At 63.7% G+C, this 57,381-nt stretch carries 52 protein-coding genes and 1 pseudogene (1 of these 53 only partly in view); 29 read left to right on the forward strand and 24 right to left on the reverse strand.

Annotated elements, in window-relative coordinates; translation table 11 throughout:
* Positions 1 to 118, reverse strand: a pseudogene (locus tag ACTJGZ_RS04970) (glycosyltransferase family 4 protein); the annotation flags it as partial.
* Between the two features lie 132 nt (positions 119 to 250).
* Positions 251 to 1,411 carry a methionine adenosyltransferase gene (gene metK, locus ACTJGZ_RS04975; RefSeq protein WP_441661841.1) on the reverse strand — a complete coding sequence of 387 codons (1,161 nt, stop codon included), beginning with the start codon at positions 1,409 to 1,411 and terminating at the stop codon, positions 251 to 253.
* 252 nt (positions 1,412 to 1,663) lie between these two features.
* On the opposite strand from metK, the gene ACTJGZ_RS04980 reads away from it, so the two are divergent.
* The 5 genes from ACTJGZ_RS04980 to xerC all read left to right on the forward strand — a co-directional run bounded on the left by ACTJGZ_RS04980 (position 1,664) and on the right by xerC (position 6,346).
* Entirely contained in the window at positions 1,664 to 2,527 is an 864-nt protein-coding gene (locus tag ACTJGZ_RS04980; RefSeq protein WP_441661842.1) for a lysophospholipid acyltransferase family protein, read from the forward strand.
* A gap of 96 nt (positions 2,528 to 2,623) precedes the next feature.
* A complete protein-coding gene (locus ACTJGZ_RS04985) occupies positions 2,624 to 3,520 on the forward strand; it encodes a lysophospholipid acyltransferase family protein (protein WP_441661843.1) in 897 nt (298 codons plus the stop codon).
* Positions 3,521 to 3,628: 108 nt separating this feature from the next.
* Positions 3,629 to 4,540: a diaminopimelate epimerase gene (gene dapF, locus ACTJGZ_RS04990; RefSeq protein ID WP_441661844.1), complete on the forward strand. Its 912-nt coding sequence runs from the start codon at positions 3,629 to 3,631 to the stop codon at positions 4,538 to 4,540.
* 32 nt (positions 4,541 to 4,572) lie between these two features.
* Positions 4,573 to 5,367: a DUF484 family protein gene (locus tag ACTJGZ_RS04995; RefSeq protein ID WP_441661845.1), complete on the forward strand. Its 795-nt coding sequence runs from the start codon at positions 4,573 to 4,575 to the stop codon at positions 5,365 to 5,367.
* Positions 5,360 to 6,346 carry a tyrosine recombinase XerC gene (gene xerC / locus ACTJGZ_RS05000; RefSeq protein WP_441661846.1) on the forward strand — a complete coding sequence of 329 codons (987 nt, stop codon included), beginning with the start codon at positions 5,360 to 5,362 and terminating at the stop codon, positions 6,344 to 6,346. Before ACTJGZ_RS04995 ends, xerC begins: the two co-directional genes overlap by 8 nt.
* Before the next feature lie 96 nt (positions 6,347 to 6,442).
* Here xerC and feaR read toward each other — a convergent pair whose 3' ends face one another.
* The gene (feaR, locus tag ACTJGZ_RS05005; RefSeq protein ID WP_441661847.1) at positions 6,443 to 7,435 is read right to left on the reverse strand and encodes a transcriptional regulator FeaR; all 993 of its coding nucleotides are present in this window, start codon (positions 7,433 to 7,435) and stop codon (positions 6,443 to 6,445) included.
* Between the two features lie 353 nt (positions 7,436 to 7,788).
* On the opposite strand from feaR, the gene ACTJGZ_RS05010 reads away from it, so the two are divergent.
* From ACTJGZ_RS05010 to ACTJGZ_RS05025, 4 genes are all read left to right on the forward strand, one after another.
* A complete protein-coding gene (locus ACTJGZ_RS05010; protein WP_441661848.1) occupies positions 7,789 to 9,090 on the forward strand; it encodes an NAD(P)/FAD-dependent oxidoreductase in 1,302 nt (433 codons plus the stop codon).
* Positions 9,091 to 9,137: 47 nt separating this feature from the next.
* Positions 9,138 to 9,506, forward strand: coding sequence for a cupin domain-containing protein (locus tag ACTJGZ_RS05015; RefSeq protein ID WP_441661849.1), 369 nt, complete (start codon positions 9,138 to 9,140; stop codon positions 9,504 to 9,506).
* Between the two features lie 185 nt (positions 9,507 to 9,691).
* Entirely contained in the window at positions 9,692 to 11,134 is a 1,443-nt protein-coding gene (locus tag ACTJGZ_RS05020; protein ID WP_441661850.1) for an APC family permease, read from the forward strand.
* A 78-nt stretch (positions 11,135 to 11,212) separates the two neighbouring features.
* Positions 11,213 to 12,793, forward strand: a complete 1,581-nt coding sequence (locus tag ACTJGZ_RS05025) for an amidase (RefSeq protein WP_441661851.1) — start codon at positions 11,213 to 11,215, stop codon at positions 12,791 to 12,793.
* A 34-nt stretch (positions 12,794 to 12,827) separates the two neighbouring features.
* On the opposite strand, the gene ACTJGZ_RS05030 is transcribed toward ACTJGZ_RS05025, so the two are convergent.
* From ACTJGZ_RS05030 to ACTJGZ_RS05055, 6 genes are all read right to left on the reverse strand, one after another.
* Positions 12,828 to 13,856, reverse strand: coding sequence for a nickel/cobalt transporter (locus ACTJGZ_RS05030; protein WP_441661852.1), 1,029 nt, complete (start codon positions 13,854 to 13,856; stop codon positions 12,828 to 12,830).
* A gap of 102 nt (positions 13,857 to 13,958) precedes the next feature.
* The gene (locus tag ACTJGZ_RS05035) at positions 13,959 to 14,660 is read right to left on the reverse strand and encodes a DUF1007 family protein (RefSeq protein WP_441661853.1); all 702 of its coding nucleotides are present in this window, start codon (positions 14,658 to 14,660) and stop codon (positions 13,959 to 13,961) included.
* Positions 14,661 to 14,701: 41 nt separating this feature from the next.
* Positions 14,702 to 15,766 (reverse strand): metal ABC transporter solute-binding protein, Zn/Mn family, encoded by a 1,065-nt coding sequence (locus ACTJGZ_RS05040; protein ID WP_441661854.1) that lies wholly within the window; start codon positions 15,764 to 15,766, stop codon positions 14,702 to 14,704.
* On the reverse strand, positions 15,766 to 16,647 hold the full coding sequence (locus tag ACTJGZ_RS05045) for a metal ABC transporter permease (protein WP_441661855.1): 882 nt from the start codon (positions 16,645 to 16,647) through the stop codon (positions 15,766 to 15,768). The genes ACTJGZ_RS05040 and ACTJGZ_RS05045 overlap by 1 nt, the downstream gene beginning before the upstream one ends.
* Entirely contained in the window at positions 16,638 to 17,381 is a 744-nt protein-coding gene (locus ACTJGZ_RS05050; protein WP_441661856.1) for a metal ABC transporter ATP-binding protein, read from the reverse strand. Before ACTJGZ_RS05050 ends, ACTJGZ_RS05045 begins: the two co-directional genes overlap by 10 nt.
* Complete coding sequence (locus ACTJGZ_RS05055) at positions 17,378 to 17,590, reverse strand: hypothetical protein (protein ID WP_441661857.1); 213 nt, start codon at positions 17,588 to 17,590, stop codon at positions 17,378 to 17,380. Before ACTJGZ_RS05055 ends, ACTJGZ_RS05050 begins: the two co-directional genes overlap by 4 nt.
* A 195-nt stretch (positions 17,591 to 17,785) precedes the next feature.
* On the opposite strand from ACTJGZ_RS05055, the gene ACTJGZ_RS05060 reads away from it, so the two are divergent.
* From ACTJGZ_RS05060 to hslU, 5 genes are all read left to right on the forward strand, one after another.
* Positions 17,786 to 18,295 (forward strand): Fur family transcriptional regulator, encoded by a 510-nt coding sequence (locus ACTJGZ_RS05060; RefSeq protein WP_441661858.1) that lies wholly within the window; start codon positions 17,786 to 17,788, stop codon positions 18,293 to 18,295.
* Positions 18,296 to 18,632: 337 nt separating this feature from the next.
* Positions 18,633 to 19,769 carry a CobW family GTP-binding protein gene (locus tag ACTJGZ_RS05065; RefSeq protein ID WP_441661859.1) on the forward strand — a complete coding sequence of 379 codons (1,137 nt, stop codon included), beginning with the start codon at positions 18,633 to 18,635 and terminating at the stop codon, positions 19,767 to 19,769.
* Positions 19,770 to 19,965: 196 nt separating this feature from the next.
* On the forward strand, positions 19,966 to 20,343 hold the full coding sequence (gene dksA, locus ACTJGZ_RS05070) for an RNA polymerase-binding protein DksA (RefSeq protein ID WP_193755146.1): 378 nt from the start codon (positions 19,966 to 19,968) through the stop codon (positions 20,341 to 20,343).
* A 252-nt stretch (positions 20,344 to 20,595) separates the two neighbouring features.
* Positions 20,596 to 21,135: an ATP-dependent protease subunit HslV gene (gene hslV, locus ACTJGZ_RS05075; protein WP_127775294.1), complete on the forward strand. Its 540-nt coding sequence runs from the start codon at positions 20,596 to 20,598 to the stop codon at positions 21,133 to 21,135.
* Between the two features lie 84 nt (positions 21,136 to 21,219).
* Entirely contained in the window at positions 21,220 to 22,548 is a 1,329-nt protein-coding gene (gene hslU / locus ACTJGZ_RS05080; protein ID WP_441661860.1) for an ATP-dependent protease ATPase subunit HslU, read from the forward strand.
* 162 nt (positions 22,549 to 22,710) lie between these two features.
* On the opposite strand, the gene ACTJGZ_RS05085 is transcribed toward hslU, so the two are convergent.
* The 5 genes from ACTJGZ_RS05085 to ACTJGZ_RS05105 all read right to left on the reverse strand — a co-directional run bounded on the left by ACTJGZ_RS05085 (position 22,711) and on the right by ACTJGZ_RS05105 (position 27,521).
* Positions 22,711 to 23,028 (reverse strand): copper-binding protein, encoded by a 318-nt coding sequence (locus ACTJGZ_RS05085; RefSeq protein ID WP_441661861.1) that lies wholly within the window; start codon positions 23,026 to 23,028, stop codon positions 22,711 to 22,713.
* A 155-nt stretch (positions 23,029 to 23,183) separates the two neighbouring features.
* Complete coding sequence (locus tag ACTJGZ_RS05090; RefSeq protein ID WP_441661862.1) at positions 23,184 to 24,416, reverse strand: Bcr/CflA family multidrug efflux MFS transporter; 1,233 nt, start codon at positions 24,414 to 24,416, stop codon at positions 23,184 to 23,186.
* A gap of 172 nt (positions 24,417 to 24,588) precedes the next feature.
* The gene (locus tag ACTJGZ_RS05095) at positions 24,589 to 25,908 is read right to left on the reverse strand and encodes a TRAP transporter large permease (protein WP_441661863.1); all 1,320 of its coding nucleotides are present in this window, start codon (positions 25,906 to 25,908) and stop codon (positions 24,589 to 24,591) included.
* Positions 25,905 to 26,471 (reverse strand): TRAP transporter small permease, encoded by a 567-nt coding sequence (locus tag ACTJGZ_RS05100; RefSeq protein WP_441661864.1) that lies wholly within the window; start codon positions 26,469 to 26,471, stop codon positions 25,905 to 25,907. The genes ACTJGZ_RS05095 and ACTJGZ_RS05100 overlap by 4 nt, the downstream gene beginning before the upstream one ends.
* Before the next feature lie 30 nt (positions 26,472 to 26,501).
* Positions 26,502 to 27,521, reverse strand: coding sequence for a TRAP transporter substrate-binding protein (locus ACTJGZ_RS05105; protein WP_441661865.1), 1,020 nt, complete (start codon positions 27,519 to 27,521; stop codon positions 26,502 to 26,504).
* Between the two features lie 292 nt (positions 27,522 to 27,813).
* Here ACTJGZ_RS05105 and ACTJGZ_RS05110 point away from each other — a divergent pair, with 292 nt between their 5' ends.
* From ACTJGZ_RS05110 to hpaA (ACTJGZ_RS05180), 15 genes are all read left to right on the forward strand, one after another.
* On the forward strand, positions 27,814 to 28,494 hold the full coding sequence (locus ACTJGZ_RS05110) for a fumarylacetoacetate hydrolase family protein (protein WP_441661866.1): 681 nt from the start codon (positions 27,814 to 27,816) through the stop codon (positions 28,492 to 28,494).
* 1 nt (position 28,495) lies between these two features.
* Positions 28,496 to 29,272 carry a fumarylacetoacetate hydrolase family protein gene (locus tag ACTJGZ_RS05115; RefSeq protein ID WP_441661867.1) on the forward strand — a complete coding sequence of 259 codons (777 nt, stop codon included), beginning with the start codon at positions 28,496 to 28,498 and terminating at the stop codon, positions 29,270 to 29,272.
* Between the two features lie 40 nt (positions 29,273 to 29,312).
* Entirely contained in the window at positions 29,313 to 30,773 is a 1,461-nt protein-coding gene (hpaE, locus tag ACTJGZ_RS05120; RefSeq protein WP_441661890.1) for a 5-carboxymethyl-2-hydroxymuconate semialdehyde dehydrogenase, read from the forward strand.
* Between the two features lie 110 nt (positions 30,774 to 30,883).
* On the forward strand, positions 30,884 to 31,807 hold the full coding sequence (gene hpaD / locus ACTJGZ_RS05125) for a 3,4-dihydroxyphenylacetate 2,3-dioxygenase (RefSeq protein WP_278857124.1): 924 nt from the start codon (positions 30,884 to 30,886) through the stop codon (positions 31,805 to 31,807).
* 63 nt (positions 31,808 to 31,870) lie between these two features.
* Positions 31,871 to 32,278: a 5-carboxymethyl-2-hydroxymuconate isomerase gene (locus ACTJGZ_RS05130; RefSeq protein ID WP_441661868.1), complete on the forward strand. Its 408-nt coding sequence runs from the start codon at positions 31,871 to 31,873 to the stop codon at positions 32,276 to 32,278.
* Between the two features lie 41 nt (positions 32,279 to 32,319).
* Complete coding sequence (hpaH, locus tag ACTJGZ_RS05135; RefSeq protein WP_441661869.1) at positions 32,320 to 33,123, forward strand: 2-oxo-hept-4-ene-1,7-dioate hydratase; 804 nt, start codon at positions 32,320 to 32,322, stop codon at positions 33,121 to 33,123.
* A gap of 10 nt (positions 33,124 to 33,133) precedes the next feature.
* Entirely contained in the window at positions 33,134 to 33,943 is an 810-nt protein-coding gene (gene hpaI, locus ACTJGZ_RS05140) for a 4-hydroxy-2-oxoheptanedioate aldolase (RefSeq protein ID WP_441661870.1), read from the forward strand.
* 94 nt (positions 33,944 to 34,037) lie between these two features.
* Complete coding sequence (locus ACTJGZ_RS05145) at positions 34,038 to 35,645, forward strand: GMC family oxidoreductase (RefSeq protein WP_441661871.1); 1,608 nt, start codon at positions 34,038 to 34,040, stop codon at positions 35,643 to 35,645.
* Between the two features lie 43 nt (positions 35,646 to 35,688).
* Positions 35,689 to 37,176, forward strand: coding sequence for an aldehyde dehydrogenase family protein (locus tag ACTJGZ_RS05150; RefSeq protein WP_441661872.1), 1,488 nt, complete (start codon positions 35,689 to 35,691; stop codon positions 37,174 to 37,176).
* Between the two features lie 15 nt (positions 37,177 to 37,191).
* Positions 37,192 to 38,676 (forward strand): NAD-dependent succinate-semialdehyde dehydrogenase, encoded by a 1,485-nt coding sequence (locus tag ACTJGZ_RS05155; protein WP_441661873.1) that lies wholly within the window; start codon positions 37,192 to 37,194, stop codon positions 38,674 to 38,676.
* Positions 38,677 to 39,046: 370 nt separating this feature from the next.
* Complete coding sequence (gene hpaA / locus ACTJGZ_RS05160) at positions 39,047 to 39,979, forward strand: 4-hydroxyphenylacetate catabolism regulatory protein HpaA (protein ID WP_441661874.1); 933 nt, start codon at positions 39,047 to 39,049, stop codon at positions 39,977 to 39,979.
* Positions 39,980 to 40,138: 159 nt separating this feature from the next.
* A complete protein-coding gene (hpaB, locus tag ACTJGZ_RS05165) occupies positions 40,139 to 41,722 on the forward strand; it encodes a 4-hydroxyphenylacetate 3-monooxygenase, oxygenase component (protein ID WP_441661875.1) in 1,584 nt (527 codons plus the stop codon).
* 20 nt (positions 41,723 to 41,742) lie between these two features.
* Positions 41,743 to 42,294, forward strand: a complete 552-nt coding sequence (locus tag ACTJGZ_RS05170) for a flavin reductase family protein (protein ID WP_441661876.1) — start codon at positions 41,743 to 41,745, stop codon at positions 42,292 to 42,294.
* A 276-nt stretch (positions 42,295 to 42,570) separates the two neighbouring features.
* A complete protein-coding gene (gene hpaR / locus ACTJGZ_RS05175) occupies positions 42,571 to 42,996 on the forward strand; it encodes a homoprotocatechuate degradation operon regulator HpaR (protein ID WP_441661877.1) in 426 nt (141 codons plus the stop codon).
* Between the two features lie 56 nt (positions 42,997 to 43,052).
* On the forward strand, positions 43,053 to 43,958 hold the full coding sequence (gene hpaA, locus ACTJGZ_RS05180) for a 4-hydroxyphenylacetate catabolism regulatory protein HpaA (protein ID WP_441661878.1): 906 nt from the start codon (positions 43,053 to 43,055) through the stop codon (positions 43,956 to 43,958).
* On the opposite strand, the gene ACTJGZ_RS05185 is transcribed toward hpaA (ACTJGZ_RS05180), so the two are convergent.
* The 10 genes from ACTJGZ_RS05185 to ACTJGZ_RS05230 all read right to left on the reverse strand — a co-directional run.
* On the reverse strand, positions 43,933 to 44,892 hold the full coding sequence (locus ACTJGZ_RS05185; protein ID WP_441661879.1) for a p-hydroxyphenylacetate 3-hydroxylase reductase component: 960 nt from the start codon (positions 44,890 to 44,892) through the stop codon (positions 43,933 to 43,935). The genes hpaA (ACTJGZ_RS05180) and ACTJGZ_RS05185 overlap by 26 nt on opposite strands.
* Positions 44,893 to 45,049: 157 nt before the next feature.
* Entirely contained in the window at positions 45,050 to 46,225 is a 1,176-nt protein-coding gene (locus ACTJGZ_RS05190; protein ID WP_441661880.1) for a p-hydroxyphenylacetate 3-hydroxylase oxygenase component, read from the reverse strand.
* Between the two features lie 312 nt (positions 46,226 to 46,537).
* Positions 46,538 to 46,753: a TOBE domain-containing protein gene (locus tag ACTJGZ_RS05195; protein ID WP_441661881.1), complete on the reverse strand. Its 216-nt coding sequence runs from the start codon at positions 46,751 to 46,753 to the stop codon at positions 46,538 to 46,540.
* Positions 46,754 to 46,841: 88 nt separating this feature from the next.
* Positions 46,842 to 47,429 (reverse strand): NADPH-dependent FMN reductase, encoded by a 588-nt coding sequence (gene ssuE, locus ACTJGZ_RS05200; RefSeq protein WP_441661882.1) that lies wholly within the window; start codon positions 47,427 to 47,429, stop codon positions 46,842 to 46,844.
* 187 nt (positions 47,430 to 47,616) lie between these two features.
* Positions 47,617 to 49,956, reverse strand: a complete 2,340-nt coding sequence (gene pbpC / locus ACTJGZ_RS05205) for a peptidoglycan glycosyltransferase PbpC (RefSeq protein ID WP_441661883.1) — start codon at positions 49,954 to 49,956, stop codon at positions 47,617 to 47,619.
* Between the two features lie 94 nt (positions 49,957 to 50,050).
* Entirely contained in the window at positions 50,051 to 55,003 is a 4,953-nt protein-coding gene (locus tag ACTJGZ_RS05210) for an alpha-2-macroglobulin family protein (protein WP_441661884.1), read from the reverse strand.
* A gap of 78 nt (positions 55,004 to 55,081) precedes the next feature.
* Positions 55,082 to 56,101: a lipoyl synthase gene (gene lipA / locus ACTJGZ_RS05215; RefSeq protein ID WP_441661885.1), complete on the reverse strand. Its 1,020-nt coding sequence runs from the start codon at positions 56,099 to 56,101 to the stop codon at positions 55,082 to 55,084.
* Positions 56,102 to 56,261: 160 nt separating this feature from the next.
* Complete coding sequence (lipB, locus tag ACTJGZ_RS05220; RefSeq protein ID WP_441661891.1) at positions 56,262 to 56,918, reverse strand: lipoyl(octanoyl) transferase LipB; 657 nt, start codon at positions 56,916 to 56,918, stop codon at positions 56,262 to 56,264.
* A gap of 77 nt (positions 56,919 to 56,995) precedes the next feature.
* Positions 56,996 to 57,265, reverse strand: coding sequence for a DUF493 family protein (locus ACTJGZ_RS05225; protein ID WP_441661886.1), 270 nt, complete (start codon positions 57,263 to 57,265; stop codon positions 56,996 to 56,998).
* A gap of 21 nt (positions 57,266 to 57,286) precedes the next feature.
* Positions 57,287 to 57,381, reverse strand: the final stretch of a protein-coding gene (locus ACTJGZ_RS05230) for a D-amino acid aminotransferase (RefSeq protein ID WP_441661887.1). Its footprint extends 799 nt past the window's final position; 95 of the gene's 894 nt are visible here — the last part of the coding sequence; its start codon lies beyond the right edge, outside the window; it ends in the stop codon at positions 57,287 to 57,289.

A 57,381-nucleotide genomic window follows, 5' to 3' on the forward strand; every position in this document is an offset into this window, starting at 1 on the left:
GTTCGATGACACGAACCTCGTGCCCCCATGCCGTCAATAAGGCGCACATGACAGTCCAGGTACGCACCACGCCATTGACCTGAGGATGCCAAGCATCGGTCACCAGCAGAATTTTCATGTCGGCACGCGGCAGTTGAAAATGCCCTCATTGGGCCAGATCCGCATGACAACCACAATACATTGCAGCCAGGCAACAAAAAACGGGGGATTGCGCTGGGCAATCCCCCGTTTTCATTCACGCGGCAAGGCTTCAGCCCCGGCGCAGCAGCGCTGCGCGGTCCGTCGCTTCCCAGGTGAACTCCGGCTCGGGGCGGCCGAAGTGGCCATAGGCCGCCGTCTTGGAATAGATGGGGCGCAGCAGGTCCAGCATATTGACGATCCCGCGCGGACGCAGGTCGAAATGCTCGCGCACCAGTTTCGCGATTTCCTCGTCGGGGATCACGCCCGTGCCTTCGGTGTAGATCGTGATATTGATAGGTTCGGCCACCCCAATGGCGTAGCTCAGCTGTACCTGGCACTGGCGCGCCAGGCCGGATGCCACGACGTTCTTGGCGACATAGCGGGCAGCGTAGGCAGCCGAACGGTCCACCTTGGAAGGATCCTTGCCAGAGAACGCGCCACCGCCGTGCGGGCATGCGCCGCCATAGGTATCGACAATGATCTTGCGTCCCGTCAGGCCGCAATCCCCTTGCGGCCCGCCAATGACAAAGCGGCCGGTGGGATTCACCAGGAAACGAGTCTTGGAAGTGAGCAAGCCATCCGCGAAGCACGGGCGGATGATCTCTTCGATCACGGCTTCCTTGATGGCATCTTGCGAAATTTCGGGCGCGTGCTGGGTGGACAGCACCACGGTATCGACTTCCGCCGGTTTGCCGTCCACATAGCGGAAGGTCACCTGAGACTTGGCATCCGGGCGCAGCCACGGCAGGCGGCCGTCCTTGCGCAACTCACTCTGGCGCTGAACCAGGCGGTGCGCATACCAGATAGGCGCCGGCATCAGATCCGGGGTTTCGTCGCATGCATAGCCGAACATCAGGCCTTGATCACCAGCGCCCTGGTTCAGATAATCTTCACTGGAGCGGTCCACGCCCTGCGCGATATCAGGCGATTGCTTGTCGTAGGCAACCAGAACCGCACAACCCTTGTAGTCGATGCCGTAATCGGTATTGTCATAGCCGATGCGGCGTATCGTATCGCGCGCTACCTGGATGTAATCGACATTGGCCGTGGTGGAAATCTCGCCGGCCAGCAGTACCAGACCCGTATTGCACAGCGTCTCGGCTGCGACCCGGGCATTGGGATCCTGCTCGAAAATAGCATCCAGCACCGCATCGGAGATCTGGTCGGCAACCTTGTCAGGATGCCCTTCGGATACGGACTCGGAGGTGAAAAGGAAGGAGTTCTGCACCACGATTATGTCCTTTATAGACCCGCATGGGCCGGCTCTCAGATGAAACGAGGCGTTGCACCCCCAGGAGCCGGCATGACAGGACGGAATCGGGCGCGACGCTTTAGCGGTAAGACCACAGCCGGATAAACCGGCGCCGCCCCGCAAGTTGTCGGTTAACACGGCGGCATTTGTCATTCTAAGCGAAAATGCAACGATAATCTCAAATAAACCCTGTTGCCGACGCGCACTTTCGTCCTGTTTCCGTCCCGAACTATGCTGCTGCTCCTGCTCCGACTGCTTGCCCGCCTGCCCTTGCCGGCCTTGCATATGCTAGGCCGCGCCGCTGGCCGCCTGATTTATGCCTTCCCCGGCAAATACCGGGAACGGCTGCGCGCCAATACCGCCCAGGCCGGCTATGACGACCCGGCTTTCGCCCGCCGTGCCGCCGCCCAGATCGGCGCCATGATCCTCGAAACCCCGCGTATCTGGTTTCGCAATGACACCAGCCTGAAGCAGGTCGTGTGCGACGATGCATCCATTGTCGATGACGCCCACCAGGAAGGGCGCGCCTTGATGATGCTGACTCCCCACCTGGGGTCCTTCGAGATCACGGCGCGCTACTTCGCCCGCAAACGGCCTATCACCGTGATGTTCCGCCCCCCGCGCAAGCCCTGGCTGGCCCCGGCCATGGAAGCGGCGCGCAATACCTCCGGCGTGTCCACGGTGCCAGCCACCAGCCAGGGCGTGCGCGCATTTGTCCGCACCCTGCGCGATAAGGAAACCGTGGGCATGCTGCCCGACCAAGCCCCCAGCCAAGGAGAAGGCGTCTGGGCACCCTTCTTCGGCCGCCTGGCCTATACCGTGACCCTGCCGGGCAAGCTTGCCCGCAACAGCAATGCCATCGTGATCCTGACGGCCGCCGAGCGTCTGCCTGGCGGCAAGGGCTGGCGCATTCACCATGCTCGCGTGCCCGAGCCCTTGCCGGAATCGGCAGAAGCTCAGGCAGCGCTGATCAATCAAGAAATGGAAAAGCTCATCCGGCGCTTTCCGGAGCAATACCTGTGGGGCTACAACCGCTATAAAGTGCCGCGGGGCGCGCCGCCCCCGGAAGCCTCCGCCGCCGATGCCAGCGCCTGAGCCTGCCGCCCCTAGCCGTCGGCGCCTTAGCCTGTACCGCCCCACCCGCCGCCCCGTCCTGCCCGCGCAGGCTTGGCGGCCCTTGCCCCGCACATCATGGATCGTCCCTCGCTGAAAACCCGCCTCCTGCGCCGTCTGTTTTCCTGGTTCGGCCAGATGCGCCCGAGCACCCGCCTGCGCCTGGGCAAAACACTGGGCTGGCTGTCCTACAAACTGGTCAAACCGCGCGCCCGCGTGGCTCGGCGCAATATCGAACTCTGCTTTCCCGAACTGTCCGCCAGCGAACGGGAAACGCTGCTGCGCCAGCACTTCCGCGCGCTGGCGCAATCCGTGCTGGACCGCGGCGTCCTGTGGTTCGGTACGCCAGAAGCCGTCCGCGCCATGGTGCGGGTCGTAGGCTTTGAACACTTGCAGCATTACCTGGATATCGGCCAGCCTACTTTGCTGCTGGCCCCGCACTTCATCGGCCTGGACGCTGCCGCTTCGCGCATGACCATGGATGTGCCCAGTTCGGCCACTATGTATTCCACGCAGAGTGACCCGGAAATCGACGCCCTGATACGGGAAGGGCGCACCCGCTTCAATGATGTCCAGCTGGTCAGCCGCCGCGACGGCATCCGCACCTTGCTCAAACATGTCCGTGACGGACGGCCGATCTACTACCTGCCCGATATGGATTTCGGCAGCCGGGGTTCCGTCTTCGCGCCCTTCTTCGGCCACCCTGCGGCAACCCTGACCTCCACGGCTCAGATTGCCGGCAAATGGTCACTGCCCGTGCTGCCCATTCTGTCTGTTTGGCATCCGGAAGACGGCACCTATACCGTGCATGTGCTGCCCCCGCTGGATGACTTTCCTGGCACCGAAGGCCCGGAAGCCGCCACGACGCGGCTCAACCAGCTCATCGAGGGCTGGGTGCGCGACTGCCCCAGCCAATACTACTGGGTGCATCGTCGTTTCAAAACCACGCCGCCCGGCATGACGGGCCGTTATTGAAGCGCGCGCCAGGCCTGACGCTGTCATGCAACGGGAAAATGCCACAATGGGAGCAGAACGTGCGGGCAGGCATTCCTGCCCGGGCCTCACCGGAGAGAAGAAAGGTTCATGAGCAAGCTCTGGAAATTCAGCAAAATGCATGGCGCCGGCAACGACTTCGTCGTCCTTGATGGCGTCCGCGCTGCCCTGGACATCACGCCCTCGCGCATCCGCGCCCTGGCCAACCGCCATATGGGCATAGGCGCCGACCAGGTGCTGGTGGTCGAAGCCGCCAGCCGCGCCGATGCCGACTTCCGCTACCGCATCTTCAATGCCGATGGCGGCGAAGTGGAGCACTGCGGCAACGGTGCCCGCTGTTTTGTCCGCTATGTGCACGAACACGGCCTGTCCACCCGCAATCCCATCCGGGCAGAAATCGGCACCGGTGTCATTCTGCTCGAAGAGGGCAGCGACGGCGAAGTGACGGTCAATATGGGCGCCACCTCCTTTCTGCCCGGCAGCCTGCCCTTTGACGCCAGCGGGCTGAAAACACGCCAGGTCGGCGCGGATACGCAATGGCAGCTGGCCCTGTCCGGCGCCCCCGGACTGACGGATGCCTGGCGCCAGACCTGGCTCTCGGTCGTCAGCATTTCCAATCCCCATGCCGTCTTGCGTGTGGATGACGCCGAAACCGCGCCGGTCGCGCAGCTCGGGCCGCTGCTGGAAAGCCACCCGCGCTTCGCGCGCCGGGTGAATGTCGGTTTCCTGCAAATCCTCGGCCCCCATGACGCCAGGCTGCGTGTCTATGAACGCGGCGCGGGCGAAACCCTGGCCTGCGGTTCGGGCGCGTGCGCCGCTGCCGTGACAGGTATCCGGCAGGGTGAACTGATCTCGCCAGTACGCGTCCAGACACGCGGCGGCACGCTCACCATTGCCTGGGACGGCCAGCAACTGCGTATGACCGGGCCTGCGGTGACGGTCTATCATGGGGAAATCGACATCGACCGGCTGGTCAGCCAGCAACGGCCCATCCATTTCTGAATCCGGTTCATTTTGCAGGAATGCCAGACGCCATGTCTTCCGACTCCCTCAACGCCGCCGACATCGCCCATTTCCTGGCGTGTCACCCGGATTTCCTGACCGAACGCGCCGATCTGTTCAGCACTATCACGGTGCCCCATCCCCGTTTGCCGCATGTGATACCGCTGGGTGAACGCCAGAACCTGGTCCTGCGTGAACGCTTGCAGGCCCAGGAGCTTGCCCTTAACGAACTGCGCCACCAAGCCGCCCGCAATGAACACATCAGCGCCCAGCTGCACGCCTGGCTGGCGAGCCTGCTGGCTGAACCCGATGCCAGGCAACTGGGGCCGCGCTTTGTGCAGGGGCTGGCGCGGGAATTCAATCTGCAAAGCGTCACGCTGCTGGCCTGGCAGCCTCAGCTGCATGTCATTGCCGGGCCGGGCGGCGTGAACTGCAGCAGCGAACCCATGCTGGACGACAATCTGCTGCAAGCCTTGCGCCAATACACTGCGGCCCAATCCCGCCCGACCTGTTGCGCGACCAGCACGGCCAATCAGGCGTTGGCACCCTTGCTAGCCGCGCTGTCAGGCGAGGCAGCGCCGCCTGCCGGTTCCCTGGCCGTCGTCCCGCTGCATGCGCTGCACCAGCATGACGACGGCAGCACTGAAGAAGCGGCCCTCACGACCGGCCTGCTGATCCTCGCCGACAACAGCCGCGATCGCTATGTGCCCAACATGGATACGCTTTTTCTGGAGCGTATTGCGCAACTGGCCGGCGCCACGCTGAGCCGCCTGGACGCCGCCCTGGCTCGGCCAGACCCCGCTACCGGCCCGCTGCCGCATGACTGAAGCCGCGGCCTCTGGCGCCCGCCCAGCCCCGCCCCTGCCCGCCCCCATGCAGCAGTGGCTGCATCACCTGGAACATCAGCGCCGCTACGCGCCGCCCACACTGGCGGCCTATCGTATCGACCTGGTGCGGCTGGCGGGCTGCCTGGATGGCCTGTCGCCTGAGCAAGTGACCCACGGCCATCTGCGCCAATACCTGGCGCGCATGCACGGCCAAGGCATGCAGCCGCGCGCGCTGGCGCGCATGCTGGCAGCCTGGCGCGGTTTTTACCGCTGGTGGGCGCCACAAGCCGGCATGCCCGGCAACCCGGCGGCCGACCTGCGCGCCCCAAAAGCGCCACGCGGGCTGCCCAAGGCCTTATCGGTGGAGCAGGCGCAGGGCCTGATGAACCATGCCGCCGCCCGGGCCGGCCACGATACCGCGGCCACACGCGACCATGCCATGGCCGAACTATTTTATTCCAGCGGCCTGCGTCTATCGGAACTGGTCGCGCTGGATCTGCGTTATGCCGACGAAGACGGCTATCGCTCCCAGGCCTGGATAGATCTGGACGAAAACGAGGCACACCTGCTGGGCAAAGGCGGCAAGCGCCGCATCGTGCCCGTCGGTTCGCATGCCCGCCTGGCCCTGCAAGCCTGGCTGGCGGCGCGGCCGGCGCTGGCGCCGGCACAAGCGCTGGCCGCGGACCGCCATGCTTTGTTTCTCGGCGCGCGCGGACGCCGGATTGCGCCACGCATGATCCAGAAACAACTGGCACAGCTGGCCATCACCGCCGGTCTGCCCACGCATCTGCACCCGCACATGCTGCGCCACAGTTTTGCCAGCCATGTGCTGCAATCCGCGCAAGACCTGCGCGCGGTGCAGGAAATGCTGGGCCACGCCAATATTTCCACCACGCAAATCTATACCCGCCTGGACTTCCAGCACCTGGCCAAAGTTTACGATCAGACCCACCCGCGCGCGCGCCGCCGGGAAGACTGACTCAGTGCCAGCCAGAAGGAGTCAAGCTGGCGGTCTGCGCCCGCCACCGGCCATTTTGTCTTGTTGTTGCCGAGTTGTTGTCTGACGGTTGTTTGCCTACTGACCGCTCAAGCGGTATTCACGCGGCGACATGCCGAACTGCTTGCGGAAGGCGCGGCTGAAATGCGCGGCATCATTGAAGCCGCAGGCAAAAGCAATATCCGTAATGGAACGACTATCCGTCAGTAGGCTGCGCAGTTCAGCCGCCGCCTGCTGCAAACGGGCGCGCTGGATATAGCGGCATACGCTATCGCCGGTTTCTTCAAACAGGCGGTAAAGCTGCCGCACCGACACACCCATCCGGTCGGCAATCCGCACGGGCGACAGCAAAGGGTCGGCCAGCGACTGTTCAATCAGACTGCGCGCCATGGCCAGCAGGCTGGCGCCGGTGCGCCCCCGTTGCGCGCCAGGCAGCGCGCTCTCGCCCGCTGGCAGGGAATCGGCCCAATCTCCGGCCGGGCGCCCGGCCCCCTGCCGCAATGATTGCGCCAGCAAAGACAGCAAGGCTTCCTGCATGGCCGCGCCATCGCCAGCCACGGCGCAATCGCCAATATCGCCCGCGCAAATCTGTTCGACCAGGATGCGCGCCAGGCGGCTGCTGGAACTGAAGCGGCCGATGCGGCACAGCTGATTGAGCTTTTCCGGCAGCAGGCGCGCCACTTTGCCCCGGTCCAGATGAACCGATGCATGCTCCATCAGGCCTTTGGGCACGATTTCACACCCCTGCACCGCGTCCATGAGCACCATATCGCCAGGCAGCAACTCCATGGTCAGGCCCTTCTGGCGCAACAAGGAACTGCCCTGGCGCTGCACCACCAGGAAACAATGGCTGTCATCCACGGAATCCTGGGCAGCCGCCATCTGGCGGCAGACAATCCGGCCTGCATTGGTACGGATGCGCGTCAGGCCCAGGCCGTCGATATCCTGCTGCTGGATGCTGCCTATGAAAATGCCCTGGTCTGCCGCCAGGCTGGCCTCAAACTGGCCGCACGCCTGCCGCAGCAGCTCGTTCCAGCGTTTCAGATCATGGGCAACAGGGATCATTTCCATAGCACGGCACCTTTGCTTTCATGCATGCGGCCCACCGATATCGCCAGACGCATGAGGACACGGTGAATCCACAAATGGATAACCGGCAAATTCTGTGCCATAGCCCGGAAAGCAACGATTAGGGTTTACCTGAGTGCGCAGCGGCGCGGACAGGCAAATGTTGGCAAGCACGTACCAGATCAACTGGGTGGATTTGCGAGTTAATAAACAAGTTAACGAATTTTCCGGAATCCTGCTTCAGGTCTGCCTATTTCACGCAGCATCAGCAGGTTCCCGGACTGAAAACCGGCAGCCTGTGTCTTTTACGCCACGCGTGCCGGTTTTCCCGACAAGCAATCGCGCAAGGACAGGCCATGCATATCGACGAAACCGCAACCTACTATACCGCCACAAAAAAATATGATTTGAGCTTCCCCTCGCTGGAGGAAGTCATCGAGGCGGATGTCGCCATCATCGGCGGCGGCTTTTCCGGCATCCATACCGCGCTGGAACTGTCTGAAAACGGCGTGGAAAACATTGTGGTGCTGGAAGCCCGCTATCTGGGCTTTGGCGGCTCAGGCCGCAATGGCGGCCAGGTCATGGCCGGTATCGGCCACGACCTGGGCAAGCTGCGCAAGGATGTCGGCGACGAAGGCGTGCAGGCCATTTTTGCGCTGAGCGACATCGGCCCGCAGATCATGCGCGACCGCATTGCCAAGTACAACATCGACGCGGACTTCCACAGCGGCTACGGCTACATGGCCTACAACGGCCGCCAGGCCAAGACGCTGCGCGCCTGGGAAAAGGAATTCAAATCGCTGGGTTCGCCCAATGAAATCCGTTATGTCGAAGGCAAGGATGTGCAGCAAATCATCGGCACGGATGTCTATCAGGCCGGCCTGCTGCACCGCGGCGGCGGCCATGTGCATTCACTCAATCTGTTGCTGGGCGAAGCCAAGGCCGTCACCGAGATTTACGGCGTGCGCATTTTCGAACACAGCCCGGTGGTCGAAGTCACCTATGGCGACCATGTCGAACTGCGCACCGCCAAAGGCCGCGTGCGCGCCAAACGGCTGGTCTGGGCCTGCGACGGTTTCATCAACCGCCTGGAACCGGAGCTGCACCGCAGCACCATCAATACCTACGCCTTCCAGCTGATGACCGAACCGCTGTCCGACGCGCTGATTGAACGCATCAGCCCGATCCGAGGCGCCTACAGCGACATCCGCCCCATCATCAATTACTACCGCGTCACCGCCGAGAACCGCGTGCTGTTCGGCGCTGCGACGTCCTATTTCGACTACATCCCCAACGACCTGAAAGCCTGGAACCGCCAGCTCATGCTGGAAGTCTTCCCCTACCTGAAAGATGTGCGCATCGACCTGGCCTGGGGCGGCCCCATGGCGACTTCGCGCAATCTGTTCCCGCAGATCGGCAATTTGCCCGGCCACGACAACGTCTTTTTCGTCCAGGGCTATTCCGGCTTTGGCGTCACGCCCAGCCAGATCATCTGCAAGATTCTGGCCGAAGGCATTCTCGGCGGCTCCGAGCGCTACCAGCTGGTCAGCGCCATCAGCCGCCCCTCCATCCACGGCAAGGACCGCTCCCGCGCCCTGCTGTGCACCCTGGGCAAGATCGCGCACCAGACCGCCGGTTTCTGGCAAGGGCGCCGCTGATCTTCCCCCACCCTTTTCAGCCATTCAATCCATAAGGAAACACCACCATGGCACTGACCCCCATTCAACAAGACATCACCATCAAGCAACTGGACGCCTGGGGCAGCCTGACCGGCATCGGCGGCGAAATCCTGGACGGCAGTGACGTCCAGGCCTACGGCAAGATGACCCACGGCGCCCCGACGGACGCCATCAGCGCTGGCTACTTCGGCACCAGCCAGGGCAAATACCGCCTGGTCTATCCCTTCAACGAACAAGCCACCCTGCTGCAAGGCGAAGTCCGCATCACGGATGAATCGACCGGCCAAAGCAAGCTGTACCGCGCAGGCGATACCTGGTTCGTCACCAAGGGCACGTCCACCCTCTGGGAAGTGCTGAGCGACGGCTACACCAAGCACTATCTGTCGTTCAACTAAACCCATACGCCGGCGGGAGGATGCCAGCCTGACGGCCGGGCCCTTCCTGCCGCGCAACCGGCACGCCCGTGGCGGCCGGCAGAAAAACCCGGCAGAAAAACAATACGCACCGCTTCCGCGCCGCAAGGCCGGAACCCTGAGCGGGCAGCCCCGATGCCATCAGCAGGGCCAGGAGACAAAGCAATATGCAAACCCATGAAACCGGACAGGCCACCGGCCTGAACCGCAATGCCATCGGCCTGTGGAGCCTGGTATTTTTCGTGCTGGCGACCAACGGCCCGCTGACCGGGCTGGTCGGCGTGGCGCCCACCGCCATCCTGCTCGGCAACGGCATCGGCCTGCCCAGCTCCTATCTGGTGGCCGGTATCGTCTATCTGCTGTTCTGCGTCGGCTTCGTGGCCATGAGCCGCTATATCCACAATACCGGCGCGTTCTACGCCTATATCTCCACCGGGCTGGGCCGCCCCATGGGCACAGCCGCTGCTTTCCTGGCGATCGTGGCCTACGGCGGCCTGCAAATGTCCTGCTACGGCATGATCGGCTTCTTCCTCTCGCTGGCCTTGGAAGAAACCGGCATCCATGTGGCCTGGTGGGTGGCCAGCATTGTCATTGCCTGCATCGTCCAGCCGCTCAGTTCGCGCAATGTCGCGCTCAACGGCAAGACACTGGGAATTTTGATGAGCATTGAAGTCATCACCCTCATCGTCTTCGATCTGGCGGTCATCGGCGACGGCGGCGGGCCTGAATCCTTCAGCACCGCCTCGTTCACCGTGGATGCCTTTCTGTCGCCGGGGGTGGGCGCCGTCTTCGCCTTCGTCGCCAGTTCTTTCATCGGCATTGAAACCACCGCCATCTACGCCGAAGAGGCCCGCGACCCGACCCGCACCATTCCGCGCGCCACCTATATTTCCGTCGTCCTGATCACGGCATTGCTGGTGTTGTCCTCCTGGCTGCTGATTGTCAGCTACGGGCCCAGCCAGGCCGTGGCCGTCGCCGAGCAGAACCCCGGCACCATGTGGTTCGACACCGCCGCGCGCGTGGCCGGGCATTGGTTGTCGCTGCTGATGAACGCGCTGCTGATCACCAGCCTGTTTTCCATCGTCCTCAGCCTGCAGAACACGCTGTCGCGCTATCTGTACGCGCTGGGCCGGGAGCAGGTCTTCCTGCCCTTTTTCTCCCGGCTGCACCCGCGCCACAAAACCCCGCACGTCGCCAGCTTTGTACTTGCCGTCGTGAATATCATCCTGCTGACGGCCTTCGGCCTGGCTGCCATCGACCCCATGACCGGCGTTCTGCCGCTGGGCAGCGCCCCCGCCGCCCTGGGTATCCTCAGCGTGCAGGTGCTGACTTCGCTGGCGGTGATCTGCTTTTTCCAGCGGGACAAACGCCATACCAATATTTGGCAGCGCCTGATCGCGCCCTTGCTCAGCCTGAGCGCCATGAGCACCGGCGTTTTCCTGATCGCCACCCACATGGAACTGTTGACTGGCGGCATCGAATTTCTCAATACCGCCATTCCCATCGGCCTGATCCTGGTCGCGGCCTACGGCATCCTGGTGGCGCTGTGGCTGCGCCGCTACCGCCCGCAACGCTACGCCAAACTGGCCAATGCATCGCTGGACACCTGATCTGCCGCCCTATTTGTCCCACGCCTCATTCAAACAAAACAACAACGATATGCCGCCCCCGGCAACAGGAGAGACTTCATGAGCCAAGCCACTACGAATCACCAGGCCGACGCCCAGGACGGGCGCCGCCACTTCCTCAAAACACTGGGCGCCGCCGCGCTCGCCAGCACCGCCGGCGCCCCCGTGCTTGCCAGCCCTGCGCCGGCACGGCCCGCAGGCGGCATCACGGGCTGGAGCGCTACCGAGCTGTCCCGGGCCATTCACGGCGGCCAGGTGTCCTGCGCGGAAGTCATGGGTGCCTACCTAGACCAGATCGACCGCCTGAACCCCGTTTACAACGCCATCGTCTCACTGCAGCCGCGTGAACAACTGCTGGCCGCCGCCAACGAAGCGGACCGCCAGGCTGTCGCGGCCCGCCGCACCGGTGCCCGCCTGGGCTGGATGCACGGTTTCCCGCAAGCCCCCAAGGACCTGGCCGCCACTGCCGGCATCGTGACGACCAGCGGCTCGCCGCTCTTCAAAGACTATGTGCCCAAGCATGACGCCATCATTGTCGAACGGGCGCGCCAGGCGGGCGCCATTCTGATCGGCAAAACCAATACCCCGGAATTCGGTCTGGGTTCGCATACCTACAATCCGGTATTCGGCACCACCGTGAACGCCTTCGACCCGGCCCGCAGTGCCGGCGGCTCCAGCGGCGGCGCGGCGGTCGCGCTGGCGCTGGACATGCTGCCCGTGGCAGATGGCAGCGATATGATGGGTTCGCTGCGCAACCCGGCGGCCTGGAACAATATTTTCGGCTTTCGCCCATCCTTCGGGCGCGTGCCCTTCGGCCCGACCAGCGATGTCTTCATGCAACAGCTGGGCTATGAAGGCCCCATGGGCCGCAACGTCGCCGACCTGGCCATGCTGCTTTCCATCCAGGCGGGTTTCGACCGCCGCGCCCCCTTGTCCATCGCGGAAGATCCGGCGCAATTCGCGCAACCGCTACAACGCAACGTCAAAGGCATGCGCATAGGCTGGTTGGGGGACTTCAACGGCTACCTGCCCATGGATCCCGGCGTCATGGACACCTGCGTGGCGGCGCTGGAGAATTTCCGCACGCTGGGCTGCGAGGTCGAGGCCGCGCAACCCGCATTCGACATGAACACACTCTGGCAAACCTGGCTGGCGCTGCGCAGCAGCACCATCGCCGGCGGCCTGGGCGGCCTCTACCGCGACCCGGCGAAACAGGCGCTATTCAAGCCCGAAGCCATCTGGGAAATCGAAAACGGGCTCAAGCTGAGCGCCATGGATATCCAGGCGGCGGCCGCCAACCGCACGGCCTGGTACAAGGCGCTGGAAACCTTGTTCCAGCAATATGATTATCTGGTGCTGCCCTCGGCGCAGATGTTCCCCTTCGACGCCCGGCAGCACTGGCCCAAGACCGTTGGCGGACGCGAAATGGATACCTATCACCGCTGGATGGAAGTCGTGATCGGCGGTTCGCTGGGCGGTTTGCCCGTCCTCAATGTCCCGGCGGGCTTCGGCCCCGACGGCCTGCCCATGGGGCTGCAGGTCATGGGGCCTGCGCACGCCGATCTGGCCGTGCTGCAATTGGGCCACGCTTATGAACAGGCCAGCGGCTATACCCGGCGCCGCAGCCCGGCCCTGGGCTGAACGCCATTCAGGGGCGGCAGCTGCCTTGGGGCGGCTAGCCCCCCAGGGGGGCCGCGCTCACCCAGGCGCCCCCGAACAGCAAGACGCCCAGCGCCAGTACCACGCAAGCGGCAAGCGCCTGAATCCAGGCATACAGAATGGCGCCCCAGCGCCCCTCGCCGCCCGCCATCCGGGCCGCCAATTTGCCAGCGGCCAGGGCCAGCACGGCCAGGGAAGCCACTGTCAGGCCCGTTCCCACCCCCATGGCCAGCGCCGACCAGACCCCTGCCATGAACATGCCCTGCGAATAGGCGAACACCAGCACGATAATCGCGCCCGAACACGGCCTCAGCCCCACCGCCAGCAGCGCCGACCAGGCCTGCCGCCAGTTCAGCTCGCCCGCCACGCTGGCAGCAGGCGGAATATGAACATGGCCGCACCCGCAATGCGCATCATGCGCGTGGCTATGGCTATGGCTATGGCTATGGTCATGATGATGATCGTGGCGAGTCTCCTGCCCATGGGCATGCGCATGCCCGGGCGCCGTGGCGGCGCCTGGCCGCCACCAATGCCACAGCGGCCGCACGGCATGCTTCCAGACCAGCCAGGCGCCCAGCAGCGCCACGCATGCGAAAGATGCCAATTCAAGCCACCAGGTCGCCTGCGTCAGGGTCGCGCCGCCCCACTGCAGCACGCTCACCGCCAGGCCTACCAGCACCACCGCCACCAGCGCCTGCACCATGGCCGATACCAGCGCCAGAATGGCGCCGTTGCGGACAGTCTGCCGGTTGGCCAGCACATAGGCGGTAATGACGGCCTTGCCATGGCCTGGCCCCAAGGCATGAAACACCCCATAAGCGAACGATAGCCAGACCAACAGCCAGGCGCCGCCGCCGTCACGCCAGGTACGCACCGCGCCAGTCAGCTGCCGGTAAAAACCGCTCTGCCAGGCTGAGATCTGCGCCATCCAGCCCTGGCTGTAGGCGCTGGCGCCTGCATTGGCTTCCGGCACGCCAAACGGATGCTGCATGCCCTGCGCCCCGGCCGCTCCTGCCCAGACGCACGCCAGCAGCAACAGGGCCATCAGCCACACCGCACGCGGCAAGTTGTAAAAATGGCCTGGCGGCGCTTCACGCCGCCAAGTTGAAAGAAGGCAGGAACGCATACGCATGACAAGCAATACCTTTTACGGGCAACGCAGTTCGATGCGGTGCGACAGGCTGCGGGTAATCAGAAACAATTCTTCCGGCAGCGTTTCGATATCCGCTGGCAAATCGGCCAGTTTGGCCGCGGTCTGCCAATCCAGCTCGCGTGGCGGATGATAGGACTTGGCGCAGCCTGCCGGCGCATTTTTCAGGGTGACCGCGCCAGGCGCGCTGAAATCGTAGGCCACGTAGTAGGTTGGATCAAACACATCCAGGCGCAGCGGCTGGCCGCTGACCGCCGCAGGCTGTTTCAGCGGCAGGTCGAAGGTCATGGAAATCCGGCCGGAATCGCCATGCCAGGCCATGCGGGCATCACGCCATTGCCCGAACGGCAGGCGCGGCGCATCCCCGCCGCCACGCCGCACACCGGAGAAGAAATGGGTTTGCGGCACCGCCAGCGCCTCCATCCACTCTTGCGCCAAGGGCGCCAGCGTCGCCTGGATATAACTGCCATCGGCTTCTTTGGGCAGGCCCAGCAGCGCATAGGCCGTGAACATTTCATCGAAGAGCCAGGTCTGGCGCACCGCCGCCAGGCGCCCGGCGTCATCGAATTCAAAATCCGCGCTGGCGTCTATCCACATATGCGGGTGCGCCTGCGCCGCTGGCGGGCACAGCAGAGCTGCGGCCACCGCCAGCGCGCCGGCCAAACGGCTGCCGGGCATGCGCGCAGCCTGGCTGGCCATAGACCTGATGCCTGGCCTGCCGCCCAGGACGGGCCGGCGGCCTAAGGCCGGGGTTTCAAAGCGTCGAGAAGCTGCTGCGCGTTCCATTCCATCATATCCAGGTAGGTCGAACCGCGCTGCCCGGGTTCCGCCAGCGCGTCAGTAAAGAGTAGGCCGCCAACCTGCGCGCCGGTTTCACGGGCAACCTGATCGGCCAACCTGGAGCGTGACACATTTTCAATAAAGACGGCATTGATATGCTCGTCGCGGATCTGTTTGATGAGACGCGCCATCTCCGCTGCCGACGGCTCGGCCGCTGTGGATTGCCCCGCCACCGGCAGGAAGACCAGCCCATAGGCCTGGCCGAAATAATCCAGCGCCGCATGTGCCACCACCACCTTGCGGTGCTCCTGCGGCAATGCGCCGAACACGTCGCGCAAACGGCCATCCAGCGCCTGCAGGCGGGCGACATAATCATTAGCGCGCTGGCGGTAGCCCTCAGCGTTTTCCGGGTCGGCGGCAATCAGCGCGCGCTCGATATTGCGCGCGTACAGAATGCCGTTCCTAACATCCTGCCAGGCATGCGGATCGAACTCGCCATGATGATGATGGCCGTGCGCATCTTCCGCATGGCCGTGACTGTCATTGTCATGCGCATGATCCTCCTCAGCATGGCTGTCATGGCCGTGCTCATCGTCATCATGCCCGTGGCCATGATCATCCTCGTGGCCGTGCCCGTCCTCCGCATTGCGCAGCGCCTTCACCCCGGCGCTGGCCACGGCTGTACTGCCCTTGAACCCGGAGGCCTTGACCAGGCCGGGCAGCCAGGTTTCAAACTCCAGCCCATTGACGACCAGAACCTGGGCGTCGCCCAATTTGCGCGCGTCACCAGGACGCGGCTCGAAACTGTGGGCATCCTGATTGGGGCCGATCAGCGCCACGGCCTGCACCTGTTCGCCGCCCACTTCCTTGACCATATCGGCCAGAATGGAAAAACTCGCCACGACCTTCAAGGGCTCGGCCTGCGCCACGCCCCAGCTGCTGGCGGCCATGGCCGCCAGTGCTAGCCCGGCGCGCGCCAGCACGCGCCGCGCCCGTCCACCTGCCTGCTGTATCCCTGCACTCATCACTTATCTCCTTGGGTCTCAGTTCGGAAAAGGCCGCGCAGCAAGCCGTCACGGGGGCCGCACAGCAGGGAAAACAGGTAGATAACCCCCGCGGACAAAATAATTGCCGGCGAAGACGGGATATCCCAATGGAAAGACCACAACAGCCCGATCAGCCCCGCGGCCACCCCGAGCAGGGCGGCCAGCACGATCTGGCCATCAATGAATTCCGCCCAGAACCGGGCCGCGGCAGCCGGCAGCATCATCAGCCCCACGGCCATCAGCGTCCCCAGCACCTGGAAGCCGGATACCAGATTCAGAACCACCAGACCCAGGAACACCATGTGCGCCAGGCCGCCCTTGCCATACTCGGTACGGACGAATTCACTATCCAGGCACTCGGCAATCCAGATGCGATAGAACAGCGCCAGCGCCAGCAAGGTCATGGCGGTACTGCCGCTGACCAGATACAGGGCCGAGTTATCCAGGCCCAGCACCGTGCCGAACAACACATGCATCAAATCGACGCTGGTGCCCTTCAGTGACACCAGCAACACGCCCAGACTCAGAGAAATAAGATAAAAGGCAGCCATGCTGGCGTCCTCGCGCAGCGGCGTCAGCCGCGACACGATGCCCGACAGCAGCGCCACCAGCAGCCCCGTCACCAGCCCGCCTGCCAACATGGCCGGCCACGACAGTCCCGCCACCAGGAAGCCCACTGCCACCCCCGGCAACAAGGCGTGCGACATGGCGTCGCCCATCAGGCTCATCCGGCGCAGGATCAGGAACACTCCCAGCGGCGCCGCCGCCAGCGCCAGCAATACCGTTCCGGTCAAGGCACGGCGCATGAACCCGAAATCCACAAACGGGGCCAGCAGAAAGTCATACACGGTCACAGCCATTCTCCCTGGCCGGATTGGCGCGCGCGCTGCAAATTGGCCGCACTCAAGACTTCACGCGAAGGGCCCCAGGCCAGCATGCCACCAGCGCCCAGCAACAGCGTGTCGGGGAAATGCTGGCGCACCAGTTCCAGATCATGCAGCACGGCAATAATGGTCCGGCCTTCCGCATGCCAGCCATGCAGCAATTGCATCAAATCCTCAATCGTTTCGCCATCCACGGCGGCAAAAGGCTCATCAAGCAGCAATACCTGAGCGTCCTGCATGATGAGCCGGGCAAACAGCACGCGCTGCATTTGCCCGCCGGATAGCTGCCGCAGCGGCCGGTTGGCGCAAAAACCCAGGCCTGCGGCTTCCAGCGCCGCATGGGCACGCTCCCATTCGGCGCGCGACAATCGTCCCCAGGGCCCGACGCGGCGCCATGCCCCCAGGGCCACCAGATCAATGACACGCACCGGCATGGAACGGTCGATCGCGCAAGCCTGGGGCAGCCAGGCCCGCGCCTGGCGCGCCCAATCCGCCCACGACACGGTGCCGCCAGACGGCGGCAACTGCTCCATCATGGTACGCAGCAGCGTGGATTTGCCGCTGCCATTGGCGCCGACAATCGCTGTCAGGCTGCCATGGCGCACGTCGCCATTGAGATCGTGCAGCACGATGCGCTCACGCCAGCCCACACACAGGCCACGCAGGCTGACCGCAGCCGGCAAGGGCTGCGCCACGGACAAACGGCTCATGACAAGGTCGCCCAGGCCACCATCAAGGCACCAGCCACCGCCACCCCCAATACCAGCAACAGACGTGCGCTTGCGGAAGCATCCAGCCAGGCACGCGGCGCCAGCCCTTGCGCTTCGCGGCGCGCAGGCGCATGGCGGCAGGCATGGGCAAGGTTTATGTCGGCAGAAGCCGGTTCACTGGCGGCACGGGAAGCAGTCGCGGCAGGCATGGGATTGTCACGATATATCATTGGTAGAGTTATATCATAACATTTCATCTCTGACAGCCAAGCTGCGCGTGCCATCCCCGAGTGTGGTTAGAATAGCGCTATGACTTCTGCCGCAACGGGTTTCCCGGCGCGGCACTTCCTTCATTTCCGGTGCCGTGCCCTGGCGTGGCGCCGATTAGCGTGAGCAGGCCCAGAATGTCCCAAGCACCTCGCCCGCCCCAGGCGGACCCGGTAGCCGAAAGGCTGGCCGTCGCCGAATCCCTGTGTCTCAGCCGGGGACGCCGCCTGACGCCTATCCGCCGTAAAGTCCTGGAGCTTTTGCTGCGCCATGACCGCAGCTTGAAAGCCTATGAACTGCTGGATGCCATGCGCGCCAGCCACCCTGGCGCGGCACCGCCTACGGTTTACCGCGCGCTGGACTTCCTGATGGAGGAAGGGCTGATACACCGCCTGGATGCCGTCAACGCCTGGGCCGCCTGCCAGGATGCTGGCGGCACGCCGCATGACATACTCGTCGTCTGCACCGCCTGCGGCAATGTGGCCGAACTCAGCGACCCCGACATGACGCGCGCGCTGGCCCAGCGCGTCGCGCATACCGGCTATGCTCTGAGCGCCCATGAAATAGAAATCCGCGCGCTCTGCCCGGCCTGCCAGCTCGCCGGCAAACAGGCGGATTGCGGCCACGGCCATTCCCACACGCACTGAATCACCTGGCCGGCGGGACATTGACACTTGTTGTCCCGCATTGACACCCTCCCTTCGAGCGCCGGGCACAGCGATCAACACCCGGCCTGCCAGCCAGCGCCAGCGCGGCTCACGCCATTTCCCTGGCCGTATTTCCCTCGTCCCGTTTCCGTATTTCCCGGCTTGTTTCCGGGCGATATAACCGGCGGTTACAGCCATACACCGCGGCGGTATGCTAAAAGTTTGCCCAACTCGCCGTGCTGTGATGTAATCCAGCGTTCCCTATACGTTACCGAGGACGTTCCAGCCTGTTGTTTCGGTGGATCAACCCGTCTCTCCAGGCAAGAACCGGCCAAGCATGAATCAACCGCTCAGACTCGAACAAATGGTACCCGTCACTGTCCTGACAGGCTTTCTTGGCGCAGGCAAGACCACGCTGCTAAAGCGCATCCTGACGGAACATCACGGCCGCCGCATTGCTGTCATCGAAAACGAATTCGGGCCGGAAAGCATTGATAATGACCTGTTGGTTCAGGATGGCGAAGAACAGATCGTCGAACTGAATAACGGCTGCGTCTGCTGCACTGTGCGCGGCGACCTGCTGCGCGCCCTCCTCGACCTGAAACAGCGCCGCGACAGCGGCGCCATCCAGTTCGAGCGCGTCATCATCGAAACCACCGGCCTGGCCAACCCCGGCCCGGTGTGCCAGACCTTCTTCATGGACGACGAAGTCGCCGGCTACTACCGCCTGGATGCCGTCGTGACCATCGTCGATGCCAAGCACGGCATGGAAACCCTGGATCGCCAGCCGGAAGCCCAAAAGCAGATCGGCTTTGCCGACCGCATTCTGGTGTCCAAAAAAGACCTGGTGAATCAGGCCGACTACGAAGCGCTGCGCCACCGCCTGGTGCGCATCAACCCGCGCGCGCCTATCGAGCCGGTCAACTTCGGCGACACCGACCTGAAGCAGATCCTGGATATCAGCGGCTTCAATATCGACTCCATCCTGGAACTGGACCCGGCTTTCCTGGCGGATACCCACCCGGATGCCGCGCATGACCACGACCATGGCCATGAGCACCACGGCCACGATCACCACGATCACGGCCATGAGCACCATCACCACGACCATGATGACGACGGCCATGAGTGCGGCCCCCATTGTCATCACGATCATGCCCATCCCGCCCACGACGACGAGATCGGCGCCTTCATCTTCCGTTCCGACAAGCCCTTCGACCCGGGCCTGCTGGAGGAATTCCTGGGCGGCGTGCTGGAGGTCTATGGTCCTGACCTGCTGCGCTACAAAGGAATTCTGTACCTCAAGGGCGTGAACCGCCGTATGCTGTTCCAGGGCGTTCACATGCTAATGGGCGCAGAGCCCGGCAAACCCTGGGGTGCGCAGGAAAAGAAATCCACCAAACTGGTGTTTATCGGTCGTAAGTTGCCCAAGGAAATTTTTACCCAAGGGCTGGAGCAGTGCCTGGCGAAATAAGGGGCGGGCCACGCCTGGAAACGTCCACCGGCAGTATGCAGGTTGCGCATTCAGAGTGATATGCCCCGACACGACGCCGTAACATCATCAAGACGGAGTGTTTTTCATGGCTACCAAGGCTGCAAACCAAGAAACGAACCCGGTTGCTGGCAACGCCGAAGTCATCGACCTGCCCACGGAACAAGAGCTGCTGGCCATGCCCGAGTCGGACTACATGAACGACGTACAGCTGGCTTTCTTCCGCAACCGGCTCCGCCAGATAGAACAGGACATCCTGAACAATGCCGGCGCCACGACGGAAAACCTCAGGGAAACGCAGTTCGTCCCTGATCCCGCCGACCGTGCCACGATCGAGGAAGAGCATGCGCTGGAACTGCGCACGCGCGACCGCGAGCGCAAGCTGCTGAAGAAAGTGCAGCAGTCCATCGCCCGCATCGACAGCGGCGAATACGGCTGGTGTGAAGAAACCGGCGAGCCCATCGGCATCCCGCGCCTGCTGGCGCGCCCGACCGCCACGCTGTCCCTGGAAGCCCAGGAACGCCGTGAAATGCGGCAAAAGATGTTCGGCGACTAACACGCCGCTCAGTCCTTACCGCAAAGGCGGCGCCCAAAGGCGCCGCCTTTGTTTTTTCCGGCGGCCCCGGCCCTGCCAAGGCCGCCGCCCTGGCAACGCTTGAATTGCCCGATTTCGTCCCCATGTAGATGGCACGGATTGTCCCTGGGCAGCCCGTTTGCCCCCCGCCCTTGCGTCCCTGAGACCGCTTGTGGCCAGACGGCAGCAGCGCCAGGAAGATCGCACGCCACAGAATCACCGGAAGAATTCGCCATGGAACAATTTCACGCCACTACCATCCTCTGCGTCCGCCGCGGCAACCGCGTCGCGCTGGGCGGCGACGGCCAGGTCACGCTGGGCAACGTCGTCATCAAAGGGACGGCCCGCAAGATCCGCCGCCTTTACCACGGCAGGGTTCTGGCCGGATTCGCAGGCGCCACGGCGGATGCCTTCACCTTGCAGGAACGCTTCGAAGCCAAGCTGGAAAAACACCAGGGCCACCTGATGCGCGCCGCTGTCGAACTGACTCGTGACTGGCGCACCGACCGCGTCCTGCGCCGCCTGGAAGCCATGCTTATCGTCGCCGACAAAGACCATACGCTGGTGCTGACCGGCAACGGCGATGTGCTCGAACCCGAACACAGCCTGGCCGCCATCGGCTCCGGCGGTTCCTATGCGCAGTCGGCAGCGCTGGCGCTGCTGCACAACACCGATATGGCGCCCGAAACCATCGTCAAGAAGTCGCTGGAAATCGCTGGCGACCTCTGCATCTATACCAACCAGAACCACGTTATCGAAATTCTGGAAGACTGAGCCTCATCCTGCGCGACACGGCCCGTTGCGACGGGCTGCGTCCCTGAGCCGCTCCCGCTTCCCTTCATCCCAGGATAGCCCTCCATGTCCGCTTCGACCATGACTCCCGGAGAAATCGTCTCCGAACTCGACAAATTCATCATTGGCCAGCACCGCGCCAAGCGCGCCGTTGCCGTTGCGCTGCGCAACCGCTGGCGCCGCCAGCAGGTGGCCGAGCCGCTGCGCCATGAAATTCATCCCAAGAACATCCTGATGATAGGCCCGACCGGCGTCGGCAAGACCGAAATCGCACGCCGCCTGGCCAAACTGGCTGGCGCGCCTTTCATCAAGATCGAAGCCACCAAATTCACTGAAGTCGGCTACGTCGGCCGTGATGTTGACACCATCATCCGCGACCTCGTGGAATACGCCATCAAGCAAACCCGTGAACGCGAAATGCAGCGGGTGCGCACCCAGGCCGAGGATGCCGCCGAAGACCGCATCCTCGACGTCCTGATTCCGCCGGCACGCGACGGCAGCGGCAACCCCCAGCGCGAGGAAAACACCGCGCGCCAAGTGTTCCGCAAACGCCTGCGTGAAGGCCAGCTGGACGATACAGAGATTGAAATCGACGTTGCCCAGCCGCTGCCGCAAATGGACATCATGGGCCCGGCAGGAATGGAAGACATGACCGAGCAATTGCGCGGCATGTTTGCCGGATTGGCCAAGGACCGCACCAAGCCGCGCAAGATGACCGTCAAGGAAGCCTTCAAGCTGCTGGTCGATGAAGAAGCCGGCAAGAAGATCAACGAAGACGACCTGCGCCGCAATGCCATTATCAGCGTGGAACAGAACGGCATCGTGTTCCTGGACGAAATCGACAAAATCGCCACGCGCCAGGAACAAAGCGGCGGCGATGTGTCGCGCCAGGGCGTGCAGCGCGACCTGCTGCCGCTGATCGAAGGCACGACAGTCAATACCCGCTACGGGATGGTACGCACCGACCACATCCTGTTCATCGCTTCGGGCGCCTTCCATCTGGCACGCCCTTCGGATCTGATCCCCGAGCTGCAGGGCCGCCTGCCCATCCGGGTGGAACTGGATTCCCTCAGCGCGGAAGATTTCGTGCGCATCCTGAAGGAAACCGACGCCTCGCTCGTGAAACAGTACACCGCGCTGCTGGGCACAGAAGGCGTGGAGCTGGAATTCACCGAAGACGGTATCCGCCGCCTGGCTGAACTGGCATCCGAAGTCAATGAACGCACCGAAAACATCGGCGCGCGCCGCCTCTACACCATCATGGAAAAGCTGCTCGAAGAGATTTCCTTCGATGCTTCCAGCCATCATGGCAAAGTCGTGATCGACACCAGCTATGTCAATCAGCGCCTGGCGGAAACCGCAGGCAGCGAAGACCTGGCGCGTTACGTGCTGTAAGCCCCGCGGCGGCAGACGCCAGGCATGAAAAAGGCGGGCCGTCATGGCCCGCCAGGGGTATCTGCCTATCCGTGATATCGCCTATCAGTGATATCTGCCTATCCGGCCCGCCAGACATGGCGGGCTTTTTCATGGCCGTGCATTTGGCACGGCCGGGCCGGTTCAGCGGTCGATTTCTATCACCCAGTACTGCCCTTCCCTGCGGGCGGCCGTAAAGCGGATTTTGTCGCCCGGGTTCACCAGCACCAGCAATTCGGGGCTGATGCGATAGACCAGCGACATCGCCCCAAGCTCCAGCTCGGGAATCGCGCCGTGCTTGATCGTGACCTTGCCGTTATCGGCGTCCACGCGCCGGACTTCGCCCGACGCCTTGGCCTGCACCTCAGGCTCGGCGGCGGCCAGCACCGCCACCGGCACGGCCAGCGCGGCCAGTCCGGCCGAGGCCTTCAACAATACGGAAAAAATAGCAGCGTGACGCATGATGGATTCCTCCTGTAGCAAACGGCTATCCAGTGCTGTGCCTGCAGGCCGCCGGGAAACCATTTTCCCTGGGCGAACCACAATCCGGCGACCAGCCAGCCACCAGGCCTTTTGCAGCGCAGGCCGAAACGGCCGCGCTTTCTTCTATTCTATGCCTATCCGGGGCGCCCTGCCCACCAGGCCGACACGCAAGCCACCATACCGGCACTGCAAACCCCGATTCCCATGGCCAGCGGCGTCCCGTCATGCAGCCAAGCCACCAATGCATTGAAGACGGCGCCCAGCCCGAACTGCAAGGCCACCGCCAGGCCAGTCGCCGCCCCGGCCTGCTGCGGATACCAGGCCAGCAGGCAGGCCAGCGCATTGGCACCCATCATGCCTGTCACGCTGAAAAATGCCAGCATGGCCAGCACAATCCAGGGCAGGCCCGTCACGCCGCCAACACTGCACGCCAGCAACAGCGCGGCGCCAGCCAGCGCGGCAATACTGCCCCCCAGGCGCAAGAGCTGCCTGGGCTGGCGGCGCTTGAGCAAACGCGTATTGGCATAGGTCATCACCATCACGCCCGCAATATTCAGGCTGAAGAGCCAGGCATAGCTGCGCGGTGACAAGCCAAAATACTCGATATACACAAATGGCGAAGCCGTAATGTAGGCAAACATGCCGCCAAAGGTAAAACCCATCGCCAGAATGCAGGCCAGCGCACGCGAGCGGCGCAGGATAGCCCCATAGGATTTGAACGCGGCCAGCACCGAATCCTTGCGTTCACGCGGGGGCAAGGTTTCCGGCACCCCCAGCCAGACGGCCAGCCATACCGCCGCTGCCAGCAGCGCCAGCGCGCCGAACACGGCCCGCCAGCCCAGCACGCTCAGCAACAGGCTGCCCAGCAGCGGCGCCATCAAGGTCGCCACCATGGTAATCATGTGCATCCAGGACAGCACCGTGGCCGCCTTGCCGATGGGAAACGCATCTCGCACCACTGCCCGCGCCAGTACCGAAGCACCAGCACCGCCCAGCGCCTGCAGCAGGCGCCAGCCGATGAGCTGCCCGGCGGACACCGCCAGCAGGCAGCCGATACTGGCGATCACATACAGCGTCACGCCGCCCAGCAACAGCCGCCGCCTGCCATAGCGGTCCGACAGCGGGCCGTAGAACAGCATGCCCACGCCAAATCCAGCCAGAAAAACGCCTATGGTTGATTGGATTTTGCCGGTATCCACACCCAATGCCGCGGCAATCTCGGGCAAGGCTGGCAGATACATGTCGATGGACAAGGGCCCAAAGGCCGCCAGCGCCGCCAGAATCACGATCAGCCGGGCGCCTCCTTCCGGGGCGCGGCCTGTCCCGGCCAGCGCGGCCGACCCCGCTGTGCTTGTGCTTAGACCCATGGTCACGGATCCTCCTGTTGCCCGCGCGCAGGCTGCCGCCCGCGTGCCCGGTACCCATGAAAATGGCCCGAAGAAGCGGTATGCCTCTTCGGGCCATTGCCTTATTCGCCTGGCTGGCGGCGGGAGTCTCCTGCCGCCAGCCCGTGCGCCCCGGTCACCCGGAACGCTGGCCTCAGAACTGCAGCAGCCAGAGCGCCAAACTCGGGAACAGCAGCAGCAGGCCGATCCGGATAAAGTCCGAAATCAGGAACGGCACCACTGCCTTGGCCGAGGACATGAACGGCACGTCCGGCGCCGCGCGCTGCACGATGAACAGGTTCATGCCGTGCGGCGGCACGATCAGGCCGATTTCAACCACCATCAAGGCCAGAATACCAAACCAGATGGCGCGGTTTTCGCCCATCAATTCCGGCATATCCAGCCCCATCACGATGGGGAAGAAAATGGGGATGGTCAGCAGCAGCATGGCCAGCGAATCCATCAGGCAGCCCAGGATCAGGTAGATCACCAGAATTGCCGCGATCACCAGCATAGGCGACAGGCCGGATTCACCGATGCGCAGCGCCAGTTCCGCCGGCATCTGCGTCAGCGCCATACCCGAGTTGAGCAAGTCCGCGCCCAGCAGCACCAGGAAAATCATGGCCGTCGTTTCCGACGTGCCGATGATGCTGGCACGCAGGCCGGGCCAGCGCATGCCGCCCTGCAACACAGCCAGGATGCCGCAGGCCGAGGCGCCGATGGCGGCGGCTTCGGTCGGGTTGGACCAGCCGCCATAGATACCGACGATCACCACCAGGAACACGCCGATCACAGGCAGGATACCGATGAAGGCTTTGAGGCGCTCCATCAGCGGCGCCTTGGTCAGCTCCGTGGTGATGTTGCGGCGGCTGACGATAATGCGCAGCACGATCAGGTAGCCAATGATGGCAATCGTGCCTGGAATCACTGCCGCCACGAACAGCTTGGCGATGGATTCCTGAGTCAGCACGGCGTACACGATCAGCGGCACCGAAGGCGGAATCAGGATACCCAGCGTGCCGCCGACAGCGACCGTCGCGGAAGCCAGCGGGCCAGGGTAACCATTGCGGCGCAGTTCCGGCAGGATCACGTGGCTCATGGTGGCCGCCGTTGCCAGCGAAGAACCGCAGATAGCGCCGAACCCGGCGCAAGCGCCGATCGCCGACATGCCGATGCCGCCCTTCTGGTGCCCGACGAATGCCGACGCGCACCGGAAAATGGCGCGCGACAGGCCGCCGTGGGTCGCGAATTGCCCCATCAGCACGAACAGCGGAATCACCGCCAGATCGTAGTTCGACAGACGCGCATAAGCCAGGTTATTGAGCGTGAACAGCAAGCCCGACAGGTCGCCGTCATTGACCGCCCAATAGCACAGGATACCGCCAGCCAGCATGGTCAGGCCGATATGCACGCGCAAGACCAGCAGCACCAGCGTGAAAGCCAGCGCGATCAATCCAAGAGTCATGCCGCTCATGCCTGTGCTCCTTGCACGGCTTTGGCCGTTTCTTCCCTGCCGATCTTCAGCAGGTCAAGGATGCGCGCCAGCGCGGCCAGCGCCAGCAACGCCAGGCTGGGAAGCAAAAGCATCATCGGAATCCACATGGGTACGGACAACAGCGTGGATACGTCGCCGTATTCCATGTTGTCCTGCATTTGCAGGAACGTGCGCCAGGTCAGCAGCGCCGCAGCCAGGAACATCAGCAGGTGCGCGAAAATATCCAGGCGGCGGTTGACGCGGGCCGGGGCCCAAAGGGTGAAGGCATCCGCCTTGATGTGCCGGCCATGCAGTTCGCACAGCGGCAAAAACGCGGCAATCGCGATTGCGGCGCCCATTTCCATCAATTCCATATCGCCGCGGATGGGCGTCGCAAACAGTTTGCGGCCCACCAGGGAAATCAGGGACATGATGATGAGGGCCACCAGGACCAGGCCGCCCGCCAGGGAGAACCCCCGGCAGACGGGCTCCAGCAGCCTGTGCAGGCGGCTGGGCAGGGACAGGGTGGACGGATCCATCCCTGTTGGGAGTGCTTCATTCATGAACGTACTCGTATGCAGTCCAGCGGTCTGTTACTGGGCCAGCAGGCCACGTGCGGCTTCAAACAGCTCGGCGCCATCCTTCTTGCCGCGCTTGTTGTAGTCCGCCACCCATTCCTGGCCGACTGCATCCGTCGCCTTGCGCATGGCTTCGTAATTCGCCGGTTCAATGGCGATGATTTCTTCCGCCGTCACCATGTCCTTGGCCTTGCGGGTTGCCTCGTCCCAGGCCACGCCGAAGTCGCGGACCAGCGCGTCGCCGCTGTTGCGGTCAAGGATTTCCTTCAGGTCAGCCGGCATCTGGTCATACTTGCGCTTGTTCATCAGCATGGACAGCACGGTATAACCAATGGCAGGCTCGCCTTCCGCCATGGCGCTGTGGTAGCGCGTCACTTCTTCCAGCTTGGTGGACGGCACGACTTCCCAGGCACCCAGCGCGCCATCGACCACACCCTTGGAAATGGCTTCGGTCATCTGCGCGGGCGGCATGCTCACGGGCGTGGCGCCCAGGGCTTCCAGCGTGCGCGCCACGGTGCGGCTGGAAGCACGCAGCTTCAGGCCCTTGAAATCTTCCAGCGTGCGCACAGGACGCGGACGCGAGTGCACATCCATGCCGCCGTCGCCGAACATCGCCAGAACCTTGTAGTCCTTGAAATCGTCCTGGCCGTGTTCCTGGTAGAACTTCCAGATCAGTTCATTACCCTTCTCGCCGCCATAAGGCAGCATGAACGGCAGTTCCAGCACTTCCAGCGTCGGGAATTTGCCCGCCGAGTAGGCCGGAGCGGTCCAGACGATATCGGCAACGCCGTTGCGGGCCATATCGGCCAGCTGCGCGGGGGTGCCGCCCAATTGCATGGAAGGATAGATCTGGCAATTGATGCGGCCTTCGGACTCGGTCTTGAGCTTGGCGCACCAGGGTTCGATCACATTGGCCTGCGCATTGGAAGCGGCAGGCAGGAAGTGCGCGATTTTGAGGGTCACATTTTCCGCTGCCATAGCGGTGCTAGCGGCTGCGGCCATTGCGCAGATGGCTGCCAGTCTGGACAGTTTCATCGCCTTGTCTCCGTGAAGGATTTGACCGGCAGACGGGACGGCATCGTGCGCCTCGGACCGGTCCATTGTGAAATCAATTTTGTTAACAAGTTAATTACTTGGTGTTTTTGTGTCAATAGGATTCTAGCCGCCTAAGGGATAACCCGCCCCCTCTTTCCTGCATGGTTGACAACGCATCCGCGCCGTCTCCATAATGATTAACATGTTAATTAAATGAGGCACATGCCCGGCGGCTTGCCAGCCTCTCTTCAGACAGGGGAAACCCGCTGAATACGCCGGGCTCGGAGCACCCATGACATCATCGACCCCTACCCCGCTCAGCGACGCCACGCAGGGCACCCTGTTCGGCATCGCCCTGAATTATCGCGGCCTGCTCGACAGCCGCCTGGACGAATTCCAGCAAGCGCCTTACCAGCGTCCGCCGGTCAAGCCCGTGCTGTTCATCAAGACCCCCAATACGCGCAACCAGGATGGCGGCCAGGTCGCCAAGCCGCATGATGCGCGCCTGCAGCCCGGCCCGGCCTTGGGTGTGGTGATCGGCAAGCGCGCCAGCCGCGTCAAGGCCGCCGATGCCATGGCGCATGTGGCGGGCTATGTGATCGTCAACGAATTCAGCTTGCCGGAAGACAGCTATTACCGCCCGGCGGTCAAAGCCAAGTGCCGCGACGGCTTCTGCGCCATCGGCCCGGCGCTGGTTCCCGCCGCTGACATCGCCGATGTCAACAATCTGGGCTTGCGCGTGTTCGTCAATGGCGAGCTGCGCCAGCAGAATTCGACGGCGAACTGGGTGCGCACCATCCCCGAACTGATCGAAACCCTGAGCGAATTCATGACGCTCAACGAAGGCGACGTGCTGATTACCGGCACGCCGGAAGGCCGCGTGGACGTCGAACCCGGTGACGAAGTCATCGTCGAGATCGACGGCCTGGGCAAGCTGCGCAATGTCATCGCGCAGGAACAGGAGAACAACTGACATGAAACGCGCCATCATCCGCTACCAGGGCCAGCCCGTCCATGTCACCGTCGAGGAAACCGGCGGCAAGATCGAAGCCGTGCTGCAAGACGGCACGCGCCTGGCTGAACAGGACGCCGAATGGCTGCCGCCGGCCAGCGGCAGCATGTTCGCGCTTGGCCTGAACTATGCCGACCACGCCCGCGAACTGGCCTTCAAGCCGCCCACGGAGCCGCTGGCCTTCGTCAAGGCGCCTAATACCTATACCGGCCACCGCCAGCAAACCTGGCGCCCCGATAACGTCGAATACATGCACTACGAGTGCGAGCTGGTCGCCGTCATCGGCAAACCGGCGCGCAACGTGCGCAAGGAAGACGCGCTGGAATACCTGGCGGGCTACACCGTCTGCAACGACTACGCCATCCGCGACTACCTGGAAAACTACTACCGCCCCAATCTGCGCGTGAAAAACCGCGATGCCACCACTCCCGTGGGCCCCTGGATCGTGGACGCCGCCGATGTGCCCAACCCCGCCGCGCTGACCTTGCGCACCTGGGTCAACGGCGAGCTGCGCCAGGAAGGCACGACAGCGGACATGATCTTCGACATCCCGACGCTGATCGAATATTTCTCCAGCTTCATGACCCTGCTGCCCGGCGACATGATCGCCACCGGCACGCCGGAAGGCCTGTCGGATGTGAAGCCCGGCGATGAAGTCGTCACCGAAGTCGAAGGCGTGGGCCGCCTGGTGAATTTCATCGTCAGCGAAAGCGATTTCTTCGCTGGCCGCCAGCATTGACCCGCAGCACCCGCCAACCAAACAGGATATCGACATGAGCATGATCAAGCACTGGATCAACGGCCAAGAGGTCGAAAGCAAAGAAACTTTCACGAACTACAACCCGGCTACCAATGAAGCCATTGGCGAAGTCGCCAGCGGCGGCGCCGAGGAAGTCAATGCCGCCGTGGCCGCAGCCAAGGCCGCCTTCCCCGGCTGGGCCGCAACGCCCGCCAAGGAACGCGCCCGCCTGATGCGCCGCCTGGGCGATCTGATCGACGAAAACGTCGGCCGCATCGCGGAACTGGAAACGCTGGATACCGGCCTGCCCATCCACCAGACCCGCAACGTCCTGATTCCGCGCGCGTCGCACAACTTCAACTTCTTCGCTGAAGTGTGCACCCGCGTGAACGGCCACAGCTACCCGGTTGACGACCAGATGCTGAACTACACGCTGCACCAGCCGGTTGGCGTGTGCGCGCTGGTGTCGCCCTGGAACGTGCCCTTCATGACGGCCACCTGGAAGACCGCGCCGTGCCTGGCGCTGGGCAATACCGCTGTCCTGAAAATGAGCGAACTGTCGCCGCTGACAGCGAACGAACTGGGCCGCCTGGCCCATGAAGCCGGCATCCCCCCGGGCGTGTTCAACGTCATCCAGGGCTATGGCGCCCAGGCTGGCGAACCGCTGGTGCAGCACCCCGATGTGCGCGCCATTTCCTTTACCGGCGGCACGGCCACCGGCCGCCGCATCATGAGCAATGCCGGCCTGAAGAAGTACTCGATGGAACTGGGCGGCAAATCGCCGGTGCTGGTGTTCGCCGACGCCGACCTGAACCGCGCGCTGGATGCCGCCCTGTTCACCATTTTCTCGCTCAATGGCGAACGCTGCACCGCAGGCAGCCGCATCTTCATTGAGGAATCGGTCTATGACGAGTTCGTCGCCGAATTCGCCGCACGCGCCAAGCGCCTGCTGGTAGGCGATCCGCAGGATCCCAAGACCCAAGTCGGCTCGATGATCACCAAGCAGCACTACGACAAGGTCACGGGCTACATCCGCATCGGTATCGAAGAAGGCGCCAACCTGCTGGCCGGCGGCCTGGAGCGCCCGGCCAACCTGCCTGAGCACCTGAAGAACGGCCAGTTCATTCAGCCGACGGTATTCGCCGACGTCGATAACCGCATGCGCATCGCCCAGGAAGAAATCTTCGGGCCGGTGGTCTGCCTGATGAAGTTCAAGGACGAAGCCGACGCCCTGCGCCTGGCCAATGACGTGGAATACGGCCTGGCGTCCTATATCTGGACCCAGGATATCGGCAAGGCGCACCGCCTGGCGCGCGGCATCGAAGCCGGCATGGTCTTCATCAACAGCCAGAACGTGCGCGACCTGCGCCAGCCCTTCGGCGGCGTCAAGGCATCGGGCACGGGACGCGAAGGCGGCGACTATAGCTTCGAAGTCTTTACCGAGATCAAAAACGTGTGCATTTCCATGGGCAGCCATCACATTCCCCGCTGGGGAGTCTGATACGCTGTATCCACAGCGCTGAAAACGGCCCGCCCTGTGCCCTGCCGGGGCCGGGCCGAACCGACAGATGACAGGGCAGGCCTTGCCGTCCGGCAAGGAAGGAGACAGTTATGGGCAAACTCGCACTGGCTGCAAAAATCACCCACGTTCCGTCCATGTATCTGAGCGAGCTGGACGGCCCCCGCAAGGGTTTCCGCCAATCCGCCATCGACGGCCACATTGAAATCGGCCGCCGTTGCCGTGAACTGGGCGTGGATACCATCGTGGTGTTCGATACGCACTGGCTAGTCAACGCCGGCTACCACATCAACTGCGCGCCCCATTTCAAGGGCAACTACACCAGCAACGAACTGCCGCACTTCATCAGCAATATGCAGTATGAGTTCCCCGGCAACCCCGAGCTGGGCCAGATCCTGGCGAAAGTTGGCCGCGAGTACGGCATTGAAACGCTGGCGCACGACAAGACCACGCTGGGCCCGGAATATGGCACGCTGGTGCCGATGCGCTATATGAATGCGGATCAGCACTTCAAGGTGATCTCCGTTTCCGCTCTGTGCACCGTGCACTTCCTGAACGACAGCGCGCGCCTGGGCTGGGCCTTCCGCAAGGCCGTGGAAGAGCACTATGACGGCACCGTCGCCTTCTTCGCCAGCGGTTCGCTCTCGCACCGTTTCGCGCAGAACGGCCTGGCGCCCGATTTTTCGGACAAGATCTGGAGCCCCTTCCTGGGCACGCTGGACGAAGAAGTCGTCCGCATGTGGGAACGCGGCCAATGGCAGGACTTCTGCGCCATGCTGCCCGAGTATGCCGCCAAAGGCCACGGCGAAGGCTTCATGCACGACACCGCCATGCTGCTGGGCGCGCTGGGCTGGTCCGAGTATGACGGCCATGCCGAAGTGGTCACGCCGTACTTCCCGTCCTCGGGCACCGGCCAGATCAACGCCATTTTCCCCGTGACGCCGCAGACCGGGGCCTCGATCCCGGAAGCCCAGGCCAACCAGCAGGCCTACGTGCCGGCCTCCGCCCGCCTCTGATGCCACGCACCGGGAAGCCTACAGGCTTCCCGGCTTCCTTTATTTCCCAGCGCGGACTTCGCCATGCCCCACCTCGTACTGCTTTTTACCCCTGACCTGGAACGCGACGCCAATATCGGCGCCGTCTGCCGCGATCTGGCCGACACCATGCTGGAACAGCGCGACGAGCAGGGCAAGGCGGTTTTCCCCAAGGGCGGCACACGCGTGCTGGCCTACCCCGCCGCCTACTCGGCCGTTGCCGATGGCAAGGGCGACTACGGCTTCTGCTATGCCAATCTGCGCATGGGCGCTGGCCGCAGCAGCCTCGTCCACAAGCAGGTCGGCGACGCCCTGCTGGCCACGCTGCGGCGCCACTTCGATCCGGTGCTGGCGCAACGCCCTGTGGGCGTCACCCTGCAAATCGACGAAGGCAGCGGCCAGGTCTATGACGCCAAGCACAGCAGCCTGCACCCCTTGTTCGCCAAGGCCTGAGCGGCCCGCCCTCGCCTCCCGCCCCTTACCGCTACTATCCCATGCTCTCTTCCGACATCATTGAACAAGCCGCCGCCCGTCTCGACGACGCGGAACGCAGCGGCAAGCAAATCCGCCAATTCTCGCTGGAATACCCCGGCATCACCATCGAAGACGCCTACGCCATCCAGCGCGCCTGGGTCGCCAAGAAAATCGCTGATGGCCGCCGCCTGGTCGGTCACAAGATCGGCCTGACCTCGCGCGCCATGCAGGTCTCTTCCAACATCACCGAGCCCGACTACGGCGCGCTGCTCGACGATATGGTGTTCGAGGAAGGCTCGGACATTCCCATCAGCCGCTTCATCGTGCCCCGCGTGGAGGTCGAGCTGGCCTTCATCCTCGGCAAGCCGCTGCGCGGCCCCGGCTGCACCATCTTCGATGTCCTCGATGCCACCGAATATGTCGTGCCCGCGCTGGAAATCATCGACGCGCGCATTCACCAGATCGACCCGGAAACCAAGGTGACCCGCAAGGTCTTCGACACCATTTCCGACAATGCCGCCAATGCCGGCATCGTGCTGGGCGGCCGCCCGGTGCGCCCCAATGACATCGACCTGCGCCGCGTGCCCGCCATCCTGTACCGCAATGGCGTGATCGAAGAATCCGGCGTCTCTGCTGCCGTCCTCAACCATCCCGCCAAGGGCGTGGCATGGCTGGCCAATAAACTGGCCCCGTACGGTGTTACGCTGGAAGCGGGCCAGACCATTCTGGGCGGCTCCTTCACCCGCCCGGTGACGGGCAGCGTCGGCGATACCTTCCATGTCGATTACGACATGCTGGGTTCCATCGCCTTCCGTTTCGTCTGAGGTACGAAGCATGGATCTCCCTATCAATACCTTCAAGAAGAACCTGAAAGCCCGCCCGCAGATCGGTCTGTGGGTCGGCCTGGCGGAAGGCTATGGCGCGGAAATCGCCGCCACCGCCGGGTTTGACTGGCTGCTGCTCGACGGCGAGCACGCCCCCAATGACCTGCGCGCCGTCCTGGCACAATTGCAGGCCGTGGCGCCCTATCACAGCCATCCCATTGTGCGCCCGGCCACCGGCGACGCCGTGCTGATCAAACAGCTGCTGGATATCGGCACGCAGACCCTGCTGGTGCCCATGGTGGAAAACGCCGAACAGGCGCGTCAGCTGGTGCGCGCCACGCGTTACCCGCCGCACGGCATTCGCGGCGTCGGCGCTGCGCTGGCGCGCGCTTCACGCTGGAACACGGTGCCGGACTACCTGAACCGCGCCGACGAGGAAATCTGCCTGCTGCTGCAGGTCGAGACCCCAACCGCCCTGGAAAGTCTCGATGAAATCGCCGCCGTCGAAGGCGTCGATGGCGTTTTCATCGGGCCGGCCGACCTGTCGGCCTCCATGGGGCATCGCGGCAACCCGGGCCACCCGGATGTGCAGGCGGCCATCGAAGACGGCATCGCCCGTATCGTCAAGGCAGGCAAGGCCGCGGGCATCCTCTCGGCCAATGAAGCCCTGGCGCGGCGCTATCTGGAACTGGGCTGCGCCTTTGTCGCCGTCGGCGTCGATACCAGCCTGCTCGCCAATGCGCTGGGCCAACTGGCTGCCCGCTTCCAGGGTGACGGCAAGGCCCCCGCGCCGGCACAGCCCGCAGGCCCCGGCTACTGATGACACAGTGGCCTTCACGGGCCACTCGCTGCTCCCGCTGTACCGCTAGCTAGATCGCCGCCGCACGACGGCAAGAGAAACCCAGGAGACATCCATGTCCAGCCAGGAATTCGATTACGTCATTATCGGTGCCGGTTCCGCCGGCGCCGTGATCGCCGCCCAGATTATCCGGCGCGGCGGCGGCAGCGTCCTGCTGCTGGAAGCCGGCGGCAATGACGACAATCTGCTGATCCGCATGCCAGCGGGCGTCGCCAAGATCATCGCCAAGAAAACCTGGCCCTATATGACCGATCCTGCGCCGGAAACACTGAACCGGCCGATGATCGTGGCGCAAGGCAAGGTGCTGGGCGGCAGCAGTTCGGTCAACGGCATGATTTATATGCGCGGCCATCGCGAAGATTACGACGCCTGGGCGCAGCAGCACCAATGCCAGGGCTGGGGCTTCGACGACCTGCTGCCGTACTTCAAGCGCGCCGAAGCGCACGAGAGCCTGACGGGTGAATACCATGGCAATGACGGCCTGCTGCCGGTCAGCGAAAACCGCTACCGCCATCCGCTGTCCATGGCCTTCGTCCGCGCCGGACAGGAACTGGGCCTGGATTACGTCAACGATTTCAACGGCAAGTCGCAGCAAGGCGTGGGCTATTACCAGACCACCACCCTGCGCGGCGAGCGCGCCAGCACCTCACGCACCTACCTGAAAGCCATTCAGGGCAAAGGGCAGTTTGAACTGATCCTCGACGCCATGGTGGAAAAAATCAATCTGCAGGGCAAGCGCGCCGAAGGCGTGACCTATCGGCGCGGCCAGGGCGCGCCCGTCACGGTCAAGGCACGCCGTGAAGTGATTGTCTGCGCCGGCGCCATCGGCTCGCCCAAGCTGCTGATGCTCTCAGGCATCGGCCCGGCCGCCCATTTGCAGGAATATGGCATTACCCCTGTGCAGGATCTGCCCGTCGGCCAGCATTTCAAGGATCACCTGCACCTGTCGGTCAACGCCGAAACCCGCGCGCCTATCAGCCTGTACGGCCAGGATAGCGGTTTCAACGCCATCCGCAACGGCATCGAATGGCTGGCCTTCCGTTCCGGCCCGGTCAGTTCCAACGTGCTGGAAGGCGGCGCCTTCGTCGATACCCACGGCGAAGGCCGCCCGGATGTGCAAATCCATTTCCTGCCCATTCTGGATACCTGGGATGACCCCGACGGCGTCGGCAAGGGCCGCACCCATGGTCTGACCCTGAAAGTCGGCCACCTGCGCCCGCGCTCCGAAGGGGAAGTGCTGCTGGCCAGCGCCGATCCGGCAGCCTTGCCCCGCATCAAGGCCAATTTCCTGTCCCACCCTGACGACCTGCCAGCCCAGATGCGAGCCGTGCGCCTGGGATTGCAGTTCCTCGGCACCCGTACCATGCAGCCCTTGCTGCGCGATATTTTCTCGCCCAACCCCGACTGGCTGAATGATGCGGCCGCGCTGGAACAGTTTGTCCGGGGCGGAGTCAAAACCACTTATCACCCCATAGGCACCTGCCGCATGGGGCCGAATCCCGCCAGCACCGTGGTCGGCACAGACTTGCGGGTGCACGGCATCGACGGCCTGCGCGTCGCCGATTCTTCGATCTTCCCGGATATTCCCAGCGGCAATACCAACGCGCCGGTCATCGCCGTCGCCGAAAAAGCCGCCGACCTGATTCTGGGCCATCCCCACTGATTATCACGGCATACGGCAAGCCGAACACAAGGAGTCATTCCCTATGAGCCAAGTTACTCTGCTCCCCGAAGTCGAAGCCTTCCTGGCCCGCCAGCACGGCCATTTCATCGACGGCCAGGCGGCTGCCAGCAGCGGCACGCGCATTACCATTGTCAACCCGGCCACGGGCCAGGCCGTCGCCAGCATTGCCAGCGCCACGCAGGCGGATATCGACGCTGCCGTCGCGTCGTCGCAGCGCGCCTTCCAGGGCGCCTGGGCCAACACCACCCCGGCGCAACGCGGCGAACTGCTGCTGCGCATTGCCGACAAGCTGCTGCAACACACGGAAGAGCTGGCCCAGCTGGAAACCCTGCAATCAGGCAAGCTGATCAATATTTCGCGTGCCTTCGAAGTCGGCCAGGCAGCCGCGTTCCTGCGCCACTATGCTGGCGCCGCCACGCGCATCACCGGTGAAACCATCAACCCGTCGCTGCCCTCCTTCAACGGCGAGCGCTACACCGCCTTCACGCGCCGCGAACCCCTGGGCGTCGTGGCCGGCATCGTGCCCTGGAATTTCTCCATCATGATCGCCGTCTGGAAATTCGGCTCGGCGCTGGCCACGGGTTGCACCAGCATTATCAAACCCAGCGAATTCACGCCGCTCACGCTGCTACGCGTGGCCGAACTGGCGCGTGAAGCCGGCCTGCCGGACGGTGTGCTGAACGTGCTCAATGGCGGCGGCGATGTGGGCCGCCAGCTCATCGAGCATGATGGCACGGCCAAGGTCAGCTTCACCGGTTCGGTGCCCACCGGCATCGCCGTGGGGCGCACTGCGCTGGAAGCCAAGCTGACGCGCTTCACGCTGGAACTGGGCGGCAAGAACTCGGTCGGTTTCCTCAAGGATGTCGAGGCCGATAAGGCGGTGGCCGGCATCATGGAAGCAGGCTTTCTGCACCAGGGCCAGATCTGCGCCGCTGGCGAACGTTTCTTCGTGCACCGCTCGCGCCAGGACGAAATCCTGGAAAAACTCTCCGCCACCCTGGGCACGCTGCGCATCGGCGACCCCCTGGATGACGCCTCGCAATTCGGCCCGCTGTCCAACAAGCCGCACTTCGACAAACTGCTGTCGCTGTTCTCGCAGGCCCGCGCCGAAGGCTGCACGATTGTCCACGGCGCCAAACCGGTAGATGGCCCCGGCTATTTCGTCGAACCTACCGTGCTGGTAGCCAAGGATGCCAAGGCGGCGCTGCTCAATGAAGAAACCTTCGGCCCCGTCGCGACCTTCCTGCCTTACGACGACGAAGAAGAACTGCTGAGCCTCTTCAACGACACGCCCTATGGTCTGTCGGCCAGTCTCTGGACCAACGACCTGGGCAAGGCCCTCAACTATGTGCCGCGCATTCAGGCCGGCACGGTCTGGGTCAACATGCATACGCTGCTGGATCCCGCCGTGCCCTTCGGCGGCGCCAAGCAGTCCGGCCTGGGCCGTGAATTCGGCTCGGCTTTCATCGACGACTACACGGAACTGAAGTCCGTCATCATCCGGCATTGAGATCAGGATCTGACCATGAGCACCCAACACACCCCCTCTTCCCTGGCGCTGAGCGACACCCGCCTGCTGCGCACGCAAGCCTACATCGGCGGCCAATGGGTCGATGCCGATAGCGGCAAGGCCTTCCCGGTCACCAACCCTGCCGATCTGAGCCAGATCGCCAGCGTACCGTCACTGGGCGAAGCCGAAACCGACCGCGCCATCCAGGCCGCCGAACAGGCGCTGCCCGCCTGGCGCGCGCTGACGGCCAAGCAGCGCTCCGCGCTGCTGCGCCGCTGGTTCGAGCTGATGATGGAAAACCAGGAAGACCTGGCCCGCCTGCTCAGCCTGGAACAAGGCAAGCCGCTGGCGGAAAGCCGTGGCGAAATCGCCTATGGCGCCAGCTTCATCGAATGGTTTGCCGAAGAAGCCAAGCGCATCTACGGCGACATCATTCCGCAAGACCGTTCGGGCCGCCGCCTGCTGGTGGTGAAGCAGCCCATAGGCGTGGTCGCTGCCATCACCCCCTGGAACTTCCCCAACGCGATGATCACCCGCAAGGCCGGCCCGGCATTGGCCGCAGGCTGCACCATCGTGATCAAGCCGGCCTCGGAAACCCCGCTGTCGGCACTGGCGCTGGCGGAGCTGGCCGCCCGCGCCGGCATCCCTGCGGGTGTGGTGAACGTGGTCACCGGCGACGCCCGCGCCATCGGCGGCGCGCTGACGCGCAGCCCCATCGTGCGCAAGCTGTCCTTCACCGGCTCTACCGGCATCGGCAAGCTACTGATGGCGCAAAGCGCCGACACCATGAAGAAGGTCAGCATGGAACTGGGGGGCAACGCGCCCTTCATCGTCTTTGATGACGCCGATCTCGACGCGGCCATTCAAGGCGTGATCGCCTCGAAATTCCGCAACAGCGGCCAGACCTGCGTCTGCACCAACCGCGTGCTGGTGCAGGATGGCATCTATGATGCCTTCGCCGCCAAGCTGACCGAAGCCGTCAACGCGCTCAAGGTCGCGCCGGCCCAGGAAGACGGCGCGGAACAAGGCCCGCTGATCAATGCCAAGGCCATCACCAAGGTGGAAGAACACATCGCCGACGCGATCGGCAAAGGCGCGCGGGTACTGGCCGGCGGCAAACCGCATGCGCTGGGCGGCACTTTCTTCGAGCCTACCGTGCTGGGCGATGTCACGCCGGACATGCTGGTGGCGCGCGACGAGACCTTCGGCCCGCTGGCGCCTATCTTCCGTTTCAGCACCGAAGAGGACGCCATCCGCATGGCCAACGACACCGAGTTCGGCCTGGCTTCCTATCTGTTTACGCGTGACCTGGGCCGCGCCTGGCGCGTCAGCGAAGCGCTGGAATACGGCATGGTTGGCGTCAATGAAGGCATCATCTCCACCGAGATCGCGCCTTTCGGCGGCATCAAGGAATCGGGCATGGGCCGCGAAGGCTCCAAGTACGGCATCGAAGACTATCTCGAAATGAAGTACATCTGCATGGGCGGCATCGGCGCCTGATTACCAGGCCCGGCTTGCCGCTGCGGCCCGTCACACCGACCGTGACGGGCCGCAGCCGCCCCGGCGCAGGCGTGCGCTTGCGCCGGGGCGCCGTGCTTTGAACACCGGCGGAACACCTGTGGAGCACCGGCGGCCCGATGGCGGCAGCAGGAAATACCCTTCTGCGCGCCCGCCTTCCGCACCGTTGCGTGCCCGGTCTTGCTACCATCCGCTACATTCTGCGCCACCCCGGCCCTGTCCAGACATCATGCGGCCCTGGCCGCGCCCTCTAAAAACAGGCGCAAGGCCCACGGCCTGCCGCCGTTGGCGATGTCATGCGGCGCGATCCCCGCCCCACCCCGATTGACCTCAGATATAGGCATACCCATCGTTGACGAGCACTCCCTGGAAAACCGCGTCCATCCCTTTTCTGGACCTGAGCCCCGTTCATGATCAGCGCTATGCCGACGCCGATTTTCATTGCGACGCGCATGGCCGGCTCAGCACTTATTTCGGGCGCAGCGTGCCGGTGCACCGGCATGACCGTTTCTTCCAGATTCATTGCATCTTCAATGGCCAGGTTCACCTTTACCTGGATGACCAGCAATACCGCCTGCCCGGACCCGTCTGCTTTTTTACTCCGCCAGGCATTCCCCATGCCTTCGTCACGGACAGCGATAGCGAAGGCATCACGCTGACGGTTCGGCAGCAGCGCGTCTGGCCCCTGTTTCAAGGCGAGGCTGAATTGAGCCTGGCGCTGGGCCAGCCCCTGTGCGTGGATCTCGGCCCCCACCAGGCGCATGAACATGACGCAGGCCTCGCCCTGGTACGCCTGTTCCACCAGGCCCAGGCGGAATTCCACGCAGAGCATCCCGGCCGTGACGGCAATCTGATGGCCTTGCTGCGCCTTATCATCGCAACCCTGCTGCGGCTGGGCGCCGCCGCGCCGGCACGCCGCCCGGTCGCCCCCACGGAACTGCAACACTTTCATCGCTTCAACCAGCTCGTCGTGGAACACTGCGTGGATAACTGGCCGCTGCAGCGCTATGCCGATCAGCTGGGGCTGACCACGGCCCGGCTGAACCTGATCTGCCGCCGCCTGGCCGATATGTCATCCAAACAAATCATTGCCGAGCGCCAGTTGCAGGAAGCCAAACGCCTGCTGCTGCACAGCAATCAATCCGTCAGCGAGATATGTTTCGCGCTGGGCTTCCAGGACCCGGCCTATTTTTCGCGCTTTTTCAGCCTGCGTACCGGCATGCCGCCGATCCGTTATCGCCAGTTAGGGGCGACGCCTGGCGCCTTGCGAAAAATCCAAGCTTAACGACGAAAGCTGCATTCCTCTCGCGCGGCGGTCTTCCTACCATATCAGTGACGCGCATGTGCCCTCCGGGGGCCCGGCGGCAGGCCCCTGGCCTGCCTCGTCCCGGCTGCCGCCATGCCATGCCCGGCACACCCAAAGACAGGAAAGGAGACTCCCCGCATGTATCCCGAAAGCTATCGCAGTAATTCCCAGCGGCCCCTGACAGGCGAGGAATACCTCGCCAGCCTGCGTGACGGCCGCGAAATTTATATCTACGGCGACCGCGTCGAAGACGTCACCGCCCACCCGGCTTTCCGCAACGCGGCCGCATCGGTCGCGCGCCTCTACGACGCCCTGCATGATCCTGCCACCAAGGACGAGCTGTGCTGGGACACGGATACCGGTAGTGGCGGCTACACCCACAAATTTTTCACCATCCCCCGCACCCAGGATGAACTGCGAGCCCAGCGCGATGCCATTGCCGCCTGGTCGCGCCTCACCTACGGCTGGATGGGCCGCACACCGGACTACAAAGCCGCCTTCGGCCAGGCGCTGGGCGCCAACCCCGAGTTCTATGGCCGTTTTGCCGATAACGCGCGCCATTGGTACCGCCGCATCCAGGAGTCCGTGCTGTACCTCAACCACGCCATCGTGAATCCACCCATAGACCGCAACCTGCCCAGTGATCAGGTCAGCGATGTGTTCATGCGCATCGTCGAAGAAAACGATAAAGGCATTGTGGTCAGCGGCGCCAAAGTGGTCGCCACCAATTCCGCGCTCACGCATTACAACTTCATCGGCTTCGGGTCTGCGCAGGTCATGGGCGACAACACCGATTTCGCCGTCATGTTCCTGGCGCCGATGAACGCCAAGGGTGTCAAACTGATCTGCCGCCCGTCCTACGAGTTGCAGGCCGGCCTGACTGGCGGCGCCTTTGAATATCCGCTGTCGAGCCGCTTCGACGAGAATGACGCCATTCTGATCCTCGATCATGTCTTCGTCCCCTGGGAAGATGTGCTGGTCCACCGCGATTACGAGCGTTGCCGCAGCTTTGCCAGCCAGGGCGGTTTTGGCCGTATCTACCCCATGCAGGGCTGCACCCGGCTGGCAGTCAAGCTGGACTTCATCAGCGGCCTGCTGGTCAAAGCGCTGGAATGCACCGGCACGCTGGAATTCCGCGGGGTCGCGGCCCAGGTCGGCGAAGTGATCGCCTGGCGCAACCTGTTCTGGTCGCTGACCGACGCCATGCACGGCGCCGCCGAACGGCAGGACCACTGGAGCACCCCTGCCTTGCTGCCCAGCAACCAGGCCATGCAAACCTATCGCGTCATGGCGCCGACCGCGTATCCGGCCATCAAGAAAATCATCGAACAGACCGTCGCCAGCGGCCTGATCTACCTGCCCTCCGGCGCCCGCGATCTGGCCAACCCGGAACTGGACAAATACCTCTCGGTGTATTGCCGCGGTTCGGGCGGCATGGATCATGTGCAGCGCATCAAGATCCTGAAACTGATGTGGGATGCCATAGGCAGTGAATTCGGCGGCCGCCACGAGCTGTATGAAATCAATTACGCCGGCAACCAGGACGATATCCGCCTGCAAACCCTGGGCTATGCCAAGGGTTCGGGCAAACTGGCTGCCATGGTAGGGCTGGTGGATCAATGCCTGTCCGAATATGACCAGCATGGCTGGAAGGTGCCGCACCTGCACAACTCGGATGACATCAACGCGCTGGATCGCATCCGCCAGGCCGGGCAGGCGTGAATCACAGCGGGTCTTATGCCATGAGCACACCTTGCCCTATGCCCTCTGCCAGCCTGGCCCTCCCGCCTGCGCAGGACCCGCGGGTCCTGCGCCGCGCGCTGGGCAACTTTGCCACTGGCGTGACGATTGTCACGGCGACCTCGCCCGCGGGCGAACGCACGGGCGTGACTGCCAACAGCTTCAATTCGGTGTCGCTGGATCCGCCCCTGGTGCTGTGGAGCCTGGACAAGCGTTCGGGCAGCTGCGCCGTGTTCGAGCAGGCCAGCCATTTCGCCGTCAATATCCTGTCCTCGGACCAGATCCCGCTGTCCAATCAGTTTGCCCGGCCCAATACCGATAAGTTCGCTGGCGTGGCCTTGCGCGAAGGCCATGGCGGCAGCCTGTTGCTGGAAGGTTGCGCCGCCAGCTTCCAGTGCGAAAAGCATGAAGTCGTTGATGCCGGTGACCACTGGATTCTGATCGGCCGGGTGCTGGCATTCGAAGATGGCGGCCAGGCTCCCTTGCTGTACCACCAGGGCCGCTACGCCATTGCCCAGGCGCATCCCCATCTACCGGCAGGACAGGCCGCCTGAGACAGGCGCGGCGCGGGCCGGCCGCGCCGCCTGGAAAATAGGGGGTTCCACCCGCTGGAACTCTTCCCTACACCGGCGCAAAATCCGTCATAATCGGGGCTTCACCGCCGCACCTGGCTGACATAAACGCATGCCGCGAAAACCATATGGCCAGGCGGTACAACGGTGCCCAGGAGACTGTCCCTGCCACGGGTCAGCACCGGCACGCGCCAGCCGCGCCTGACCGGTCATATCCGCCTGCCTCCGGCAGGGGCGCCTCTTCCGCAGATTTCCCCCATGTCTATCATCACCCGTCCGTTTCTTACCCTCTCGCTGCTGCAGGCCCGTGAAGCTTCCATGCAGTTTTTCCGTCCTTCGCTCAATCGCCACAGCCTCACCGAGCAGCAATGGCGCATTCTGCGCACGCTGGAGCAGCATGGCGACATGGAAAGCCACCAGCTGGCCGACCTGGTCTGTATTCTGAAACCCAGCATGACCGGCATTCTGAACCGCATGGAACGCGATGGCCTGGTCAGCAAACGCAAAGCCGAGCATGACCAGCGCCGCATCTATGTCAGCATTACGGAAAATGGCAGCAACATCTACCAGCGCATGACGCAGGAGGTCGAGCAAAACCACAAGCGGCTGCAACAGCAGTTCGGCAAGGACAAGCTGGACCAATTGCTGGCCCTGCTCGACGAACTCAAGCAAGTCAAACCCTGAGGCTGGCGGCCAGGCCTGCGGCGCCAGACACGCCTGAGCTGGGCAACGATCGCATCATGCATATCCCGACTGGACAACCCATCCCCAACCTCGGCATCGGCCATTTGGCCGGCGCCGAGCATGCCGAGGCGGATGTCCATTACGCCGAGCTGGATACCCTGGCCAACCGGCTGGGCCGCAGCATGTCGGTACACCGGCATGACCGCTATTTCCAGGTGCATTATGTTGCCAGCGGCGCGGTGCGGGTGCATATGGACGACAGTCTGTACCGGCTCGACGGGCCGATGATTTTCCTGACGCCGCCCGCCTTCGCCCACGCCTTCGTCACCGAAGACAATGCCAGCGGCCATGTGCTGACCGTGCGGCAGCCCATCATCACTGATCTGTTGAATGCGGAACCCGGCCTGGCGCATGGGCAATCCATTGCCCCCATCTGCCTGTCCATCGAAGCGCTGGATGCGCGCCACCGTGATGAAATCCACGGCCTGACCCAACTGTTCGAGCGTTTGCGCGCCGAGTTTCAATCACGCCATCCCGCCCGCGCCCAGGCCTTGCGCCTGCTGGCGCAGCTGGCCTTCATCAGCCTGTTGCGTCTGGCGCCGGCTTCGATACCCGCGCCCCCGGCGCGCAAAGACGACCTGGCGTTGTTCCGCGCCTTCAATACCTTGCTGGAAGAACACTTTCTGCAGCATTGGCCGATTGCGCGGTACTGTGAATTGCTGCACGTCAGCGACCTGCGCCTGAACGAGGCCTGCCGGCGCGTGGCCGGCTATTCCTCCAAGCAATTGGCCAATGAAAGGCTGCTGCAGGAATCCAAGCGGCTGCTGATTTTCACCAGCCACCCGGTCGCTGAAATCGCCCATTTGCTGGGTTTCAAAGACCCGGCGTATTTCAGCCGTTTCTTCCATCGCCTGGCGGGCCAGCCGCCAGGCGCCTTCAGGGCTGAGGCTGCGAGTCGATAACCGCCGCCAGCACCGTGCGGAACGCATGCATTTGCGCCGGGCTGAACTGGCCGAAGACACGCTCCTGCTGCGCCTGGGCCACTTCCCAGACCGCCTTGGCTTCAGCCGCGCCCGCTTCCGTCAGCAAGACGCCATCGGCGGCGCTCTGCACCAAGCCGCGTTCACGCAACAAGGCCAACGCCCCGTCGATTTCGCGGGCCGGCATATCCGCTTCGCGTACCAGCGCACCTTGGCTCAGGGGCTGCACAGGGTCCAGCACCATCAGCAAGCGGGCCTCACCGGCACGCCAGCCGGTCTTGAGCTGCTCGGGCTGATAATCTTCCTGATAGCGGCGCACTGCCTGGGTCATCAGGTAATAGAAATTGTCGCGCAGACGCGATTGATAGCCGCTGGGCAGCTGCGGCGCGGCATTCTCGCCGCGCGCGCCATGCGGGTGCGGCAACACCATGGAATACGCGCCCTGGTGGTACAGCAAAGGCGCCTGGCCGCCATCTTCAAACGCCAGCACCCGGCCGATCAGAATCCAGTGGTCACCGGCATCAACGACTTCATGCTTTTCGCACTGGAAGCTGGCGGCGCAACCTTCCAGCAACAGGCTGCCGCCATGGCCTTCGCGCAAGGCCACGCCAGCGAACTTATCGGTATTGGGCCGGGCAAACTGATTGGACAGCGGGATCTGGTCCGAGGACAGGATATTGACGGCGAAATGGCTGGCCTGCTCGAACACGGCGCAGCTGCCCGAACGCTTGTCCAGGCTCCACAGCACCAGGGGCGGATCCAGCGACACCGAATTGAAGCTGTTGGCAGTCACGCCCGTGCGTTCGCCCGCGGGCGAGGTCGCCGTGACAATCGTCACGCCGGTGGCAAAGTTGCCCAGCGCGCGGCGCAGGACCCGCGGGTCTATTGAAGTCCCCGTCTGAGTGGCTTGTGTCATATCGTCTCCTTGCCATCCATGGCGGGCGGCGCGCAGCGCGCTGCGCCATCCATGATGGAAAACGGCTGCCCCGGCAAGCGGGCAACCCTAAGGTGCCGGGCCGCCAGGCAGGCGCCGGATAAGCGCATGACTGGCACAACCCAGGCACGGTCCCTCATCAAGTCAGGGTAGGATCGGGATCCAGGCCCATCAGTTCACGGCCCAGGATCTGGGCGCAAACGTCATAGTCAGTGTAGGCGTGCGCGCCAGTCATGTGGCTATCGCGGAACAGACGCTGCATTTCATTGGTTTCGAACCAAGCGCCGCCGCCGGCAGCGGCAAACAGGCGGTCCACCGCTTCGATACACATCTTGACGGCGTAAGCCTGGTTGGTGCGCCAGAACGTCAGCGTTTCACGCGTCGGGTAACGCTTGGCTTCGCCGTGCTCGCGGTGTTCTTCCCAGGTCTTTTCCAGCAGGGCGCGGGCGGCAGCGATCTGGTGCGTCGATTCGGCCAGACGCATCAGGGCCGGCACCGAATTGCCGACGGTCGCGCCAGTATAGGCACGCACGCGGTTCTTGGTTTTTTCCTTGAAGGCTTCCAGCATGCGCTCGGCCACACCCAGGCTGATGGAAGAAAAACCGCTGGCAAAGTACGGACGGTACGGCGTGTAGAAGATCTTGCTGTCGGGGTACAGACCGAAACCGGCAGACTTGCCTTCCATCATGTCCTTGGCGGCCTGGATGCGGTGATTGGGCACGAAAGCCTTGTCCACCACCAGGGTCTTGGAGCCGCTGCCGCGCATGCCGATGGCATACCAGTCATCCAGGATTTCATAATCCTGGCGCGGCAACACGGCAAAACAGTAAACCTTTTCACCCGCTTCATTCGGGCGGTGGAAGCCCAGGATGGCCCATTCCGCGTGGTCGCAACCGCTGCTCCAGCCCATGCGGCCGCTGAACAGCACGCCGCCCTCGACTTCTTCGATCTTGCCGAACGGCGCAATGCTGCTGCTGGCAGTCGCGTCTGGGTTGGCGCCCCAGACTTCGTCCTGCAACTGCTTGGGGAACATGGCCATCTGGTGATTATGGGTGCACAGCAGGCTGAACGCCCAGGCCGTGCTGGCGCAGGCGCCCGCCAGGGTCACGATGCACTGGGCAAAATCCGGCAGCGACATTTCCAGGCCACCGTAGGCCTTGGGTAGGAAGGCCCGGTTCAGGCCGATGCTCTTGAGCAGGGCGATGTTTTCAGCCGGCACCTGACGGTCTTGTTCAGCCTGGGCCGCACGCGAAGCGATCTCCGGCAGCAGTGCCTTGACCTTCTCCAGCATCGGATTGGAAATTGTGTTTTCCATATCTGTCTCCGTATAAATGGCCGCTTTGGAAAATGTGCGGCCAGGCAAGCCAGGAATATGGAAAACCTTTACATGACAGCCGTTTGCCGCTGTCAAACAGGTATCCCTGGCAGATTACGAGGAGATTATAAATATGTTAATGATGCCCCTGAAATGCAATATTCCGGGCAATCATTGCACTTTTCCATGAACCAAGGGAAAACCCTCAGCCATTCCGTTCGCTGCGCAGGCAACAGGTTTGACCCCCATCCCTGCGCCCAGCATAAAGCAAAAGGCGCCGCGCGGGCGCCGTCTATGGACGCCGCGCCAAGATCACAACCGAGCGACCGATACCTCGGTCGCTTTGACGAACGCCAGGACATCGGTGCCGACCTCCAGCCCCAAATCATGCACAGAGCGGGTGGTAATCACAGAGGTGACAATACCGGCAGGTGTCTCAATTTCCACTTCCGAGACGACCGGACCAAGAATCAGGGCTTTAACTTTTCCGCGGAACTGATTGCGCGCATTGATGGAAGAAACTGTCATGGTGACACTCCTGAAAAAGTGGACAAGACTGGCAGCAGCGCTGCCAGCAAACGCCCCAGGCAGAGGGGCGGAATACCGCGCAAGCGCCTCAGACCGCCAACTGCAGACGGCTGGCCAGGCGCCCCAGGTCGTAGGAAGCGTGCGGCTCCCGGGCAGGCAGCAACAGGCTGACGGCGGTGACCGCGGCGTCCAGGCGTTCGCGGATGCTTTCGTCAAATTGGGCCTGCCCCGCTTCATCCAGCCGCACCTGGGCCTCGGTGGCATAGACTCCCGCCAGAATATGGCGCGCCCCCAAGGCAGACAATACGGGTTTAAGGCTATATTCCAGCGCCAGCAGATGCGCCGCGCTGCCGCCGCTGGCCAGCGGCAAGACAATTTTCCCCGCCAGCGCCGTCTGATCCAGCAAGTCCAGCAAGGCTTTTAAGCCGCCCGCGAACGACGCCTTATAGACAGGCGTGGCAATCAGCACGACACGAGCGGGCGCCACGCGCTGGCGCAAACGGGCGGCATCCTGCCCGGCATAATTGCCCTGCACGAGATCCTCCGCGCAGATATCCTGCAGGCCCAGGCTGTCCACGGCACCATGTTGCCGCGCCAGCGCCTGCGCGGCATAGCGCAGCAAGGCGTTTGAACGTGAACGGGCCGATGGGCTGCCCGCGATCGCGATGATAGACATAACGGCGTAAGACCTTATTCCGCAACCAGGCCTGTCACCCGCTCCGGTACGGCACACCGGAACCGCCAGACCAAACCCTCATGCTACCCAGGCGCTGCGGAAATCCGAACGACGCTTTTCCTATTTCCTAATGACCCGCCGCCGCAGACCGGCCTCCGGCCCGCCAGGCGGCGGCAGCAGCGCCAGGCTATTCGATGACCTCGAATTCCACACTGGCGGTCTGTCCGGCCTCGTCAAGCAGACTGATGCGGTAACGGCCTGGCCGCTGCAGCGCGACCCTCAGCAAGCCGGCCACTTCCTGCGCGGGCAAGGCATGCCCGTTCATATACCACCAGCGCTGGCCGCTGCCGCCCAGGGCGCTCAGGTTCAACGTGACCGGCGCCTGGCTGCGCGCCGGACGGCGCAGGCGGTCACCTTCGCGCACACCCAGAATCACCAGCGGCGTGCCGGTTTCCAGCGCCGGCGGCGGGCACTCAGGCGCCGCGGCAGGCAAACGCGCCAACAAACGTTCCTGGCGCGGCAGCCACGGTTCCAGCGGCTGCGGCCAGGCCACCAGGCTGGCTGCGCTGGCGCCCGGGCAGGCTGCGGCAACCCGCCGCCCGGACGGCCCAACCCAATAATCCAGCAACAGACCCATGCCTGGGCGCTGATCCCCCGCCAACAGAGTGGGCGGCGTCACGCCATCCAGCACCCAGGCCTGACGGGCCTGGCGGCAATCCGGGCTATCTTCCGGCATGTGCTGGCCCAAAGGCCAGCAAATACGCGCCACCCCTACCGCTGGCGGTGCCGTTGCCGCCATCTGGCGCGCCAGGCTATCGCTTTCGCGATGCGCCAGCCGGTGCACCTGAAATAACAAGGGCGCTGCCGCCGCCTGCCCAAACTGGCCAGCGACCGGCGCGCCATCCGGGCGGCCCACCCAAACGCCAATCAAATAGCGCGGCCCCACCCCGACCGCCCAGGCATCGCGAAAGCCATAACTGGTTCCAGTTTTCCAGGCCAGCGCATTGGCGCCTGCCGGCGCCTGGTCCGGCGCCAGGCGGCCGCTCAGTACCTGCCGGGTAATCCAGGCGGCGCCCGGCGAAATCAAACGGCGTTCCGTCAAAGGCGCGTCTGCCGCAAACCGGGGCGCCGCCAGCTGGCCGTCACGCGCATAAACACTGTATGCCGCGACCAGTTGCTCCAGCGAACTGCCGGCGCCCCCCAATATCAAGGACAGGTTAGGCGTCGCCTGCGCAGGCAGGCGCAAAGGCAGCCCGGCTTCGCGCAGTTCCCCGGCGAAACGCGCCGGGCCATAGGCTTCCAGCAATTGCACCAGGGGCAGGTTCAAGGAGCGTGACAAGGCTTCTGCCGCCGAGACCGGACCGGAAAAATCCGCCGCGAAGTTCTGCGGCCGGTACTCGCCATAATGACGCGGCACATCCTGCAACAGAGAAGAGGAGTGGATCAGCCCTTCATCGAGGGCCATGGCAAACAGAAAAGGCTTCAAGGTGGAGCCTGGCGAACGGGTCGCCGTCACCATATCGACCTGTCCGTTACGCGCCGCGTCCAGGAAATCCACCGACCCGGCGTAGGCGCGCACCGCCATATTGCTGTGCTCAATCACCAGCACGGCGGCCGATACCCTGGGCGGCAGCGTGGCCTTCCAGCGCTGCATGGCCTGCTCGATGCGCAATTGCAGCATGCCATCTATGGTGGTGCGTATCACCGCCCCCGCGCCCGGCTGCTGCGCCAGACGCCGCGCCAGCAGCGGCGCTGCCTGGGGTCGGGGCAAGGAGAACAGATAGACCGGCTCCATCAGGGCTTCATCGACTTGCGCCTGGCTCCAGATGCCCTGCTCCGCCATGCGCTGCAGTACCTTGTCGCGGGCCTGCCGCGCCAGCTCCGGGTGGCGGTCTGGCCTCAAGCGGCTGGGCGCCTGCGGCAATACCGCCAGCAGCGCGGCTTCGGCGCGGCTCAAATCCGCGGGCGGCTTGCCCAGGTACGTCCAGCTGGCAGCGGCGACCCCTTCCAGAACGCCGCCAAACGGCGCCCGGTTCAGGTACATCTCAAGAATCTCTTCCTTGGAATAGTGCCATTCCAATTGCAGCGTGCGCCAGACCTGGCGCAGCTTGCCCGCCACGGTGCGGGGATGCGGATCCAGCAAACGCGCCACTTGCATGGAAATCGTGCTGCCGCCGGACACCACCCGCCCGTAGCGCAGGTTCAGCCAGCTGGCACGCCCCAGGGCCACCGGATTGATGCCGGGATGCTGCCAGAACCAGCGATCCTCATAAGCCAGCAGGGCTTGGACGTAATACGGCGAGATCTCTTCCCGCCTGGACTCATAGCGCCACACCCCTTGCGCATCGGCAAAACGCCAGAGCGGCGTGCCATCTTCGGCCAGCACGACCCTGGCCGTTTCCGCCGGCGGCACAGGCAAAGGGAAGCAATAGTCCGCCAGCCAAAGCAGGCCCGCCATCAGCAGCAGGCCCAGCAATACTCCGCCGCCGCGGCGCCGCCAGCGGCCTGCCCGTTGCGCCTTCACCATGCCGCGGCCCGGCCGTCACCCGGACGGCCGCCGCGCCGCGGCGCTTGCGGCTGCCCTGCCCTCGCCATCATTCCCATCCTGGCATGCCTGCCTGTCAGGGCTTGATGGTCAGACGCCCCGGCGCGGCGCCCAGACCATTCTTCGCCGGTGTGTACATGGACTCGACAAAGGGCGGCGGCACCAGATAAGAACCCGGCGTCACGGCACGCGCCAGGTACAGCAAATGGGTGTTCAAGCCCTGGGACAAAGGCAATGCGGCGACATAACGGTCATCCCGGTATTCCTGATGGGTAATCGTCGTCTGCATCGCCTGCTGCCACAGGTTGCGCACATTTTCGCCCGCCTGCTCCAGGCTGGCGGACGCATGCGCCAGATTCTGGTTTTCAGGCTCCAAGCCGGCCGGCAGCAAATCCACGACCAGCGCATCCGGCACATAGAGACTCGCACGCACCGTCAGCGACACCAGCACCAGCTCGCCGCTGCGCACATTGGCAAGATTAAGCGGCCGGCCTTCCAGATCCAGGTATTGGCGCCGGATGGCAATCCCGTTGTCCTGCGCCTGCGGCACCGTGTTCGGGTAGCCGCGCAGCGTCAGGCTGGCGTACAGCGCGGTGGCGCCATCATTGCGCACCGTCAGCGCGTTCCCCGCCAGGTCGGTAGCAGGCACCATGATGCCCCGCGTGCGATCCGAAGAGATGGTTTCGCTATTGCCGCCCGCTTCCCAGGTGGCCGTCCAGCGCGGCTGTTGCGATTGATCCAGACGCACGGCCGCCAGCAGCAGCGATGCCCGCTCTTGCGTCGATAGCCAGCGTTGGTCATGCATCAGCTCGGACACGGACAGCAGCAATTGATTGCGCGCCTCGGGCAGAACCTCTGCCTCAAGCATCAATTGCAGAATGGCAGCGCCATCCCGCAACTGGCTGCCGTAGTCATTGAGCCAGTAATTTTCTGGACGCTGCTTATCCAGCGCTTCGCGCAGCGCGGTTTCGCCGCGCTGGCTGTCGCCCATGGCAATCAATGCCAGCCCCAGATGCGCCAGGGGCAAGCCGGATTGTGAGATATCCCGGCGTTCGAACAGCGAACGCAGACTGGCCAGCGGCACCTGCTTGCTGCGCGCCAGCACCGATCCGGCATAGGCGCGCACCGCGAAAATGGCATGACCGGGATACTCGGAGCGGAAGTCCAGGCCCACATTGCCATCCGTCAAATAAGACTGCAGCCTGCGGGTTGCCTGCTCCAGCGCATGGGCCGGCACCTCATGGCCCTGCGCTTTGGCACGCAGCAGGAAGTCGGTGGCATAAACAGTCACCCAATGCGCTTCCGGCGACTCCGGGCTCCACAGGCCGAAAGAACCATCGGCGCGCTGCATCGACAACAGTCGCTGAATGCCGGTATCCACCGATTTGCGGCGCTGCTCGTCCGGTTCGCTGCTGACCCCCAAACGCCTGAGCGCGGCCTGATCCAGATACAGCGAGGCATACAGGCCGCTGACAGTCTGCTCGGTGCAGCCATAGGGGTAGGCGATCAGTTCACTGATCTGCTCGGCCACATTCAAGGGCGGCTGCGATGACAGATCCAGCACGGCTTGCAGGCCACCAGCCTGCCAGCCGCCATCAACATTGGCAGGCAACGTCCAGGCCTCGCCGGACGCGGGCAGAACCGCGCGGAACTTGCGCGTCTGCGCAGGCACCGCCGGGCGCACCCCGATCTGCCACTGGCGCGTCAGGGTGCTATCGGCCTCATCAGGCAGTTTCAGGCCGCTGATCTTGACCGTGACCGTGCCCTGGCCGAAGCCGCCGACCGCCTTGATAGGCAGATCCAGCGTGCGTTTGGCGCCATCGGCCAGCTTGAGCGGCATGCCCTGGGCGCGCTCATCATCGGCTGCCAGCGAACCGCTGAACGCCAGGCTGACATTCAGATCCTGCGCGGCACCCGACAGATTGTGCAGATCCAGCGCCAGCGTGCTGCGGTCACCGCCAGCCAGGAAGCGCGGCGCCGCCAGCTCCGCGACCAAAGGCGCGGAAACCACGGTCTCAGCTTCGCTCGCGCCATAAGAAGCGTCGTTCCAGACCTGCGCCATGACACGCAGCTGGCCGTTGAAATCCGGCACATCCACGTTGACATCCACATAGCCTTCGGCATTGGTCACGGCGGGCGCGGCCAGCAGCGACACCAGCCTGACGGTAGTCAATGGCGGCAAACCGCCGGGCGCCGATGCGGCGTCCCCGCCGAATGCCAGCGAAGCCTGGCGGAAATTGCCGCCCTCGATCAAACGGCCATAAATATCCAACTGATCAACGCCATAACGCTTGCGGCCAAAGAAGGCGGTAAAAGGATCCGGCGTCTTGAATTCGGTAATGTTGAGAATGCCCACATCCACGGCGGACAGCAGCACATGGGTATTGGCGACCGGCTTGCCGTGCTCGTCCCTGACTTGCACGCGCGTGTTCAGGGCACGCTCGGGACGCATTTGCGCCGGCGCATCCAGCGTCACGCTCAGCTTGCGGTCTTGGCGCGACAGCGGCAGATACAGGATGCCCACGGCCCGCTTGGGCGTTTGCAAGGTCTTGCGCTCGCCGGGGCGCACCACCAGCGCGCTGATATACAAATCATGGCGATCCCAGTCACGCGCTACCGGAATCTCGAATACCTTGCCTTCTGCCGGCACATCTATGGCCTGCCACCACAACGGGCCTTCGGACGATTCCACCAGCAAATAGCCGCTTCCCGCCACGGGCGGCGCCACCGTCACCTTGGCAACCTCACCGGCCCGGTAGGATGCCTTGTCCAGAGTCAGGGCCACCTGGTCAGGGCGCATCACGCCCATGCCTTCGCCGGTATCCTGCCAGCGGTAGCCCGCCCAGAAACGCGCGCTGGACACCATTCCGGTATCCGGGTCTTCCACTTCCACCCGGTATGGCCCCCACTCCACCAGGAAGCCTGCCTGGGCAGCCTGGCCGGCCTCCACGTCTATCGTGCGCTCTTCGATAACAAAATGCTTTTCATCATAGCGGTAGCCCCAGCCGTCGCTGCCGCCATACGTCCAGTAATAATCCCGGCGCTCACGTACCAGCCGCACGATCAATCCCTTCGCGGCCAGGCGCTTGCCTTCACGGTCGGAAAGCACAATGCCGACTTCTGCCAGGGCATCCATGTCCACACTGCCGTCATCGTCGATATTGATCACGCGCAGGCCCGGCAGACGGTCTGCCGGCCACACCGCGACCGACTGGCGGCGTGTGACCGGGCGGCCGCCGGTTTCCTGGACGCTGGCCTGCAAGGTCACCTGCACAGGCGAACGGGCCTCGCGCCACAGCGAGGGCTGGGAGATGATGGATGTGCCGTCATCCTCCAGCACAGAGGGTTCCAGCTCAATGGTCTGGGTCAGCCCGGTTTCATCGACACGGCCGAACTGATAGCCCGGCAAGGCCGCCACGGCTTCGCGCAGCGGCGCCACATAAATCTGCCCGGACAGGCGGTTGCCGCCGGCAGGCGCGCCATACAGATAGCGCGCTTCGATACCGAAATCCACGTCATCGTCCGGTTGCAGCAGCCCCGCTGGCTCTTCCAGCGCCAGGCTGAGGCGCTCCGGCATGAAATCCTCGACATGGAAGGTATAGGTATGCACGTCGTTATTGCCGGTACGCGCCTGCACGGTCCACAAACCGGCCTGCCCATCCGCGGGCAAGGCCAGATCACGCTGGTACAGGCCGCCGCTATCGGCGGTCCAGGTGAAGCGCAAACGCACATTGCCATCCGGCTGCATGACCTCGACCGCCACCGGCTGCGCCGGTACCGTTTTGCCGTCCGCGTCGCGCAGCAGCGCGTTGACTGGCACGGTTTCCCCAGGACGGTACAGATCACGCGGCCCGAACATGAAGAAATTCAGGCTGCCTGCCGGAGGGCCCTGCACGGTGAATTCGGACAAATCCAGCACGGATGTCGCAAGCCGCAGCAAAGTCGTCTGGCCATCCTGATGGGCCATCACCAGGCGGGCTTCCTCTTTCTGAGGCAATTCCAGCATGCCGTGGCCATCAGTGCGGCCGCTGGCCAGCACCTTGCCTTCTTTGTCATGCACCGAAACCTCTACCCCCGACTGCGCCTTGCCGCCCGCCAATGCCTGCGTCAGCACCAGCATGCGGTCCTGGTAGCGGTGCACGGATAAGCCAATATCGCTGAGGCTGAAGAGCGTCACCGGCAAGGAATACTGGTAACTGCCAGCCTGCTGCATCACAGCAAAATACACGCCTGGCTGCTTGAGCGGCTCGATATTGCCCAGCGGCAGCAGCACGGTTTCCCGGATATTGGGTTTGGTATGCAGGTCAAAGCGGCCCGAATACACCAGATCGGCGCTTTTGGTCAGATAGTCGGCATCCCAGAGATCCATGCCGCCGCGCAGATTGCCATATTCCAGCACCGAGACCAGCTGGTCGGGATGGATGCGGAAGAAATCGACATTGACCTTGTCAACATTCAGCGCCATCACGGGCAGGCCGTCAACCAGTTCCGTCGGCAGCAGCGAACCGCTGGAGGCAAAGCCCACCACAGGATCGGCATCACGCGTCGTGATCTGCTGCTTGTTTTCCCGTTCCAGACGCGTGCCGCCCAGGCTGGAAAGGCCCTGCTCCACCGTGACAACGAGGGTACGGTGCGGCGCCAGAGGCCCCAGCGTGGCGGTCATCAGGTTGGCAGACAGCTGCCAGGCGCCATCCACCTTGCCGCTCTTCTGGTCCACGGCGCTCAAATAATCCGCCAGTTTCTGCTGCGGATCCAGGGGCGCGGAAAAAGTGACGGCCAGCGCCGCGCCGCCATCCTGCTGGATTTCGGAAATATCCAGCACTTCCAGCTTGCGCCCCGCATACACACGCGCCAGTTCGGCGCGCTCTTCGGCAGTCAGGGGGCCTCGCGCGCCCGGCCCAGGAGCGGCGGACGCGGACGCTGATTCGGCAACCGTACCGGCAGCCGCCGGCGGCTGGGTCGCAGGCGTGCGGTCGCAGGCGGCCAGGATCGCTAACGACAGGGCTACAGCAAGAGTCCTGAACGACATGACGGATATTCCAGAAAGAGAAGAGAACCCCGTTTCTGGCCGCCATGGCGGCCAGAAATCAGGGCTGACAGGTGGTCATCAATTCACCCCAGCGGCATTCGCCTGCTGGTCGGCATGGTAGGAGGAACGGACCATGGCGCCAACAGCGGCATGGCTGAAGCCCATGTCATACGCTTCGCGCTCGAACATGGCGAAGACATCCGGGTGCACATAACGCAGCACGGGCAAGTGGTGCTCGGACGGCTGCAGATATTGGCCTATCGTCAGCATATCGACGTTGTGCTCACGCATATCGCGCATGACCTGCAGGATTTCCTCGTCGGTTTCCCCCAAGCCCAGCATCAGCCCGGACTTGGTCGGGATATGCGGCTGGCGTTCCTTGAACTGGGCCAGCAGCTTGAGCGAGTGCATGTAATCGGAGCCCGGACGTGACTGGCGATACAGGCGCGGCACGGTTTCCAGATTGTGGTTCATGACATCGGGCGGCGCGATATCGAAGATATCCAGCGCCCGCTCCAGGCGGCCGCGGAAGTCCGGCACCAGCACTTCAATGCGGGTATTGGGCGACAGTTCGCGGATGCGTTGAATGCATTCGACAAAGTGCGCGGCACCGCCATCGCGCAGGTCATCACGGTCCACCGAGGTGATGACCACATAGGACAGCTTCATGGCAGCGATAGAGCGCGCCAGGTTCAGCGGCTCATCGACATCCAGCGGATCGGGACGCCCATGGCCGACATCACAGAACGGGCAGCGCCGGGTGCATTTGTCACCCATAATCATGAAGGTCGCCGTCCCCTTGCCGAAACATTCGCCGATGTTCGGGCAGGAGGCTTCTTCGCAGACCGTGAACAGATTGTGTTCACGCAGGATCTTTTTGATCTCGTAAAAGCGCGAACCGGGCGTGGCCGCCTTGACGCGGATCCATTCCGGCTTTTTCAGGCGCTCCACCGGCACGATCTTGATAGGGATGCGTGCGGTCTTGGCTTGCGACTTCTGTTTCTGGGTCGGGTCGTACACCGGCTGCGCGGCGGCAGGCTGCGCTGCACCAGCGGCAGCCGGCACGGCGGTGTTCACGGTTTCTGCGGTTTGGCTCATGCGTAGAATCTTTTGCAGCGCAGCAAGCTTTTGGCCTGGCCGCGCAGGAAGAAAGAGGAATACCACCAGTTTACTACCCCTGGCCAGCGATGCCAGTCCCAGGGATCGTTACACAAGGTTATCGGGCTATTATCCGCCGCCCGCAAGCGTCTCATCCGGTTCAGGCCAGCAAGTTGCGCCACAGACTGGCAGCCAGTTCATCACCGGCTGCGCCGAACTCCCGCTGCACGCCGAAATGCGCCAGATCCACCGTCCGCAACCCGGCATAACCGCAAGGGTTGATGCGCCCGAAGGGCTCCAGATCCATCGCCAGATTCAGCGATACCCCATGGTACGCCCTGCCATTGCGGATCTTCACGCCCAGCGCCGCCACCTTGCCGACATTGGCCGCAGGCTGGCCGGGCAGCGCCGGCAAAGGCGTCTGCCCATCAAGCGGCACATAAATGCCCGGCGCGCCAGCCTGACGGCAGGCACCCGCCAGCCCCCAGCTTTCCAGCGCGTCCAGCACCCCCTGCTCCAGCCGGTACACATAGTCGCGCACATGGATGCCGACGCGGCGCAAATCAAACAACACATAGGCCATGATCTGCCCCGGGCCGTGATAAGTCACTTGCCCGCCCCGGTCACACTGCACGACAGGAATGTCTCCCGGGCACAACAGATGCTCGGGCTTGCCGGCCTGCCCCAGGGTATAGACCGGCGTATGTTCGGTCAGCCAGATTTCATCCCCGGACTGCGCATCACGCTGGTCGGTATAACTGCGCATGGCTTCCCAGACCGGCAGATAGGCCACCGGCCCGGCCAGGCGCCGCGTCAGGCTCGCGGGCGCAGTGCTGGCGCCAGGAGATGCGCCAGGAGATGCACCATACGCTGGCGCATCCGCCGCACGGTTCATCACAGCAGATAGACCACCATGGGATGCCCGTGCAGGGCGCGGTAAAGATTATCCAGCTGCTCGCGGGAGTTCGCGCGCACCGTGAAGGTCAGCCCGACATATTTGCCGCCGCTGCTGGCGCGTTTTTCCACGTTGGCGGGATCGAAATCAGGCGCGTGCTCACGCACGACCGCACTCAGCTGGTCTTCCAGTTCAGGGTGCTGGCGCCCCATGACCTTGACGGGGAAGTCCAGCGGAAATTCGAGTACGGGTTGCTGCGGGGTCGTCATGACTACGGCTCCAAAATAATGTCAGTCGGCCTGAAGCGGCGCTTGCGCCATCAAGGCCTCAATACGCGCATCATACGCTTGCGCCAGACGGCGGAACACCGGGCCGGGCTTGCCCG

The sequence above is a fragment of the Kerstersia sp. genome (genome assembly GCF_052103615.1).
Lineage (GTDB): Bacteria > Pseudomonadota > Gammaproteobacteria > Burkholderiales > Burkholderiaceae_B > Kerstersia.

Coding starts and splice junctions, on each gene's coding strand:
- ACTJGZ_RS05195 (WP_441661881.1), bottom strand. CDS start 46,753: ATGACAGTTTCTTCCATCAATGCGCGCAATCAGTTCCGCGGAAAAGTT.
- ACTJGZ_RS04985 (WP_441661843.1), top strand. CDS start 2,624: ATGGATCGTCCCTCGCTGAAAACCCGCCTCCTGCGCCGTCTGTTTTCC.
- dapF (WP_441661844.1), top strand. CDS start 3,629: ATGAGCAAGCTCTGGAAATTCAGCAAAATGCATGGCGCCGGCAACGAC.
- hpaR (WP_441661877.1), top strand. CDS start 42,571: ATGTCTATCATCACCCGTCCGTTTCTTACCCTCTCGCTGCTGCAGGCC.
- ACTJGZ_RS05145 (WP_441661871.1), top strand. CDS start 34,038: ATGTCCAGCCAGGAATTCGATTACGTCATTATCGGTGCCGGTTCCGCC.
- ACTJGZ_RS05115 (WP_441661867.1), top strand. CDS start 28,496: ATGAAACGCGCCATCATCCGCTACCAGGGCCAGCCCGTCCATGTCACC.
- ACTJGZ_RS05045 (WP_441661855.1), bottom strand. CDS start 16,647: ATGGCTGTGACCGTGTATGACTTTCTGCTGGCCCCGTTTGTGGATTTC.
- lipA (WP_441661885.1), bottom strand. CDS start 56,101: ATGAGCCAAACCGCAGAAACCGTGAACACCGCCGTGCCGGCTGCCGCT.
- ACTJGZ_RS05210 (WP_441661884.1), bottom strand. CDS start 55,003: ATGTCGTTCAGGACTCTTGCTGTAGCCCTGTCGTTAGCGATCCTGGCC.
- hpaE (WP_441661890.1), top strand. CDS start 29,313: ATGATCAAGCACTGGATCAACGGCCAAGAGGTCGAAAGCAAAGAAACT.
- ACTJGZ_RS05040 (WP_441661854.1), bottom strand. CDS start 15,766: ATGAGTGCAGGGATACAGCAGGCAGGTGGACGGGCGCGGCGCGTGCTG.
- ACTJGZ_RS05090 (WP_441661862.1), bottom strand. CDS start 24,416: ATGGGTCTAAGCACAAGCACAGCGGGGTCGGCCGCGCTGGCCGGGACA.
- ACTJGZ_RS05035 (WP_441661853.1), bottom strand. CDS start 14,660: ATGGCCAGCCAGGCTGCGCGCATGCCCGGCAGCCGTTTGGCCGGCGCG.
- ACTJGZ_RS05150 (WP_441661872.1), top strand. CDS start 35,689: ATGAGCCAAGTTACTCTGCTCCCCGAAGTCGAAGCCTTCCTGGCCCGC.
- ACTJGZ_RS05050 (WP_441661856.1), bottom strand. CDS start 17,381: ATGAGCCGTTTGTCCGTGGCGCAGCCCTTGCCGGCTGCGGTCAGCCTG.
- ACTJGZ_RS04995 (WP_441661845.1), top strand. CDS start 4,573: ATGTCTTCCGACTCCCTCAACGCCGCCGACATCGCCCATTTCCTGGCG.
- hpaI (WP_441661870.1), top strand. CDS start 33,134: ATGGATCTCCCTATCAATACCTTCAAGAAGAACCTGAAAGCCCGCCCG.
- ACTJGZ_RS05095 (WP_441661863.1), bottom strand. CDS start 25,908: ATGAGCGGCATGACTCTTGGATTGATCGCGCTGGCTTTCACGCTGGTG.
- pbpC (WP_441661883.1), bottom strand. CDS start 49,956: ATGGTGAAGGCGCAACGGGCAGGCCGCTGGCGGCGCCGCGGCGGCGGA.
- hpaB (WP_441661875.1), top strand. CDS start 40,139: ATGTATCCCGAAAGCTATCGCAGTAATTCCCAGCGGCCCCTGACAGGC.
- ACTJGZ_RS05185 (WP_441661879.1), bottom strand. CDS start 44,892: ATGACACAAGCCACTCAGACGGGGACTTCAATAGACCCGCGGGTCCTG.
- ACTJGZ_RS05130 (WP_441661868.1), top strand. CDS start 31,871: ATGCCCCACCTCGTACTGCTTTTTACCCCTGACCTGGAACGCGACGCC.
- ACTJGZ_RS05155 (WP_441661873.1), top strand. CDS start 37,192: ATGAGCACCCAACACACCCCCTCTTCCCTGGCGCTGAGCGACACCCGC.
- ACTJGZ_RS05085 (WP_441661861.1), bottom strand. CDS start 23,028: ATGCGTCACGCTGCTATTTTTTCCGTATTGTTGAAGGCCTCGGCCGGA.
- ACTJGZ_RS05170 (WP_441661876.1), top strand. CDS start 41,743: ATGAGCACACCTTGCCCTATGCCCTCTGCCAGCCTGGCCCTCCCGCCT.
- dksA (WP_193755146.1), top strand. CDS start 19,966: ATGCCCGAGTCGGACTACATGAACGACGTACAGCTGGCTTTCTTCCGC.
- feaR (WP_441661847.1), bottom strand. CDS start 7,435: ATGGAAATGATCCCTGTTGCCCATGATCTGAAACGCTGGAACGAGCTG.
- ACTJGZ_RS05225 (WP_441661886.1), bottom strand. CDS start 57,265: ATGACGACCCCGCAGCAACCCGTACTCGAATTTCCGCTGGACTTCCCC.
- ACTJGZ_RS05065 (WP_441661859.1), top strand. CDS start 18,633: ATGAATCAACCGCTCAGACTCGAACAAATGGTACCCGTCACTGTCCTG.
- ACTJGZ_RS05190 (WP_441661880.1), bottom strand. CDS start 46,225: ATGGAAAACACAATTTCCAATCCGATGCTGGAGAAGGTCAAGGCACTG.
- ACTJGZ_RS05110 (WP_441661866.1), top strand. CDS start 27,814: ATGACATCATCGACCCCTACCCCGCTCAGCGACGCCACGCAGGGCACC.
- ACTJGZ_RS05105 (WP_441661865.1), bottom strand. CDS start 27,521: ATGAAACTGTCCAGACTGGCAGCCATCTGCGCAATGGCCGCAGCCGCT.
- ACTJGZ_RS05055 (WP_441661857.1), bottom strand. CDS start 17,590: ATGCCTGCCGCGACTGCTTCCCGTGCCGCCAGTGAACCGGCTTCTGCC.
- hpaD (WP_278857124.1), top strand. CDS start 30,884: ATGGGCAAACTCGCACTGGCTGCAAAAATCACCCACGTTCCGTCCATG.
- hslV (WP_127775294.1), top strand. CDS start 20,596: ATGGAACAATTTCACGCCACTACCATCCTCTGCGTCCGCCGCGGCAAC.
- hpaA (WP_441661878.1), top strand. CDS start 43,053: ATGCATATCCCGACTGGACAACCCATCCCCAACCTCGGCATCGGCCAT.
- ACTJGZ_RS05020 (WP_441661850.1), top strand. CDS start 9,692: ATGCAAACCCATGAAACCGGACAGGCCACCGGCCTGAACCGCAATGCC.
- ACTJGZ_RS05025 (WP_441661851.1), top strand. CDS start 11,213: ATGAGCCAAGCCACTACGAATCACCAGGCCGACGCCCAGGACGGGCGC.
- ACTJGZ_RS05015 (WP_441661849.1), top strand. CDS start 9,138: ATGGCACTGACCCCCATTCAACAAGACATCACCATCAAGCAACTGGAC.
- ACTJGZ_RS05060 (WP_441661858.1), top strand. CDS start 17,786: ATGTCCCAAGCACCTCGCCCGCCCCAGGCGGACCCGGTAGCCGAAAGG.
- ssuE (WP_441661882.1), bottom strand. CDS start 47,429: ATGTCTATCATCGCGATCGCGGGCAGCCCATCGGCCCGTTCACGTTCA.
- hpaH (WP_441661869.1), top strand. CDS start 32,320: ATGCTCTCTTCCGACATCATTGAACAAGCCGCCGCCCGTCTCGACGAC.
- ACTJGZ_RS05010 (WP_441661848.1), top strand. CDS start 7,789: ATGCATATCGACGAAACCGCAACCTACTATACCGCCACAAAAAAATAT.
- ACTJGZ_RS04980 (WP_441661842.1), top strand. CDS start 1,664: ATGCTGCTGCTCCTGCTCCGACTGCTTGCCCGCCTGCCCTTGCCGGCC.
- hslU (WP_441661860.1), top strand. CDS start 21,220: ATGTCCGCTTCGACCATGACTCCCGGAGAAATCGTCTCCGAACTCGAC.
- ACTJGZ_RS05100 (WP_441661864.1), bottom strand. CDS start 26,471: ATGAATGAAGCACTCCCAACAGGGATGGATCCGTCCACCCTGTCCCTG.
- ACTJGZ_RS05030 (WP_441661852.1), bottom strand. CDS start 13,856: ATGGCCCTGTTGCTGCTGGCGTGCGTCTGGGCAGGAGCGGCCGGGGCG.
- xerC (WP_441661846.1), top strand. CDS start 5,360: ATGACTGAAGCCGCGGCCTCTGGCGCCCGCCCAGCCCCGCCCCTGCCC.